At 51.9% G+C, this 57671-nt stretch carries 56 protein-coding genes (2 of these 56 cut by a window edge); 29 read left to right on the top strand and 27 right to left on the bottom strand.

Annotated features, from left to right (window positions below):
• The 6 genes from ACLJQD_RS20225 to cpxP all read right to left on the bottom strand — a co-directional run.
• Positions 1-1334 carry the 5' portion of an MFS transporter gene (locus tag ACLJQD_RS20225; protein WP_000777314.1) on the bottom strand. Its footprint begins 1 nt before the window's first position, so the window shows 1334 of its 1335 coding nt (coding positions 1-1334); it begins with the start codon at positions 1332-1334; the stop codon is cut by the window's left edge — 2 of its three bases fall inside, at positions 1-2.
• Between the two features lie 264 nt (positions 1335-1598).
• Positions 1599-2354, bottom strand: coding sequence for a CDP-diacylglycerol diphosphatase (locus tag ACLJQD_RS20230; RefSeq protein WP_017441868.1), 756 nt, complete (start codon positions 2352-2354; stop codon positions 1599-1601).
• Between the two features lie 100 nt (positions 2355-2454).
• Positions 2455-3444, bottom strand: a complete 990-nt coding sequence (locus ACLJQD_RS20235; protein WP_000758713.1) for a sulfate ABC transporter substrate-binding protein — start codon at positions 3442-3444, stop codon at positions 2455-2457.
• A 203-nt stretch (positions 3445-3647) separates the two neighbouring features.
• Positions 3648-4610 carry a 6-phosphofructokinase gene (gene pfkA / locus ACLJQD_RS20240; RefSeq protein ID WP_000591793.1) on the bottom strand — a complete coding sequence of 321 codons (963 nt, stop codon included), beginning with the start codon at positions 4608-4610 and terminating at the stop codon, positions 3648-3650.
• Between the two features lie 184 nt (positions 4611-4794).
• Positions 4795-5697: a CDF family cation-efflux transporter FieF gene (fieF, locus tag ACLJQD_RS20245; protein ID WP_001077321.1), complete on the bottom strand. Its 903-nt coding sequence runs from the start codon at positions 5695-5697 to the stop codon at positions 4795-4797.
• A 147-nt stretch (positions 5698-5844) separates the two neighbouring features.
• A complete protein-coding gene (gene cpxP, locus ACLJQD_RS20250; protein WP_001233463.1) occupies positions 5845-6345 on the bottom strand; it encodes a cell-envelope stress modulator CpxP in 501 nt (166 codons plus the stop codon).
• A 150-nt stretch (positions 6346-6495) separates the two neighbouring features.
• Here cpxP and cpxR point away from each other — a divergent pair, with 150 nt between their 5' ends.
• Together cpxR and cpxA are read left to right on the top strand one after the other, a co-directional pair.
• Positions 6496-7194 carry an envelope stress response regulator transcription factor CpxR gene (cpxR, locus tag ACLJQD_RS20255; protein WP_001033731.1) on the top strand — a complete coding sequence of 233 codons (699 nt, stop codon included), beginning with the start codon at positions 6496-6498 and terminating at the stop codon, positions 7192-7194.
• Positions 7191-8564, top strand: a complete 1374-nt coding sequence (gene cpxA, locus ACLJQD_RS20260; protein ID WP_000580402.1) for an envelope stress sensor histidine kinase CpxA — start codon at positions 7191-7193, stop codon at positions 8562-8564. The genes cpxR and cpxA overlap by 4 nt, the downstream gene beginning before the upstream one ends.
• Positions 8565-8611: 47 nt before the next feature.
• Here cpxA and ACLJQD_RS20265 read toward each other — a convergent pair whose 3' ends face one another.
• The 4 genes from ACLJQD_RS20265 to sodA form a co-directional block, all read right to left on the bottom strand.
• A complete protein-coding gene (locus tag ACLJQD_RS20265; RefSeq protein WP_000338671.1) occupies positions 8612-8815 on the bottom strand; it encodes a hypothetical protein in 204 nt (67 codons plus the stop codon).
• 120 nt (positions 8816-8935) lie between these two features.
• Complete coding sequence (locus ACLJQD_RS20270; protein WP_017441886.1) at positions 8936-9331, bottom strand: nuclear transport factor 2 family protein; 396 nt, start codon at positions 9329-9331, stop codon at positions 8936-8938.
• Between the two features lie 11 nt (positions 9332-9342).
• Entirely contained in the window at positions 9343-10032 is a 690-nt protein-coding gene (gene yiiM, locus ACLJQD_RS20275) for a 6-hydroxyaminopurine reductase (RefSeq protein WP_000559225.1), read from the bottom strand.
• Between the two features lie 69 nt (positions 10033-10101).
• Complete coding sequence (sodA, locus tag ACLJQD_RS20280; RefSeq protein WP_000122632.1) at positions 10102-10722, bottom strand: superoxide dismutase [Mn]; 621 nt, start codon at positions 10720-10722, stop codon at positions 10102-10104.
• Positions 10723-11050: 328 nt separating this feature from the next.
• Between sodA and ACLJQD_RS20285 the strand changes: the two genes are divergently transcribed.
• From ACLJQD_RS20285 to ACLJQD_RS20295, 3 genes are read left to right on the top strand one after another with little or no spacing between them, the layout of a single operon-like run.
• Positions 11051-12034, top strand: coding sequence for a TRAP transporter substrate-binding protein (locus ACLJQD_RS20285; RefSeq protein ID WP_000812816.1), 984 nt, complete (start codon positions 11051-11053; stop codon positions 12032-12034).
• 18 nt (positions 12035-12052) lie between these two features.
• Positions 12053-12568, top strand: coding sequence for a TRAP transporter small permease (locus ACLJQD_RS20290; protein WP_001091413.1), 516 nt, complete (start codon positions 12053-12055; stop codon positions 12566-12568).
• Positions 12561-13868: a TRAP transporter large permease gene (locus tag ACLJQD_RS20295; RefSeq protein WP_017441887.1), complete on the top strand. Its 1308-nt coding sequence runs from the start codon at positions 12561-12563 to the stop codon at positions 13866-13868. Before ACLJQD_RS20290 ends, ACLJQD_RS20295 begins: the two co-directional genes overlap by 8 nt.
• 157 nt (positions 13869-14025) lie before the next feature.
• Here ACLJQD_RS20295 and ACLJQD_RS20300 read toward each other — a convergent pair whose 3' ends face one another.
• Positions 14026-14709 carry an oligogalacturonate-specific porin KdgM family protein gene (locus ACLJQD_RS20300; RefSeq protein WP_072103494.1) on the bottom strand — a complete coding sequence of 228 codons (684 nt, stop codon included), beginning with the start codon at positions 14707-14709 and terminating at the stop codon, positions 14026-14028.
• Between the two features lie 618 nt (positions 14710-15327).
• Here ACLJQD_RS20300 and rhaT point away from each other — a divergent pair.
• Entirely contained in the window at positions 15328-16362 is a 1035-nt protein-coding gene (gene rhaT, locus ACLJQD_RS20305) for an L-rhamnose/proton symporter RhaT (RefSeq protein ID WP_000063541.1), read from the top strand.
• On the opposite strand, the gene rhaR is transcribed toward rhaT, so the two are convergent.
• Positions 16359-17207: an HTH-type transcriptional activator RhaR gene (gene rhaR, locus ACLJQD_RS20310; protein ID WP_000013296.1), complete on the bottom strand. Its 849-nt coding sequence runs from the start codon at positions 17205-17207 to the stop codon at positions 16359-16361. The genes rhaT and rhaR overlap by 4 nt on opposite strands.
• Before the next feature lie 152 nt (positions 17208-17359).
• Positions 17360-18196 (bottom strand): HTH-type transcriptional activator RhaS, encoded by an 837-nt coding sequence (gene rhaS, locus ACLJQD_RS20315; protein WP_000217112.1) that lies wholly within the window; start codon positions 18194-18196, stop codon positions 17360-17362.
• Positions 18197-18483: 287 nt separating this feature from the next.
• Between rhaS and rhaB the strand changes: the two genes are divergently transcribed.
• The 5 genes from rhaB (at position 18484) to rhaM (ending at position 23765) form a co-directional block, all read left to right on the top strand.
• The gene (rhaB, locus tag ACLJQD_RS20320; protein WP_017441890.1) at positions 18484-19953 is read left to right on the top strand and encodes a rhamnulokinase; all 1470 of its coding nucleotides are present in this window, start codon (positions 18484-18486) and stop codon (positions 19951-19953) included.
• Positions 19950-21209: an L-rhamnose isomerase gene (gene rhaA, locus ACLJQD_RS20325; protein ID WP_000211468.1), complete on the top strand. Its 1260-nt coding sequence runs from the start codon at positions 19950-19952 to the stop codon at positions 21207-21209. Before rhaB ends, rhaA begins: the two co-directional genes overlap by 4 nt.
• Positions 21210-21351: 142 nt before the next feature.
• Positions 21352-22179 (top strand): rhamnulose-1-phosphate aldolase, encoded by an 828-nt coding sequence (gene rhaD / locus ACLJQD_RS20330; protein ID WP_001179685.1) that lies wholly within the window; start codon positions 21352-21354, stop codon positions 22177-22179.
• Between the two features lie 126 nt (positions 22180-22305).
• The gene (gene fucO / locus ACLJQD_RS20335) at positions 22306-23454 is read left to right on the top strand and encodes a lactaldehyde reductase (protein WP_017441891.1); all 1149 of its coding nucleotides are present in this window, start codon (positions 22306-22308) and stop codon (positions 23452-23454) included.
• Positions 23451-23765: an L-rhamnose mutarotase gene (rhaM, locus tag ACLJQD_RS20340; RefSeq protein ID WP_000619478.1), complete on the top strand. Its 315-nt coding sequence runs from the start codon at positions 23451-23453 to the stop codon at positions 23763-23765. Before fucO ends, rhaM begins: the two co-directional genes overlap by 4 nt.
• 88 nt (positions 23766-23853) lie before the next feature.
• Here the strand turns inward: rhaM and ACLJQD_RS20345 are convergent, their stop codons facing one another.
• Complete coding sequence (locus ACLJQD_RS20345) at positions 23854-24402, bottom strand: helix-turn-helix domain-containing protein (RefSeq protein WP_001517951.1); 549 nt, start codon at positions 24400-24402, stop codon at positions 23854-23856.
• A 100-nt stretch (positions 24403-24502) separates the two neighbouring features.
• Here ACLJQD_RS20345 and ACLJQD_RS20350 point away from each other — a divergent pair, with 100 nt between their 5' ends.
• Both ACLJQD_RS20350 and ACLJQD_RS20355 read left to right on the top strand, forming a co-directional pair.
• Positions 24503-25162 carry an AzlC family ABC transporter permease gene (locus ACLJQD_RS20350; RefSeq protein ID WP_000683586.1) on the top strand — a complete coding sequence of 220 codons (660 nt, stop codon included), beginning with the start codon at positions 24503-24505 and terminating at the stop codon, positions 25160-25162.
• A complete protein-coding gene (locus ACLJQD_RS20355) occupies positions 25162-25485 on the top strand; it encodes an AzlD domain-containing protein (RefSeq protein WP_000527677.1) in 324 nt (107 codons plus the stop codon). The genes ACLJQD_RS20350 and ACLJQD_RS20355 overlap by 1 nt, the downstream gene beginning before the upstream one ends.
• Positions 25486-25840: 355 nt before the next feature.
• Here the strand turns inward: ACLJQD_RS20355 and ACLJQD_RS20360 are convergent, their stop codons facing one another.
• From ACLJQD_RS20360 to ACLJQD_RS20375, 4 genes are all read right to left on the bottom strand, one after another.
• Complete coding sequence (locus ACLJQD_RS20360) at positions 25841-26941, bottom strand: YiiG family protein (RefSeq protein WP_001651170.1); 1101 nt, start codon at positions 26939-26941, stop codon at positions 25841-25843.
• Positions 26942-27525: 584 nt separating this feature from the next.
• The gene (locus ACLJQD_RS20365; RefSeq protein WP_017441893.1) at positions 27526-29835 is read right to left on the bottom strand and encodes a hypothetical protein; all 2310 of its coding nucleotides are present in this window, start codon (positions 29833-29835) and stop codon (positions 27526-27528) included.
• A 2-nt stretch (positions 29836-29837) separates the two neighbouring features.
• Positions 29838-31673, bottom strand: coding sequence for an ATP-binding protein (locus ACLJQD_RS20370; protein WP_043856157.1), 1836 nt, complete (start codon positions 31671-31673; stop codon positions 29838-29840).
• 658 nt (positions 31674-32331) lie between these two features.
• Positions 32332-32598 carry a DUF3829 domain-containing protein gene (locus tag ACLJQD_RS20375; protein WP_017441896.1) on the bottom strand — a complete coding sequence of 89 codons (267 nt, stop codon included), beginning with the start codon at positions 32596-32598 and terminating at the stop codon, positions 32332-32334.
• Positions 32599-32794: 196 nt separating this feature from the next.
• Between ACLJQD_RS20375 and ACLJQD_RS20380 the strand changes: the two genes are divergently transcribed.
• Positions 32795-33826 carry a YiiG family protein gene (locus ACLJQD_RS20380; protein ID WP_000710967.1) on the top strand — a complete coding sequence of 344 codons (1032 nt, stop codon included), beginning with the start codon at positions 32795-32797 and terminating at the stop codon, positions 33824-33826.
• A 267-nt stretch (positions 33827-34093) separates the two neighbouring features.
• Here the strand turns inward: ACLJQD_RS20380 and fdhD are convergent, their stop codons facing one another.
• Positions 34094-34930 carry a formate dehydrogenase accessory sulfurtransferase FdhD gene (fdhD, locus tag ACLJQD_RS20385; protein ID WP_001059739.1) on the bottom strand — a complete coding sequence of 279 codons (837 nt, stop codon included), beginning with the start codon at positions 34928-34930 and terminating at the stop codon, positions 34094-34096.
• A gap of 194 nt (positions 34931-35124) precedes the next feature.
• Here fdhD and fdnG point away from each other — a divergent pair, with 194 nt between their 5' ends.
• The 4 genes from fdnG to fdhE are packed head-to-tail and all read left to right on the top strand — an operon-like array spanning position 35125 to position 40648.
• On the top strand, positions 35125-38175 hold the full coding sequence (gene fdnG / locus ACLJQD_RS20390; RefSeq protein ID WP_077248424.1) for a formate dehydrogenase-N subunit alpha: 3051 nt from the start codon (positions 35125-35127) through the stop codon (positions 38173-38175).
• A 12-nt stretch (positions 38176-38187) separates the two neighbouring features.
• Complete coding sequence (fdxH, locus tag ACLJQD_RS20395) at positions 38188-39090, top strand: formate dehydrogenase subunit beta (RefSeq protein WP_000331364.1); 903 nt, start codon at positions 38188-38190, stop codon at positions 39088-39090.
• The gene (fdoI, locus tag ACLJQD_RS20400; RefSeq protein WP_000829025.1) at positions 39087-39722 is read left to right on the top strand and encodes a formate dehydrogenase cytochrome b556 subunit; all 636 of its coding nucleotides are present in this window, start codon (positions 39087-39089) and stop codon (positions 39720-39722) included. The genes fdxH and fdoI overlap by 4 nt, the downstream gene beginning before the upstream one ends.
• Positions 39719-40648 carry a formate dehydrogenase accessory protein FdhE gene (gene fdhE, locus ACLJQD_RS20405; protein WP_000027730.1) on the top strand — a complete coding sequence of 310 codons (930 nt, stop codon included), beginning with the start codon at positions 39719-39721 and terminating at the stop codon, positions 40646-40648. The genes fdoI and fdhE overlap by 4 nt, the downstream gene beginning before the upstream one ends.
• Positions 40649-40694: 46 nt before the next feature.
• On the opposite strand, the gene ACLJQD_RS20410 is transcribed toward fdhE, so the two are convergent.
• Together ACLJQD_RS20410 and ACLJQD_RS20415 are read right to left on the bottom strand one after the other, a co-directional pair.
• Complete coding sequence (locus ACLJQD_RS20410) at positions 40695-40985, bottom strand: helix-turn-helix domain-containing protein (RefSeq protein WP_000362050.1); 291 nt, start codon at positions 40983-40985, stop codon at positions 40695-40697.
• Complete coding sequence (locus ACLJQD_RS20415; RefSeq protein WP_001159628.1) at positions 40986-41297, bottom strand: hypothetical protein; 312 nt, start codon at positions 41295-41297, stop codon at positions 40986-40988.
• A gap of 217 nt (positions 41298-41514) precedes the next feature.
• Between ACLJQD_RS20415 and ACLJQD_RS20420 the strand changes: the two genes are divergently transcribed.
• The 3 genes from ACLJQD_RS20420 (at position 41515) to ACLJQD_RS20430 (ending at position 43284) form a co-directional block, all read left to right on the top strand.
• Entirely contained in the window at positions 41515-42444 is a 930-nt protein-coding gene (locus ACLJQD_RS20420) for an alpha/beta hydrolase (protein WP_017441897.1), read from the top strand.
• Positions 42445-42529: 85 nt separating this feature from the next.
• The gene (locus tag ACLJQD_RS20425) at positions 42530-42841 is read left to right on the top strand and encodes a type II toxin-antitoxin system HigB family toxin (protein WP_000558166.1); all 312 of its coding nucleotides are present in this window, start codon (positions 42530-42532) and stop codon (positions 42839-42841) included.
• Positions 42838-43284 carry a type II toxin-antitoxin system HigA family antitoxin gene (locus ACLJQD_RS20430; protein WP_001259011.1) on the top strand — a complete coding sequence of 149 codons (447 nt, stop codon included), beginning with the start codon at positions 42838-42840 and terminating at the stop codon, positions 43282-43284. The genes ACLJQD_RS20425 and ACLJQD_RS20430 overlap by 4 nt, the downstream gene beginning before the upstream one ends.
• Positions 43285-43298: 14 nt before the next feature.
• On the opposite strand, the gene fabY is transcribed toward ACLJQD_RS20430, so the two are convergent.
• The 6 genes from fabY to ACLJQD_RS20460 all read right to left on the bottom strand — a co-directional run bounded on the left by fabY (position 43299) and on the right by ACLJQD_RS20460 (position 48108).
• Positions 43299-44240 (bottom strand): fatty acid biosynthesis protein FabY, encoded by a 942-nt coding sequence (gene fabY, locus ACLJQD_RS20435; protein WP_001518251.1) that lies wholly within the window; start codon positions 44238-44240, stop codon positions 43299-43301.
• 44 nt (positions 44241-44284) lie between these two features.
• On the bottom strand, positions 44285-44722 hold the full coding sequence (dtd, locus tag ACLJQD_RS20440) for a D-aminoacyl-tRNA deacylase (protein WP_000560969.1): 438 nt from the start codon (positions 44720-44722) through the stop codon (positions 44285-44287).
• Positions 44719-45591, bottom strand: coding sequence for a virulence factor BrkB family protein (locus tag ACLJQD_RS20445; RefSeq protein WP_000921423.1), 873 nt, complete (start codon positions 45589-45591; stop codon positions 44719-44721). Before ACLJQD_RS20445 ends, dtd begins: the two co-directional genes overlap by 4 nt.
• Positions 45585-46184 carry a glucose-1-phosphatase gene (gene yihX, locus ACLJQD_RS20450; protein ID WP_000965702.1) on the bottom strand — a complete coding sequence of 200 codons (600 nt, stop codon included), beginning with the start codon at positions 46182-46184 and terminating at the stop codon, positions 45585-45587. Before yihX ends, ACLJQD_RS20445 begins: the two co-directional genes overlap by 7 nt.
• Positions 46185-46374: 190 nt before the next feature.
• Positions 46375-47178 carry a DeoR/GlpR family DNA-binding transcription regulator gene (locus ACLJQD_RS20455; RefSeq protein ID WP_000059693.1) on the bottom strand — a complete coding sequence of 268 codons (804 nt, stop codon included), beginning with the start codon at positions 47176-47178 and terminating at the stop codon, positions 46375-46377.
• Between the two features lie 33 nt (positions 47179-47211).
• Positions 47212-48108, bottom strand: a complete 897-nt coding sequence (locus ACLJQD_RS20460; RefSeq protein WP_017441898.1) for a sugar kinase — start codon at positions 48106-48108, stop codon at positions 47212-47214.
• A gap of 164 nt (positions 48109-48272) precedes the next feature.
• Here ACLJQD_RS20460 and yihU point away from each other — a divergent pair, with 164 nt between their 5' ends.
• The 8 genes from yihU to ompL all read left to right on the top strand — a co-directional run.
• Positions 48273-49169, top strand: coding sequence for a sulfolactaldehyde 3-reductase (yihU, locus tag ACLJQD_RS20465; RefSeq protein ID WP_017441899.1), 897 nt, complete (start codon positions 48273-48275; stop codon positions 49167-49169).
• Between the two features lie 22 nt (positions 49170-49191).
• Positions 49192-50070 carry a sulfofructosephosphate aldolase gene (gene yihT, locus ACLJQD_RS20470; RefSeq protein WP_001067413.1) on the top strand — a complete coding sequence of 293 codons (879 nt, stop codon included), beginning with the start codon at positions 49192-49194 and terminating at the stop codon, positions 50068-50070.
• Positions 50071-50085: 15 nt separating this feature from the next.
• A complete protein-coding gene (yihS, locus tag ACLJQD_RS20475) occupies positions 50086-51327 on the top strand; it encodes a sulfoquinovose isomerase (protein WP_017441900.1) in 1242 nt (413 codons plus the stop codon).
• 3 nt (positions 51328-51330) lie between these two features.
• On the top strand, positions 51331-52188 hold the full coding sequence (locus tag ACLJQD_RS20480) for an aldose-1-epimerase (protein WP_023206316.1): 858 nt from the start codon (positions 51331-51333) through the stop codon (positions 52186-52188).
• Between the two features lie 43 nt (positions 52189-52231).
• A complete protein-coding gene (locus tag ACLJQD_RS20485; RefSeq protein ID WP_017441902.1) occupies positions 52232-54268 on the top strand; it encodes an alpha-glucosidase in 2037 nt (678 codons plus the stop codon).
• Positions 54269-54313: 45 nt separating this feature from the next.
• Positions 54314-55696 (top strand): MFS transporter, encoded by a 1383-nt coding sequence (locus ACLJQD_RS20490; RefSeq protein WP_000084251.1) that lies wholly within the window; start codon positions 54314-54316, stop codon positions 55694-55696.
• 45 nt (positions 55697-55741) lie between these two features.
• Positions 55742-57163 carry an MFS transporter gene (locus ACLJQD_RS20495; protein WP_000064888.1) on the top strand — a complete coding sequence of 474 codons (1422 nt, stop codon included), beginning with the start codon at positions 55742-55744 and terminating at the stop codon, positions 57161-57163.
• Between the two features lie 67 nt (positions 57164-57230).
• Positions 57231-57671, top strand: partial view of a porin OmpL gene (ompL, locus tag ACLJQD_RS20500; protein WP_000838829.1) — the 5' portion only. Its footprint extends 252 nt past the window's final position; the window shows 441 of its 693 coding nt (coding positions 1-441); it begins with the start codon at positions 57231-57233; its stop codon lies off the right edge, out of view.

A 57671-nucleotide genomic window follows, 5' to 3' on the forward strand; every position in this document is an offset into this window, starting at 1 on the left:
TATGCCTGTTTCTGCGCCAGGGCGAGCTGAATATCACGATAATATTCGTTGTTAATCAGATACTTTTTCATAAGCAGCCCAACCGCAAGGTGGAACAGTGCCGGAATGAGCGTCATCATCAGCGCAATACCGGTGAGCGAACGCGCGCTCTGTTCAACATCGGCCTGATAGCCAAAGTGGCTCAGCAGGAATCCGAGTATCCCGCCCGCGATCCCCATCCCAAACTTCTGGAAGAAGAGGATGCCGCCAAACGCCAACCCGGAAACGCGCAGACCGGTTTTCTTTTCGCCGTAATCCACCGCTTCGGCGATAGAGGACCAGAACACCGGCATTTGCATATCGCAGAAGAAATTAATAAGAAAATAGAACGCAAACGCCAGGATAAGATTTTCACGCCCGACGGAGAAATACATCAGCGCGCTCAGGATAAAGGTAATAATCTGGGTGTAGCGGAACATCTTAATTTTGTCCCAGAACTTGGTTATCCAGGTGGTAGCGATCATCGCTAAAATAGAGGCAACGACGCCGGTAGTCAGGAAGGGTGAAATCAGGCTATCTCCGCCGTTCAGATAATACTTGGCGTAATAAGCGGCAACGGAACCGCGAATAACATAACCGCACATCAGCAGTAGAATAACAACGCCGAGAATAATCCACTGATCGTTACGTAACAGATATTTAAACTGTTTCCCCACCGATAACGAGGTAATTTCCGGCTCGCTGCGTTCACGCGTGGTAAGAAAACAGAAGATAAACAGCAAGGCGCCCATCGCCCCCATCAGCCCCATCGAAAACTGATAACCCAGCGCCTTGTTGCCCTGCCCCAGCCAGACGGCAAGCATCGGTACGACGATAGTCACCAGGAAAGCGGCAATCTTGGTCATCACAAAACGATAACCGTTGGCGCTTAACCGTTCGACGGGGTCGCTGGTAATGACGCCAATCATCGAAATATAAGGAATGGTGATCGCGGTATAGACCAGGGTCATAAGAATATAGGTGCCATAGGCCCACGCTAGCTTGGCCATATAAGCCATGTCAGGCGTAATAAACATCAAATACACGGCGAAACCAAAAGGAATGGCAAACCACAGCAGCCACGGGCGGTAACGTCCCCAGCGCGTATTCAGTTTATCGGTCAGAACCCCCATGGCCGGATCGATAATGGCATCAATCATCCGCACAACCACAAACAGTACGCCAACATCAGCGGCGCTCAGGCCGTAGATATCGGTATAGAAATAGGCGAGGAGCAGCTGCATGGCGATAATCACAACGTTTATCGCCATATCTCCCGCGCCGAAGCCGATTTTTTCCACAATAGAAAGTTTCATGTTGATATTCCTTTACGCTTAACAGCGCAAATCTGGTGAACAATTAATGATGTCACTACATGAAATAAAAACGTTTTTATATATAAGCCATCCACCAGACAATCTATGGAGGCTATGAAGAGAGTGTAACTAACCATAAAAAGATATAAAGGTATACCTTTATATCTTTTGATCGGTTTCACATATTTTTATAGACACGATCTTACCCCAGTTTTAAACCGGGATAAGAATCAATAAGATAATGAGCAGGGGGTGTAACGAAAATCAGCGGGAAGACAAAATGGCGCAACTATGATCCTGAATCTCTTCCGCCGATGCGCGATTGAAGGTCAGTAAATTACGCTCGGTCGCCAGCAGGACAAAAGAGCCATCGCTTTGGCGTACCACCGCCAGCCCATAGCGTCCCATATGATCGCGCGCTTCCGGCACCTCTTCCGCCAACATCATAAACGGACTACGCTGCGCCAGTTCGCTCTCGGTTACCCGGCGCGCCAGGTATTCATGCCCCATCAGGTCGCCCGGTAGCGGAAGCCAGCGAGTGCTGATGCGCGTGAGATCGTTATCCAGTTGTTCCCGAACGTCAGGACGGATGCAAGAAATATGGATATGCAAATGGTCCTGTGAACGACCAAGCCGCGAATTAATCGCCAGCGAGACTGCGCTATCCGGAATATCATGCCCGTATTTTTTACTCATATAGCCGCGAGCCTGCCAGGCCAGCCAGAAAAAGTTGGGCGTAGCGGGTTCCAGCAATAGCGGGCTTTCTGTACCGTTGATACGGTAGGTGGGCATCAATAAATATTGCAACGGACCGTGACGATCTTTAAAGATGACATAGCCGGCGCGAGGTTTGACTTCCGCGCAAGGCGCTGGATTTTGATGCTGTAACTGATCGGGCAGGCATTGTTCAAGCACGATTTCCCGTAATGCATCAGGGTTGCCGGAAAATTTCCAGTAACCGACGCCCGCCGCGGCAACAATCACTATCACCGCCAGTAAAAAGTAACCTGTTTTTTTCATGTTATGCGTTCCCTGTGACCCATAGACGGGGAAGAGTAACGCAAAATTGTGGCAAAGAAAAAACCCGGTAACATAATACGTTACCGGGTTTATAAACGGTTTAGCGTTTGCTGATTTGGTCGAACGTACCACCATTAGCGAAGTGATCTTTTTGCGCCTTCGCCCAGCCGCCAAACACCTCGTCAATGGTGAACAGCTTCAGCTTCGGAAACGCATCGTCGTATTTTTTCACCACGTCAGCATCGCGCGGACGGTAGAAGTTTTTCGCTGCTATCTCCTGCCCTTCCGGCGAGTAGAGATACTTGAGATACGCTTCCGCTACCGCTTTGGTGTCTTTCTTTTCCACCACTTTGTCGACCACGGAAACGGTCGGCTCTGCGAGAATAGATTCACTCGGGGTCACTATCTCGAATTTATCTTTACCCAGTTCGTTCGTCGCCAGCAGCGCTTCGTTTTCCCAGGCGATCAGCACATCACCGATACCGCGTTCAACGAAAGTATTGGTTGAGCCGCGCGCGCCGGAGTCCAGCACTTCAACGTTTTTAAACAGGGCTTTGACAAAGTCCTGCGCTTTGGCCTGATCGTTATTGTTGTGGTGCAGGGCGTAGCCCCATGCCGCCAGATAGTTCCAGCGTGCGCCGCCAGAGCTTTTCGGGTTTGGCGTAATCACCGACACACCGGGTTTAATCAGATCGTTCCAGTCATGAATTTGTTTTGGATTGCCTTTGCGGACCAGGAAAACGATGGTGGAGGTGTAAGGTGCTGAGTTATCCGGCAGACGCTTGATCCAGTTTTTATCGATACGACCACGTTCCGCAATAGCGTCCACATCGTAAGCCAGCGCCAGCGTCACGACATCGGCTTCAATGCCGTTAATAACGGAAGTCGCCTGTTTACCCGAACCGCCGTGCGATTGACGGATCACGACGTTGTCGCCGGTTTCCTGCTTCCAGTGCGCGCTAAACGCTTTGTTGTACTGCTCGTACAGCTCACGCGTTGGATCGTATGATACGTTAAGTAACTGAATATCCTTTGCCAGAATGCTGGTTGACGCCAGCAATAATGTGAACCCCACGCCCCACTTTTTCATCGCCCGACTCGCTTATGTTGTGTTGTGATGAGCAAAGCGTGCCAGAAAGCGATCCAAACATTAAAGAATAAAAAAAGATTGGCTATAACTTCGAGGAATAAATCTGAGGGATTGCCGGATGGCGGCTAGCGCCTAATCCGGCCTACACGTTTCTGCAACCTGTAGGCCTGATAAGCGTAGCGCCATCAGGCGCGCAAAAACAATCAGTACAGTTTTTTCGCGCACTCCATCCAGTCGCTTTTGAACGGACGCTTCATGTTTTCAATCGCATCGATGATGTCATGATGAACAAGCTGCTCGTTCTGGATACCGACACAACGACCGCCATGGCCTTCCAGCAGCAGGTCAATAGCATACGCGCCCATACGGGAAGCCAGAATGCGATCGTAAGGTACCGGGGAACCACCGCGCTGAATGTGGCCGAGCACCGTCGCACGCGTTTCACGGCCCGTTTCTTTTTCAATAAAGTGCGCCAGTTCGTCAACATCGCACATATGCTCAGTAATAGCGACGATAGCGTGTTTTTTCCCTTTCGCGATCCCGGCTTTGATTTCGGCCACCAGATCTTCGCGATTAAATTCAACTTCCGGCACCACGATAAACTCACAGCCGCCAGCAATAGCCGCCGCCAACGTCAGGTCGCCGCAATAACGGCCCATCACCTCAACGATAGAGATACGCTGGTGAGAAGAGGAGGTGTCACGCAGACGGTCAATCGCTTCCACTACAGTGCCGAGAGCAGTGAAATAGCCGATAGTGTAGTCGGTGCCTTTGATGTCGTTATCGATAGTGCCTGGCAGACCGATGCACGGGAAGCCCATTTCAGTCAGACGTTTTGCACCCATATAAGAACCGTCGCCGCCAATAACTACCAGCGCATCGATACCGCGTTTTTTCAGGTTTTCGATCGCGACAGCGCGAATATTTTCGTCACGGAATTCCGGGAAACGGGCGGAACCGAGGAAAGTACCGCCACGGTTGATCATGTCAGATACGCTGTAACGGTCAAGCTGAACCATACGATCTTCATACAGGCCCAGATAGCCGTCATAAATGCCCATGACTTCCAGCCCTTCCGTCAACGCTGCGCGCACAACACCGCGGATTGCCGCGTTCATGCCCGGCGCATCACCGCCGCTTGTCAACACACCGATTTTCTTAATCATGACTACCTCTGAACTTTGGAATGCAAAATGAAATCTATTGCCGGAAGCCGATTTCGCACTTCGAAACGATCCAACGAATATACAGATAGTATAACAATCCCTTCCTGCTGAATTGATTCAGGTCAGGCCAAATGGCGGTAATTTATACACAAAATGCTGGCCTGGCTCACTTTTTAACAATCAATTATACAAGCTCGAACTTCCTGCCTTCCCTGGGGACGACTGAACAGGGATCCTGATGAATAATGACATCTGAACCCGGAAAACGCCGCAAAATCGCCTGCTCTACCTGGTCAGCCACAAAATGCGCCTGAACGAGCGGCAGATTATCTTCCATTTCCAAATGAATCTGAATAAAGCGAGTCGGCCCTGACTGCCGCGTGCGGAGATCGTGCGCGCCGCTGACTCCCGGCCATGACGTCACGATATCAATAATTTCCTGTCGTTCCGCATCGGGCAGCGCGCGATCCAATAATGACTGCACCGCCTCATACCCCATACGTAACGCGCTATACAAAATATAGATGCCGATACCTAACGCAAACAGGGCATCCGCACGATGCCAACCGTACCAGGATAACCCCAGCGCGATAAGAATCGCTCCGTTCATCATAACATCAGACTGATAATGAAGCATATCCGCCCGTACCGCCTGACTTTGGGTCTTGCGTACCACCCAGCGCTGAAACGTGACCAGTATAATAGTGCATATCAGAGCGATGACGGTAACGCCAATCCCCACGCCGGGGTCGTTCATTGGCGTCGGCTTAATCAGATTCTGGATACTGGTCAAAAACAGAAACAACGCCGAACCGGAAATAAACATACTTTGCGCCAGCGCCGCCAGCGACTCCGCTTTACCGTGCCCAAACGTGTGTTCATCATCTGCGGGTTGCAGCGAATAACGCACGACCAACAAATTCGTCAATGACGCGGCAATATCCACCAGCGAGTCCACCAACGCCGCCAGAATACTCACCGATCCCGTATACCACCACGCAAAAATTTTAATCAAAAGTAACGCTGATGCCATCGCCGTTGCCGCGATAGCCGCCCGGCTAACCAGCCGTCCATAGGTTTGATTCATAAATACTCCCGCTATCTTCTGCCGGTAGTATAACGGATGGTTTAAAACAGTAAGCTAATAACAGAATGACAAACTGGAGATAAAAAAAACCCCCACATCATGTGGGGGAAGACAGGGATGGTGTCTATGGCAAGGAAAACAGGGTTGTTACTGGGAACGTGAGTTGCTACTACTCAATAATTTCAACGATGAACTTTTTTGCCATTGCGCCACGTCGCGCAGTTGCTCCATTCGTTGCTGATGCTTTTCATTCAAAACCGCTTGCTGCTCCGGCGTTAACAGGCGATACATCTGGTTACGCACGCGGGCCATTTCGACCTGGCGGGCGACCTGCTCTTGCGCCATTTTTTCTGCCTGAGCGCGCACAGCGCTTTCATCAAATTTTTCTGCGGTGACAAGCCGATGCATTGTCTCCATTTCGCTAACATTAACAGGAGGCTGTTCGTGCCTTGCCTGTTGCATAAGATCTCGCATCTGCTGACGCTGATGTTCGGTTAAACTTATGCCGTCAAACATATGATTTTGCGCGCTACGCTGCGTGGCCCCGTCACCGGGGTGCCAGTTATCGCTTGTAACAACTTCAGCTGCGTGGCTTAAAAAACTGAATGCCAGCGTTGAGGCCATAACAGCAGCGGTAACTTTGCGCATCGCTTGCTCCCAAAATCTTTTCTGTCGCGATTCAACGAGAGACAGTTTACGATTCGGGCTGCAAACATGCGTCAGGGGGTGTAAAACAACGTAAAGTCATGGATTAGCGACGCCTGATGACGTAATTTCTGCCTCGGAGGTACGTAAACAATGAATAAAATCCTGTTAGTTGATGATGACCGAGAGCTGACTTCCCTGTTAAAAGAGCTCCTCGAAATGGAAGGTTTTAATGTCCTGGTGGCCCACGACGGCGAGCAGGCGCTTGAGCTTTTGGATGACAGCATCGATTTACTTTTGCTTGACGTCATGATGCCGAAGAAAAACGGTATCGATACGTTGAAAGCGCTTCGCCAGACACACCAGACGCCTGTCATTATGCTGACCGCGCGCGGCAGCGAGCTGGATCGCGTTCTCGGCCTTGAGCTGGGCGCGGACGACTATTTGCCCAAACCGTTTAACGACCGCGAGCTGGTAGCGCGCATCAGGGCTATTTTGCGCCGTTCCCACTGGAGCGAACAGCAGCAGAGCAGCGACAACGGCTCGCCGACGCTGGAAGTCGATGCGCTAAGCCTTAATCCGGGTCGCCAGGAAGCCAGTTTCGATGGCCAAACGCTGGAGCTGACCGGTACGGAATTCACCCTGCTCTATTTGCTGGCGCAACACCTCGGCCAGGTGGTTTCCCGTGAACATTTAAGCCAGGAGGTGCTGGGTAAGCGCCTGACGCCGTTCGATCGCGCCATTGATATGCATATTTCTAACCTGCGCCGCAAACTGCCGGAACGCAAAGACGGTCACCCGTGGTTTAAAACATTGCGTGGTCGCGGCTATCTGATGGTTTCCGCTTCATGATAGGAAGTTTAACCGCGCGCATCTTCGCCATCTTCTGGTTGACGCTGGCGCTGGTGCTAATGCTGGTACTGATGTTGCCCAAGCTCGATTCACGCCAGATGACCGAGCTGCTGGACAGCGAACAGCGCCAGGGATTGATGATAGAGCAACATGTAGAAGCTGAACTTGCGAACGATCCGCCCAACGACCTGATGTGGTGGCGTCGCCTGTTCCGCGCGATCGATAAGTGGGCGCCGCCTGGACAGCGGTTATTACTGGTGACCTCTGAAGGACGCGTGATCGGCGCTGAACGCAGCGAAATGCAGATCATTCGTAACTTCATTGGTCAGGCGGATAACGCCGATCATCCGCAGAAGAAAAAATATGGCCGCGTAGAGATGGTGGGGCCGTTCTCCGTTCGTGACGGAGAGGATAATTACCAGCTTTACCTGATTCGACCGGCCAGCAGTTCGCAATCCGATTTTATTAATCTGCTGTTTGACCGCCCGCTTCTGTTGCTCATTGTCACGATGCTGGTCAGTTCGCCGCTCTTGCTATGGCTGGCATGGAGTCTGGCGAAACCGGCGCGTAAGTTGAAAAACGCGGCTGATGAAGTGGCGCAAGGCAACCTGCGTCAGCATCCGGAGCTGGAGGCGGGTCCGCAGGAGTTCCTCGCCGCTGGCGCCAGTTTTAACCAGATGGTGACGGCGCTGGAACGGATGATGACCTCGCAGCAGCGTTTGCTGTCAGACATCTCCCATGAGCTGCGAACGCCCCTTACGCGCCTGCAACTGGGTACCGCGCTGCTGCGTCGTCGTGGCGGCGAAAGCAAAGAGCTGGAGCGTATTGAAACCGAAGCGCAGCGTCTGGACAGCATGATCAATGACCTGCTGGTGATGTCGCGTAACCAACAGAAAAATGCGCTGGTCAGCGAAACGATGAAAGCCAATCAGCTATGGGGCGAAGTGCTGGATAACGCCGCCTTTGAAGCCGAACAGATGGGCAAGTCGCTAACGGTAAATTATCCGCCGGGGCCGTGGCCGCTCTATGGCAACCCAAACGCGCTGGAAAGCGCGCTGGAAAATATTGTTCGTAATGCGCTGCGCTATTCACATACGAAGATTGAAGTCGGCTTCTCGGTGGATAAAGACGGTATTACGATCACGGTCGATGACGACGGACCGGGCGTCAGCCCTGAAGACCGCGAGCAGATCTTCCGTCCGTTCTATCGCACTGATGAGGCGCGCGACCGCGAGTCTGGCGGCACCGGGCTGGGGCTGGCGATTGTCGAAAGCGCCATGCAGCAGCACCGCGGCTGGGTGAAGGCTGACGATAGCCCGCTGGGTGGGTTGCGGCTCACGCTGTGGCTACCGCTGTACAAGCGAACCTAATGTTATTCATGGCTCGGTAATACTTTCTCTTACCGAGCCTTAACCATTTAAAGCGTATCGAGGATGCTGTCCAATTCATCACCATTCACGCCATACTTTTCCGTTATGAACTTAAACTGTTGATACAACTCAGCTAAAAAATCCTCATCCAGAGACCGCTCCCAAAGCTCCTCAATAGATTTGAGGTGATACTCTTCGAATAAGATGTGCTTAACTTCTTCCGTACAAGCCTCGAGAATATGTGCGTCCATAATTTACATATCTTTTGTGAATAATTAATAGGTTACCAGCGGAATAAAGCAAATGCCGTCATCCGGCAATGTACACCTGACTGCCTGACGGCGCTACGCTTATCCGGCCTACGTACCGCGCTATCGGGAGATTTCCGGCGCTAAAATCCACTCGGCGCTGTCATTCCACACGTCCATCCGGGTAATTTTGCCATCGCGCACTTCGAAGCGGTCGATAAAGCGATTACCGACAAACGGGCGACCGTCGGGCCATTCGCCATACAACGTACCGTTGGAATAAATCACAACGTAATCATCATGCTGCACCGCATCAAACTCGCCCAGCGCCTTCTTCACCCACTTGTAGCGAGCGCCGTTAAACTGCGCGATATCTGCCGCGCCCGCCATCGCCCGGCCTCCGGTGAAGGTAATTTTCACCTCCGGGTGCATATACGTTGCGGCGCGTTCAGCATCGGGAATCATCGAGGCCACCAAAAATTCTTTTACGATCGCCACCGCATTTTCAGCTTCAGTCATAACCCTTCCTTTCATTTTGGCGGAGTTTTATCACCCCACAGTCGTCTGGCGCTATCTTCAATTTTGCCGCTCAAACGACGCTTCTGCATGGTGCGGCTCCAGCTCGCCGACAGCCCGGCGGCGCTCAACAGCCGGTGATATTGTTCGTCATCAAACGGCATAGACCAGGCGATAACACCCGCTTCATGAACCGAGACATCGCTCAGACGCGACGCCAGTTCCAGCGGCGCATCGCTGGAGACCTTACCTGGCGCAATGACCCGATACAGCCAGCCGGTTTTTCCGCTGTTCTGCATAAGGAGGGCCATGTCGCTGATGGCAAAGTGGAAATTAAGTTTAAAGCATGGAGAGCGCGGCTGAGTGACCTGGATCAACGCCTCGCCCCAGCGGTAGATGTCGCCAATAAACACGTTGTGTTCGGTCATTCCGTCCGTCGACAGATTCTCGCCAAACGCCGGGGCGCAAAACAGCGTCGCCTGCTCGGGGAACTGGCGAATCCAATCAGCATAGTGTTCGCGGGGGTAATGGCATAGCGCGCGGTCGGGGCCGCCGTGGATTTTCTTTTCGGCCTGCTGATCGCCTGCCAGACCCAGCTCGGTCAGCATAAGTTCGCCGTCGATTTGCACCTTGGCGATAGCGCTCGGGCGGCTGCCGTCATAGTCACGAATTTTGCCAATAAACACGTCAACCGGATAATGCATCTGCTGCTCCTTACGCGGATACAAAAAAAGCGAGTCATCAGACTCGCTTCTACAGACGTGCAATGCAAATTATTTTTTAGCGGCGAAACGCGCTGCTGCTTCGTCCCAGTTCACCACGTTCCAGAACTCTTTGATGTAGTCCGGGCGGCGGTTCTGGAATTTCAGGTAGTAAGCGTGTTCCCACACGTCCAGACCCAGGATCGGGAAGCCGGAAGCGCCGGAAATGGCTTCACCCATCAGCGGGGAATCCTGGTTTGCGGTAGAAACCACAGCCAGTTTGTCGCCTTTCAGCACCAGCCACGCCCAGCCGGAGCCGAAACGGGTTGCTGCTGCTTTTTCGAATTCAGCTTTGAAGTTGTCAACGGAACCGAAGTCACGCTCGATAGCCGCTTTCAGATCGCCCTGCAGAGTGGTGCCTTTTTTCAGCCCTTTCCAGAACAGGCTGTGGTTAGCGTGGCCGCCCGCGTTGTTACGCAGCACGGTTTTTTTGTCCGCTGGCACCTGATCCAGTTTAGTAATCAGTTCTTCAACCGGCAGGTCAGCAAACTCAGGCAGGTTTTCCAGCGCCGCGTTAGCGTTGTTGACATAGGTTTGATGGTGTTTGGTGTGGTGAATCTCCATCGTCTGCTTATCGAAGTGCGGTTCCAGTGCATCATAAGCGTACGGCAGGGATGGCAGTGTATAACTCATAATCATCTCCATTATTGTCGAGCGGCACAGTGTTAACGCCGCGTAAGCAGTTGGTTCATTATAGTTAATTAAATGATATTGAAAATGATTATCAATGCCGTACTTTTTCCAGGGTTATAAACGTTACGGCATCCGCTGAAAAAAATCGTTTTTTACGCCTCCAACCGAAACCGCCTGTTGATGAATTCCTGGAAATCATGAAATGTGAAACAGGGTTTCAAAATCTTTCTTTTGGTGCCAATTTTTGTCAGCGGTGGCAAAATCAAGAAGGTTATAATTTCACCATGCAATTACATTCCCGGTAAATTATTACAATTGCGAGGGAATTATGAAGCAACCTGGTTTTATACGTCTGGCTACGTTGGCCTTACTCTCCACACTCTCTTTCTTCTCCCACGGCGAAACCATTTTGCGCCTGGCCTACGCTGAAAATAGCCAGCCGGTAAAAGATGCGTTGCACTTCCTGGGGCAGCAAGTTGAAGAGAAAACGGGCGGCGATATCAAAGTACAGTACTTCCCGGACGGACAGCTTGGCGGCGAGCGCGAACTGGTGGAGTTGACGCAGGTCGGCGTCGTCGATATCACTAAAGTGTCGTCCGGGCTGATGGAGAGTTTTTCGCCTGAGTACGGCGTGTTCTCACTTCCCTACCTGTTTGCCACCGTCGATGAATACTACCGCGTAATGGATAACCCACAGGTGATGGAGCCTGTTTATCAGTCCACCGCCGCACAGGGGTTTGTCGGCGTAGGCTGGTATGATTCCGGCGCGCGTAATTTTTATATGAGCAAAGCGCCGGTTAAACGCATTGAGGATTTACGCGGGAAGAAGATCCGCGTCATGCAGAGTGAGACGGCGATCCAAACTCTCAAACTGCTGGGCGCTTCGCCCATCGCCATGAGTCAGGCGGAGGTCTATACCTCGTTACAACAAGGCATTCTCGACGGCGCGGAAAACAATGAGTTCGCTCTCACCATCGCCCGCCACGGCGAAGTCGCCCGTTATTACACCTACGATATGCACACCCGCATTCCCGATATCCTGCTAATGAGTACCCTCACGCTGGAAAAGCTGACGCCGGAACAGCAGCGCATCGTCGAAGCCGCCATCAAGGCGTCGATCGAATTTGAGAAAGCCGCATGGGACAAGGAAATAGAGAAAACCAGGCTGGCGGCGGTAAAAGATTTCAACGTTGAATTCTACGAGATCGACAAAAAACCCTTCCAGAAGGCAGTACAGCCTATTTACGACGGTCTGAAAAACAAACCGCGGCTTTACGGGCTGTATCAACGTATCCAGACAGCAAAAAATTAATCTAATCAGGAAATTAAGATGAACACATTCAGAAAAGGACTTGATTTATTGCTGGGCGCTATCTGTTGCCTGGTGCTGGCGATAATGGTGGGCATCGCCTGCTGGCAGGTGGTGAGCCGCTACATTCTGGGCGTTCCCAGCACCCTTACCGAAGAGATGCTGCGATTTCTCCTGGTGTGGGTATCAATGCTGGGCATGGCTTTTGTCGCTGGTCAGAAACAGCATATCAGCCTGACTCTCTTACTGGATAAGGTGTCGCCGACGATTCGCGGCTGGTGGGATATTATTCTGCAGGTCATTTTTATCGCGTTTTCCATTTGGGTATTGATTATCGGCGGCTTAAAGATTTCTGCGATTTCTATGCTGCAAATCTCCCCTGCGCTGGGCATTCCGATGGGAAAAATTTATTACGCGCTCCCCTGCGCGGGCGTACTGATCATCCTCTATGGGCTGCTGAATATCGTTGACGCCCTGAAAGCTATCCATTCCGCCACGGATACCACTGAGCACACTCTGGAGAAATCACATGATTGACCCTATTTTTGCGTCCTGTACGCTAATTGCCGTCTTTGTTGTTTTACTGGCCATGGGCGCGCCTATCGGGATCTGCATCGTTATCGCCTCTTTCAGCACCATGATGCTGGTACTGCCTTTCGATATTTCGATGTTCGCCACCGCGCAAAAAATGTTCTCCAGCCTGGACAGTTTTGCCTTGCTGGCCGTGCCGTTCTTCGTTTTGTCCGGGGTGATCATGAATAGCGGGGGAATTGCCGCCCGACTGGTCAATTTTGCCAAACTGTTTACTGGCAAACTGCCCGGCTCGCTCTCTTACACCAACATCGTCGGCAATATGATGTTCGGTGCAATTTCCGGATCGGCAATTGCCGCCTCAACCTCTATCGGCGGCGTGATGGTGCCGATGAGCGCGCGCGAAGGTTACGATCGCGGCTTTGCGGCCGCGGTGAATATCGCCTCCGCGCCGACGGGAATGTTAATTCCGCCCACCACGGCTTTTATCCTTTACGCGCTGGCAAGCGGGGGAACATCGATTGCCGCTCTGTTCGCCGGCGGTCTGGTCGCGGGAGTGCTGTGGGGCGTTGGCTGTATGCTGGTCACGCTGGTGGTCGCTAAGCGTCGAAATTATCGGGTTTTCTTCACCGTCCAAAAAGGCATGGCGCTAAAAGTTGCCGTTGAGGCCATTCCCAGCCTGCTGCTGATCGTGATTATTGTCGGCGGCATTGTGCAGGGGATTTTCACCGCCATTGAAGCCTCCGCGATTGCTGTGGTGTATACGTTATTGCTGACGATGGTGTTTTACCGCACGCTGAAAATTAAGGATTTGCCTTCTATTTTGCTCCAGACAGTGGTAATGACCGGGGTCATCATGTTCCTGCTGGCAACCTCTTCGGCGATGTCCTTCTCGATGTCGATCACCAATATTCCTGCGGCGCTGAGCGATATGATCCTCGGTATTTCCGCCAATAAACTGGTTATCCTGTTAGTCATTACCGTCTTTTTGTTGATTACCGGCGCATTTATGGATATCGGTCCGGCCATTCTGATTTTTACCCCGATTCTGCTGCCGATCATGGCTAAACTGGGCGTCGATCCGGTGCATTTCGGCATTATCATGATCTATAACCTGGCGATTGGCACCATTACGCCGCCAGTTGGCAGTGGTTTATATGTCGGGGCGAGCGTCGGTAAGGTCAAAGTTGAGGAAGTGATTAAACCGTTGCTGCCTTTTTACGGCGCGATTATCGGCGTTCTGTTATTAATTACCTACATTCCGGAAATCACACTGTTCTTACCCCGTCTACTGGGCATCATGTAAGCGCATAATTTCCTGCACATCTCGTTGCCGGATGGCGATTCGCGTCTTATCCGGCCAACGCACGATAATAATTATCCGCAGGTCATCACCAGGTAAAAAAAACCGGCTACCTATAAAGTAGCCGGAAAAGGGAATAAATAATAAACAGGGATAATGATTAGAATGTGTAGCCTATACCCACGCGGAAACGGGTTTGTCTTTCATCGCTGTTGCTATTGACGGAAACATTACCTACCTCAACGAATGGCGACCATTGATCAATAACATAGGCAGTTCTGAAGTTATATTCATAGTTATCTTTGCCGCCATCGTAAAGATCATATTTATCAGCTTTCTTATAAATTCCTTCGATTGTCCAGTCAAAGTTGTTCCATTTATAACCCGCCCAGACATCCATACGATTGATGGTATCATCATCACGGATATCAGAAGAACGGCGTACATATTCAAAACGATAGCGCGCACCAACCCACCAGCTTTCATTTAATGTCCACGTCGCGCGGAAGTAAGGCTTATAGGTAGAGTAACCGTTGCCTGTTTCCAGCACGAAACCCGGTTGCCAGGCGACATCACCGGTTTTAAATTGGTAGCTTATCGTATATTCGTTGCCCTGTGTTTCCAGGTCATTAAACGCTTTATTGGTGTCATCCCCGCCTGATTTTGAGATAGCTTCTATCGCAAAACCAACACCATTCGCAAACCGATGAGAAATATAAGCACGGTCATAGTTAGCTTTACTATCATCAAGATATTCATGACGAACATCGACATATACTGCATGCGCATTTGTTACAACAAGAGGTAATAGTAAGAAAAGAGATTTTCTCATAACAGAATCCATTTAATTTAAAATTAAAACGTTGTTTCATGTCAGACCATTACAACCATAATACGCAATGTGAATGGCGACAATATAGACAAAGATCTTTAATTTAAAATTGGGATAATGTTCAAAAAGCAAAATAAAATAAATGAAACTCATATTCGTCATATAAAATAAAAATCAAAACACCATCAACAACGCCAATATAGGAATTTCCTTATATTTATATTTCATTGATTCCTAACGTTAATTTCAATATATTTAAATTGTAAATACAAATAAAACAACTAAATAATTACTGTATAACTACCCTTTTATCAAACGGTAAGTCAGACTATGCCCATTATGTGATCTCACGCAGCGTTTTCTTTGCATTGTTGCCAGCTAAGTCGTTTCGTGTCGTTATGATGAAGGTATTTTAGAAAACAAATATTACCCACTGATTTAAATAACATCCAGACGGTCACGATGCGCTCCGACTTTTTTAAAACGTGAAGTTAATCACTTCATTAACGTGCTGATTGCCAGAATACACCCAACGGCGGCAATCGTTATAAGGTTACCGGGCTGCGTAATTTTTAAACTCATGCAAACGGAAGGGGTATCCCGTCCATAAAAAATAATGAGGAACATGTCATGAGTAACGCGATTACGATGGGTATTTTCTGGCATTTGATAGGGGCGGCCAGTGCAGCCTGCTTCTATGCTCCGTTCAAGCAAGTGAAACAGTGGTCATGGGAAACCATGTGGTCAGTGGGCGGCATCGTCTCCTGGCTTATTCTGCCGTGGACAATTAGCGCTCTGTTACTGCCTGATTTCTGGGCCTATTATGGACAGTTTAACCTCTCCACCCTTTTACCGGTTTTTCTGTTCGGCGCCATGTGGGGCATCGGCAATATTAACTACGGTCTGACCATGCGTTATCTCGGGATGTCGATGGGTATCGGCATCGCTATCGGCATTACGCTTATCGTCGGCACGCTGATGACGCCTATCATCAACGGTAACTTCGATGTGTTAATCCATACCGAAGGGGGACGCATGACGCTACTTGGCGTTTTTGTCGCGCTGATCGGCGTCGGGATTGTGACGCGCGCCGGACAGTTAAAAGAACGCAAAATGGGCATTAAAGCGGAGGAGTTCAATCTGAAGAAAGGGCTTCTGCTGGCAGTGATGTGCGGTATTTTCTCGGCGGGGATGTCTTTTGCCATGAACGCCGCGAAACCGATGCATGAAGCTGCTGCCGCGCTTGGCGTTGACCCGCTCTATGTCGCGCTGCCGAGTTACGTGGTGATTATGGGCGGCGGCGCGCTGGTGAACCTCGGTTTCTGTTTTATCCGCCTGGCAAAAGTGCAAAATCTGTCGATAAAAGCCGACTTCTCGCTGGCAAGACCGTTGATTATCAGCAATATTCTGCTGTCCGCGCTTGGCGGTCTGATGTGGTATTTACAGTTCTTTTTTTATGCCTGGGGTCACGCGCGCATTCCCGCGCAATATGACTACATGAGCTGGATGCTGCACATGAGCTTCTATGTGCTGTGCGGGGGGCTTGTCGGTCTGGTGCTAAAAGAGTGGAAAAATGCTGGCCGCCGTCCCGTTGCCGTATTAAGCCTCGGCTGCGTGGTAATTATTATCGCGGCGAATATTGTCGGTTTAGGCATGGCCAGTTAATCGCTTTGATTACTGAGATGACGCCATTGGCTCGGCGTCATCCCGGTTTCCCGCGTGAACACCACTGAAAAATAATTACTATCTTCAAAACCGCACTGCATCGAAATCTCGCTAATCATCAGCGGGCTATGCTGAAGCAGATACTGCGCGTGGCAAATACGGACCTGGCGTAAATATTGATTAATCGTCATCCCGGTTTGGGCGCGAAACTGCTGCCGCAGCACCCGTTCGCTGCATTGTTCCTGCTGGCAAAACGCATCCAGCGCAAAGGGACGCTCAAGGCTATTAGCCAAAGCGGTAATTAATTTATCCAACAGGGTTTCTCTGGAGGTTGCCGGAAGATCGTCGGTCGCGTAGCGATGCCGTTTTAACGTCATCACCAGTTGACCAAACAGCAATTCCGCCATCTCATTCGCCAGCGGATCGCGCCCATTACTCTCATGTTCAAGCTGGTTAATGACCTGCCGCGCCTGATTCATTCCCATACTGCCCAGCCGCCAGTGAGGATACCACTGCGCTCCCTGAAAGCCGGGAATCATCGCCTGCCAGTTTACATTGAGTTTCAAACGCTCCGGGCAGTAAATGATATTTTGCAGCACCAGATCGTTAACGGAGGTATAGGAGTGTTTGTCTTCAGCACGAATGTAAAACAGATCGCCGCGGGTAATTCTGTATGGGCGCTCATTAAGAACGTGTAGGCCATTGCCCCGCCAGACCATCACCAGTTCACAAAACTCATGCGTATGTTCCGCAAAAACATCCTGTGGATAGCGATCGGCAACCGTAACGGCCTGCTGCTCATCAGTAAAAAAATCTTTTTTCAAAAGGATTAACTGATTTGCCACCGCAGCACCTCATGTTGAATGCTTGCCGGATGGCGCTACGCTTATTCTGTCTACCGCTCGCCGCCGTAGGCCAGGTAAGGCGCAGCCGCCATCCGGTATTAAAGGGTATAATTATCAGCATATTGGCGACGAAAACGTTGATAGCGTTCGCGTTACTGGATTATCGCATCGCGTCCCTGACGGATATCCCGCGGCGACCAGTTAAATTCTCGGCGAAACAGAGTCGAAAAGTGGTTACTGTCGCCAAAACCGCAGCGGTACGCGATTTCTGTCACGCTATGATCGCTATGGCGTAATAAATGCCGGGCTTTGATCAAACGCAGGCGATTAAGGTAACGTTGCGGCGTCAGCCCGGTATGCTGTTTAAGCTGACGATGCAGCGTGCGTAGCGACAGCGAAAACTGTTCAGCTACCGCCTCCCAGCAGACCTCCTCCGCAAAATGGTCTTCCAGCCATGCCATCAGTTGGTTGAGTTTGGCGTCGTTATTGGTCGCGCCTTCCATCAGGCTACTGCGGCGTAACAACACCAGTAGTTGCATAAACAAAATTTCGCGATTCGCCACGGCAGGCGCATCCATGCCGTCTCCGGCGCGCTCCATCAGACCGACCAACTGGCGCACCTGCTGCAACACACTCTGATTCACCCGCCAGTGCGAAGGATAGTAACCATCCTGCTCCTGCGGCAGCAATTGATCCAGCCCCGCCAGGAATTGGAAAGCGTCCGGCGAACGCCACAGTACATTCGTCAGGCATAGGTTGTCGGTATGTTCATATAAATGCCGGTCGTGATCGCGAACAAAACACACGGTACCGCCGCTGATGGTATACGGCTGCCCGTTGAATACATGAATGCCCGTACCGTGTTCCACAATCACGATTTCATGAAAATCATGATGATGTTCAGGGAAAGCGGCTTGCGGCAGACGGGGTTCAATCGCCACGGGCGCTTTACCTGATGGAAAAAAATCCACGCTATGCAGTACGGTCATGGTTGCTTCCTCCTGAATTCAACATGTCCGAATAGTAATTAAGGGCTATCGGCCTCACCTTAAATTTTTGACGCTAAAGCGCGCAAACATGGTCTTTTTTTCAAGAAAAGGCGGGAAAAAGCGGGAAATGCGGACGACATCACACCGGCCTATTAGTAGAAACTGTGAACGCTATCACGTTCATCTTTGCCTTGTTGCCAGCGGCTCATTTTCCTGTCAGTAACGAGAAGGTAGGTCTTTGAGGGCTTTTTTAGACTGTGCGCAATGACTCTAAGAAGGACCTGATTATGACTTTTCGCCATTGTGTCGCGGTTGATCTCGGCGCATCCAGCGGGCGCGTGATGCTGGCGCGTTACGACAGCAAACACCGTACCCTGACGCTACGTGAAATTCACCGTTTTGTGAACTGCCTACAAAAAACAGACGGGTTTGACACCTGGGACATCGACAGTCTGGAAAAGGATATCCGTCTTGGTCTGAAGAAAGTCTGCAATGAAGGCATTCTTATCGACAGCATCGGCATCGACACCTGGGGCGTCGATTATGTCCTGCTGGATAAACAAGGTCAGCGTGTCGGCCTGCCGGTCTCCTACCGCGATAACCGTACCACGGGCATCATGCCGCAAGCGCTGGTCCAGATCGGCAAAAGCGAAATCTATCGCCGCAGCGGGATTCAGTTTCTGCCGTTTAACACCATCTATCAGCTACGCGCGCTAACGAAACAACAGCCTGAGTTAACGGCGCAGGTCGCTCATGCGCTGCTGATGCCCGATTATTTCAGCTACCGCCTGACCGGTGAAATGAACTGGGAATACACCAACGCCACGACCACCCAGTTGGTCAATATCAATACCGATGACTGGGACGAGACCCTGCTGGCGTGGACTGGCGCGAAAAAGAGCTGGTTCGGTCGCCCCTCGCACCCTGGCAATGTTATCGGCGACTGGATTTGCCCGCAGGGCAACCGTATTCCGGTGGTAGCCGTCGCCAGCCACGATACCGCCAGCGCCGTTATTGCCTCTCCGCTGGCAAATAAACATAGCGCTTACCTGTCTTCAGGCACCTGGTCATTGATGGGTTTTGAAAGCAAAATGCCCTACACCACTGACGAGGCGCTGGCTGCCAATATCACCAACGAAGGCGGCGCGGAAGGGCGTTATCGGGTACTGAAAAACATTATGGGTTTGTGGCTGCTCCAGCGTGTGCTGAAAGAACGGCGCATTACCGATCTGCCTGCGCTTATCGCCCAAACAGAAGCGCTGCCGGCCTGCCGTTTCCTGATTAACCCGAATGACGATCGCTTTATCAATCCTGACGATATGCGCGCTGAAATCCAGGCCGCCTGTCGCGAGACCGACCAGCCCGTTCCCGTCAGCGATGCCGAACTGGCGCGCTGCATTTTCGACAGTCTGGCGCTGTTGTATGCCGACATTCTGCACGAACTGGCAAATCTGCGCGGCGAAAAATTTACCCAACTGCATATTGTCGGCGGCGGATGCCAAAACGCGCTACTCAACCAGTTGTGCGCCGATGCATGTGGTATTCGCGTGATGGCCGGGCCGGTTGAAGCCTCCACCCTTGGCAATATTGGTATTCAGCTTATGACCCTCGACGAATTAAACAACGTCGATGACTTCCGTCAGGTCGTCAGCGCTAACTACGACCTGACAACCTATATCCCTAATCCTGATAGTGAAATTGCCCGCCACGTTGCGCAGTTTCAACCCAAACGACAGACAAAGGAGCTTTGCGCATGACCACTCAACTGGAACAAGCCTGGGAACTGGCAAAACAACGTTTCGCCGCAGTAGGTATTGATGTCGAGGAGGCGCTGCGCCAGCTCGATCGCCTGCCGGTTTCCATGCACTGCTGGCAGGGCGACGATGTTGCCGGATTCGAGAACCCGGAAGGTTCGTTGACGGGCGGAATTCAGTCGACCGGCAACTATCCTGGCAAAGCGCGTAACGCCACCGAACTGCGCGCCGATCTGGAACAGGCGCTGCGTCTGATCCCAGGACCAAAACGGCTGAACCTGCACGCCATTTATCTTGAGTCGGATACGCCGGTTGCTCGCGACCAGATCAAACCGGAGCATTTTAAAAACTGGGTGGAGTGGGCGAAAGCGAACCGGCTGGGGCTGGATTTCAACCCCACCTGTTTTTCTCATCCACTGAGCGCTGACGGTTTTACCCTCTCTCATCCAGACGCGAAAATTCGCCAGTTCTGGATCGATCACTGCAAAGCCAGCCGCCGCGTCTCGGCATACTTTGGTGAGCAGCTCGGTACGCCGTCGGTGATGAACATCTGGATTCCGGACGGCATGAAAGACATTACCGTCGACCGTTTGGCCCCGCGTCAGCGCCTGCTGGAAGCGCTGGATGAGGTCATTAGCGAGAAATTCGACCCGGCGCACCACATCGACGCCGTCGAAAGCAAACTGTTTGGCATCGGCGCGGAAAGCTACACCGTCGGCTCCAATGAGTTCTACATGGGCTACGCCACCAGCCGTCAGACCGCGCTGTGTCTGGATGCGGGCCACTTCCATCCCACTGAAGTGATTTCCGACAAAATTTCCGCCGCCATGCTCTACGTGCCACGGCTGCTGCTGCACGTCAGCCGCCCGGTACGCTGGGATAGCGACCACGTGGTGCTCCTGGACGATGAAACCCAGGCAATTGCCAGCGAGATCGTCCGTCATAACTTGTTCGACCGTGTGCATATCGGTCTGGATTTCTTCGATGCCTCTATCAACCGTGTCGCCGCGTGGGTTATCGGTACCCGCAACATGAAAAAAGCGCTGCTGCGCGCTCTGCTGGAACCCACAGATCAACTGCGTCAGCTTGAGGCCAGCGGCGATTACACCGCGCGTCTGGCGCTGCTGGAAGAGCAGAAATCTCTGCCGTGGCAGGCCGTCTGGGAAATGTATTGCCAGCGTCACGACACGCCGGCTGGCAGCCAGTGGCTGGACAGCGTTCGCGCCTACGAAAAAGAGATCCTGAGCAAACGTAGCTGACAGCGACACCTGATCTGTAGGCCGGATAAGACGCCCGCGTCACCATCCGGCAATAAATGAAACACGATTGCCGGATGGCGCTGCGCTTATCCGGCCTACGTAAGACCCGAATAACCTTCGGGCAATAAATGGGAACACGAACATGCAAAATATTACCGATTCCTGGTTCGTCCAGGGCATGATTAAAGCCACGTCTGATGCGTGGCTGAAAGGGTGGGACGAACGTAATGGCGGTAACCTGACGCTGCGTCTGGATGAAGCCGATATCGCGCCTTTTGCGGCTAATTTCCACGAAAAACCACGCTATATCGCGCTAAGTCAACCCATGCCGCTGCTGGCGAATACGCCGTTTATCGTTACCGGTTCCGGCAAATTCTTCCGCAACGTGCAGCTCGATCCGGCAGCCAATTTAGGCGTGGTCAAAATCGACAGCGACGGCGCAGGCTACCACATTCTGTGGGGCTTAACCCACGACGCGGTACCCACCTCTGAACTCCCGGCGCATTTCCTTTCCCACTGCGAACGCATCAAAGCCACCCACGGCAAAGACCGCGTCATTATGCATTGCCATGCGACTAACCTGATCGCCCTCACCTACGTACTGGAAAACAACACTGCGCTGATCACCCGCAAACTGTGGGAAGGCAGCACCGAATGTCTGGTGGTATTCCCGGACGGTGTCGGCATTCTGCCGTGGATGGTGCCAGGCACCGATGAAATCGGCCAGGCCACCGCGCAAGAAATGCAGAAACATTCGCTGGTGCTGTGGCCGTTCCACGGCGTGTTCGGAAGCGGACCTACGCTGGATGAAACCTTCGGTTTGATAGATACCGCAGAGAAATCCGCTGAGGTATTAGTCAAAATCTATTCGATGGGCGGTATGAAGCAGACCATCACGCGCGAAGAACTGGTCGCACTCGGCAAACGTTTTGGCGTGACACCGCTGGCCAGCGCCGTAGCGCTGTACTGATACCTCCCAACTCAACGCCGGATGCGGCTTTGCCTTATCCGGCCTACAGGACGGTGCGCATTTTACCGTAGGCCCGATAAGCGTAGCGCCATCGGGCAACAGGGAATTTTTTTAAGGAGAATAGTGATGAGCTTTATGTTGGCACTGCCAAAAATTAGCCTGCATGGCGCTGGAGCGATTGCCGATATGGTGAACCTCGTGGCGAATAAGCAATGGGGCAAAGCGCTGATCGTTACCGATGGTCAACTGGTAAAGCTGGGCCTGCTGGATAGCCTGTTTAGCGCACTGGATGAACATCAAATGTCTTACCACCTGTTTGATGAGGTGTTCCCAAATCCGACAGAAGAGCTGGTGCAGAAAGGTTTTGCGGCGTATCAGACCGCAGAATGTGACTACATTATCGCCTTCGGCGGCGGCAGCCCGATCGATACCGCAAAAGCGGTGAAAATCCTCACCGCCAACCCAGGTCCATCTACCGCCTACTCCGGCGTCGGCAAAGTGAAAAACGCCGGCGTACCGCTGGTAGCGATTAACACTACGGCAGGTACCGCGGCAGAGATGACCAGCAACGCGGTGATTATCGACTCTGTCCGTAAGGTCAAAGAGGTGATCATCGACCCGAATATCATCCCGGATATTGCCGTGGATGACGCCAGCGTCATGCTGGAAATCCCGGCGTCTGTGACCGCCGCAACCGGCATGGATGCCCTGACCCATGCGGTGGAAGCCTATGTCTCCGTTGGCGCGCATCCGCTCACCGACGCTAACGCGCTGGAAGCGATTCGCTTAATCAATGTGTGGCTACCGAAAGCGGTTGACGATGGCCATAACCTCGAAGCCCGTGAGCAAATGGCATTCGGCCAGTACCTGGCGGGTATGGCGTTCAACAGCGCTGGTTTGGGGCTGGTTCACGCGCTGGCGCACCAGCCGGGCGCAACTCACAACCTGCCGCACGGCGTCTGCAACGCTATCCTGCTGCCAATTGTCGAGAACTTTAACCGTCCGAACGCCGTCGCGCGTTTTGCCCGCATCGCACAGGCGATGGGCGTGGAGACGCGCGGTATGTCTGACGAAGCCGCAAGTCAGGAAGCGATTAACGCTATCCGTACGCTGAGCAAACGCGTCGGCATTCCAGAAGGTTTCAGCACGTTGGGCGTCACAAAAGAAGATATCGAAGGCTGGCTGGATAAAGCCCTCGCCGACCCGTGCGCACCGTGTAACCCGCGCACCGCCAGCCGCGATGAAGTTCGCGAGCTGTACCTGGAGGCGTTATGATCCGCAAAGCCTTTGTGATGCAGGTAAATGCCGACGCGCACGAGGAGTATCAGCGTCGTCATAACCCAATCTGGCCGGAGCTGGAAGCCGTATTAAAATCTCACGGCGCGCATCACTACGCGATTTATCTCGATCAGGAGCGCAATCTGCTGTTCGCCACCGTTGAGATTGAATCCGAGGAGCGCTGGAACGCCGTTGCCAGCACCGACGTTTGCCAGCGTTGGTGGAAACATATGCGTGACGTTATGCCCGCGAATCCGGATAACAGCCCGGTCAGCGCAGAGCTAAAAGAGGTGTTCTATCTGCAGTAAGTCGTGTGCCCGGTGGCGCAAGCTTACCGGGCCTACGGTTTTATTTTTTGTCGGCCGGATAAGGCGGTTACGCCGCCATCCGGCAATTTCAATTCTGCTCCGCTACCAGGATAGCCTGAGTATCCGGTTCCAGCGCTTTAAAGATATGCGCCTGGTCGCCGGGATAACAAATGTAATCGCCCTCCGCCAGCTCTTCCGGCGCCTCGGTTAAGCCGACAAGGGCTTTTCCCTGCGTCACAATAATATGTTCCACCGACCCCGGCGGATGCGGGTGAGAGATCCGGTCGGCCCCCGGCTGCGTCAACAGCAAATAGATATCACGCCGCGCGCCGGGCGGACACGCCGCCAGTAATATCGCCTGATAATGCGCCTGCTCCGCCACGACTTTGGTGCCCTCTCCGCGGCGAATCACCTGCGTTTTTTGTACCTGCGGCTCCAGCAGCCTGGCAAAGGGAATGTCGAGCGCGACGCATAGCGACCATAACGTCTCCAGGCTGGGGTTGCCGTTCCCTGCTTCCAGTTGTGAAAGCGTAGATTTAGCGATGCCTGCGCGCCGCGCAATCTCCGCCAGCGACAGTCCGGTTCGCTGGCGTTCGCGTACCAGGCTTCTGGCAATGACGCTAATAGGTTGTGTCATAAAGCATCCAACGTTCACTATAACGAACGAAATGTTCGTCTTGTAAAGCAAATCTGTTCCGTTCATTATAATGAAAATTCGTTCGATATGACTAAAGAAGATGAAACACTATTTTTCCTGTCTCAAGGGAGACACGATAAAAGCGATATTTTTAGTGTGCCTGGCCGTGGGCGTCGTCGGCATGTCCTATGGCTCACTGGCGATGGCCTACGGTTTCCCTCTGTGGGTGCCGTTTGTCCTCTCTATTTTTGTGCTGGCGGGCGCGTCCGAATTTATGTTTATCGGCATTGTTGCCAGCGGCGGCAATCCGTTAGCGGCGGCGGCGGCAGGACTACTGGTGAATGCGCGCCACGTGCCGTTTGGCGTAACGGTGCGTGATTTGGTTGGCACCCGCGCCGCCAGCTTTTTCGGCTGCCATATCATGAATGATGAGAGCGTGGTGTTCGGCCTGTCGCAAAAAACACCCGAACAACGTAAAGCCGCCTACTGGCTATGCGGTCTGGGCGTCGCCCTATTCTGGCCGATTGGCACACTGATTGGCGCAGGTGTCGGCAAACTGCTCCCTGCCCCAGAAACCATCGGTCTGGATGCCGTATTCCCGGCAATCTTACTGGCGCTGGTGATCCCGGCGTTTAAAAACCGCACCACATTGATTCGTGGTTGCAGCGGCGCCGCGCTGTCGCTTGCCGCCGTTCCCTTTGTGGCTGCCGGATTGCCGGTGTTGCTTTCGCTGCTTGGCCTACTGGCGAGGAAAAAATAATGGGCAATATGACGCTATTTATTATCGGTATTGCTCTTTTGTCTGCGGGAACCTATTTGATGCGCCTCGGCGGCGCGAAACTTGGCAGCCGTCTGGCGCTGTCTGAGCGTTCACAGGCGCTGCTCTCGGATGCGGCAACGGTGCTGCTATTCTCCGTCGCGCTGGCGACCACCTTTTACGAAGGCGAACATTTTGCTGGAATGGCGCGCGTTCTTGGGGTTGGCTTCGCCGTATTTTTAGCCTGGCGTAAAATGCCGCTTATTGTGGTGATTATCGCCGCCGCAGTGGTGACCGCGTTATTACGAATGGCGGGTATTAATTAACGTCTTACAGAACAGTTGGACGTGACACCCTATAAGTGATGAAGGCTGGGCCGCCCTATACTGAAGTGGCTCAGAATTTTCGCATCAGGCGGGATAAATGCTTTCCATATAAATGCCGATCCTCAATGACACTACCAGTACCTTCCAGCGTGACGTCAACATCTTGTGATAGCTTCAGATTACTGGTTTTTCTAATAGCTCTCTTTAGTTAATGTTTACGTCAGCTATTTTTACGGATATTGCCTGATGAAGAATACATAAACGAAAAAAGCGCCTGATCGGCGCTTTTTATTGGCGTTATAGCGTAATTTTATAGGCACTTGCGCCAGCCTGCGCTCAGTTAATGTGCCGTCACTCAACGCAGGCGGTTATAATCATCCACCATCTCGTTATAACTTCTCAACGACGCCGGATAAGAATCCGCAACCATCCATCCTGTTGCAGGGTCCTGCACCCGTTTCTTTTCAAAATCAGAATACTCAACATTGTCTCTGATGCGACGAATATATTTTTTAGCTTGTAGCTGATAATCAGCCGCAGAGCTGATGAAAGAAGAATTACGGCCATCAGTATTCACTTCTTTCAATTGCGCAATCATTGTTTCCAGTTCCGCGACTTTTTTCATCATCGCTTCGGCATCAAAGGTATCGGCAGAAATAACCTTGTTGATCTGCTTTGCCGAAATCATGACAGCCAGAGAATAATAGTTAAATGTTTTACCTTCCGCTTCTTCTATTCTCTTCAACTGTGTCAATTGCCGCCTGTCATTTATTTCCTGAATAGCCTCATGATATTTTTCCGAGACGGGTTTAAAATCCTCGATATTCTTCAGTAATGTCTGATGCAGCGCCTTACCTTTAGCAAAGGCATCATCTTTATAGTTTTCCTGGGTATAATATTTTTCCATTTCGTTAATGGTATTACCCAGCGCGGCGGCGCTATCAATATAGCTAACGGCAACACCATCAATAGGCTCAAGTAATGGCGTTAAGGCGGCCACCTGTTTCATCTCTTTCTGGCAATTCGTTATGTAAGACTCCGTAATACCATAAATGCCATAAACCAGGCTCTCTTTCCCTGTCGGACCTTTTTTAAAGTCTTTCACCCAATCCGCGTAACGCGCCAGACTGCGCTGAACGGGCAATTGAAGTTTATTAAAACAATCGATATAGACATCCATTTTTTCACTATAAACTTCTTCAGCGTCAACCTCCGGCTGAGCTGGCGTTTCTGGCTTCGCCGCCGGGGGCTGAGTTGCCGTTTCTGGCTTCGCTGCTGAGGGCTGCGCTGGACTTTCGTCAGATTGCGTTTCCGGCGTCTGAGAAGGCGCTGGCGTCGCAGGCTGGCTGCTGGCGGCCGGCGTCGCCTCGGTTTTAACATTATTGTCATCACATCCTGTTGCGCCCAGGGTCATTAGCGCAATGATTATCGCTGAGGATAATAAATTCCTTTTCATTTAATTGCCTTCTGTATATTTACGTTGGGGTTCTCTTATTTTAACGAACACATTGATATTGATAATGTTAATTATAATGAAATATGGATTAAGTATTTTTCGTGTTGAATAAATCACATACCTATTTTCTTCATTAAAATGAATCTGTAAATTTCAATAATGTTATTTATAGGTTACTCTAATGAAAGAGAATTTGTTATCACTAATCTGGCCGGATCTCAAAAAATGCATAGAACTAAAACGGGTCTATTTACAGTAAGACTTGCCGAGACCCAACTCTCGCCCAGCGCCTACGGTGGCGGATGTTGAATGTTGGGTTTCGCTTCGCGCCACCCTGTCTACAAAGTCCGCAATATCAACATGTTGTAAAACGATCTCGCAAACCTTAAAGCTGCGCTCCATCAGGTACTGAGTTTGTCATCACAACAGACAGCGGGAGCATTTCCCGCTGTCTCAGATGATTGACAAGCCTTGCCTGAGTTTTGCCGGATGGCGGCGCTTGCGCCTTATCCGGCCTACAAACAACGCTAATTTCAACAAATTCCACTATTTCTGACAGTATTCGGGGAATATAGCCCCGCAGGTTACATCCCGTACCGTTCAGCAATGGCGCGGTGTTTCTCTTCATTTACGCCTGCGGCCTGCGCCAGCCGCCACCAGCATAGCGGATGCTCCCAGTCGGCGGTCAAACGCGTCAGCGTTTTATCGATATCCGCCTTCGTTACCGACTGCGGCGCGCTGATAACAAAGTAAAATCCAGGGAGAGGAGTCGCATCGTCGCCCTGATGGCTATCGGTTAAGGTGTAATCATCCGGGCTACTGCTCCAGTAATACCACCCCAGCTCCCTGATAGCCTCGCGGAAAGCGTCGTACTGCGCTTCTTCCGGCATAACGCCGTCGCAAAACCAGGATTCGCCGTACTCCGTTGGGATCACCGTTTTCAGGCTGGCATATAAAGGCGTGAAGTTCTTCCGCTCTTCTTCGTCTTCCGGCGGCGTATTCAGCCGCTCGGCGTCAAAGACTACGATTTCACCGACATGCTGCGGGTAATCAGTACGATAAGTGGGTTCGACCACTCTTGCCGTCACCGGCCCAATGCGCTGGGCGAAATAGTATCGGTATTCGTAATCTTCGCGGAAACGCAGGTTTATTAGCCCCCAGTTTTCATCGATAAAACCTTCGCCTTCGGTGAGTTCAATCTCCAGCTCCGCCGCAAGCCTGCGCACGATATCCCATTTCTGCAAAATGCTGGCCGCCGCCATCATATCCCACTGGGTGTTGCGGGGATCTTCTTCGCGCCGTGTGAGCAGTGCCAGTAGCTGCTGTAAATATTCCAGTTGCCTGTCGTAGGCTTCCTGTTTTTGCGCCGCCCACGCGCACATCCGGTAAGCGCCAATCCACTCGCCGCCAATTTTAGTTTGCAGCAGTTTTTGCCCTGTCGCTTCCAGCTGCGCCCAGTCTTCCTGCGAGCCGAGAACCCGCGCACGGAACCACAGCGCCATATGCTCCTGCCCGGATGCGTCATACTGCCGGGCCAGTTGTTCAATCTCCTCCAGCTCGCCTTTCGCCAACAGCAGGTCCAGCAGATCAAAAGGAAGGCCGTTGTCCTCTTGCAGATGGTTTTCAACATAATGGCGCAAAAGCGCGATCGACTCGTCCCGCGCGTAACAGGCGTTCAGCGCATTGACCAGTCGGCCAAGTAACTCCGCATCCTCAGGTGACTGCATAAAGGCGCGGCGGAACTCTTCAACATCTTTTTCGGGATCGGCCTCTGCGTCTTCCGCCGTACTTTCAGTTTGTGGCATAGCGGGGCGCGCCGACAGTTCTGCTTCTTTGGCGGCAATTTTCTCGCTGAGTTCCAGATACTCCCGGTCAACGCCCAACAGGGCGCGCAGTTTTGGCATATGCCGCTGGGCAAGTTTAAACGCCTGCTTCGCGACCCAGACGGATTCACGATCCAGCGCCAGGTTAATCTGCATTTTCGCCAAATCCACCAATTTACGGTGCGCCCCCACCTTAGAATAGTGTTCCAGCATGTGCTGGAAAATTCTCGCCAGCCGCCAGTGGTTACGTTCCGGATAACGGGGAAGCAACACAATCAAAATATCCAGCCACAGATTCCAGGAGTAAGGCGTAAGGTCCGACCAGGCGGGTAACGCTTCCCAGACCTCCTCGTCCTGCCCGCCGCTCAGCGCCATGATGTACAGCTTTTTCAGCGGATAACCAATGCGATCGCGCCCCCAGTAGTCATTTTCGTCGATCAAATGTTCAACCAGCTCACGCGCCTCTTCATAGCGCTGCAGCGCGATCAGGATATCGACTCGCGTCGAGAGCAATGCCTCAACGTATTCCTCTCCCGAATCCTTCACTGCCGCAATCTGTTTATCCACATACGCTAACGCTTCTTCGTGCCGATGGGTGTCCATCAGGGCGCTGGCATATTCCGTGGACAAACACTGAAAACAGTTCCAGGTGGGGTCGATGCGCGCAATCGTCTCTTCGCAGACCGCCATTCGCTCTGCCGCCCAGCCAGGGCCATCTATGTTTTCATAGCAGGCGGATAAATCCTGGGTGACGCAGATGGATTGCGGACAATCTTTCGCTTCTTCCCGGTGCGCTTTTTCAAACAGGGCGACAACGTCAGGCAAGACTTTTTCGCCTTCGCTATAATTCGTCAGGCGGTGACGCATCTCCCAGTGCCCGATAAATATCTCCAGCCACGGATTTTTGGCGACCTGATTCAGGGCTTTCATTTCTGGCAACAGCGCATCACACTTTTCCAGTTGTAAATTTAGCGCGCCTTCAGAAAAGTCATCAATTATCTGGGGAATATATCCCTGCCCGGCATCCCGCAACTCTTTACTGTAGTTGTTGTACCACTCCCATGTATCCATTCTTACATTCCTTGCTTAATTAATGAGGGGATAATCTGCGTGAAATCTTCCAGTGCCTGATGCAAATCCCATTGCTGTTCTTTATTCCCATTACTACATAAAATAACTTTCAGGGATTTTAATAACCGCAGCGCCGCCACCGGTTGCTGATGATTTTGCAATGCCGTAACTAATTGTTTGACGCAGGCGTTATTTAAATTAAGATATAAGCTGGAGGTTTTGGTTTGTTTAATCTGCGAAGTAAACTGGCGCGCCAGCATTAATGCGGCGGTACTCATTCGCTTGTCCGCATCGTCCTGTTCAAGGATTTGTTTTAATTCGGCTTCACGATCGAGGGTCACCACCAGCGGCAAAACATCCGGGTCAAAGCGGGAGATAATTAATTGCTCGCCGTCGCATAAATGCGCTTCCAGATAATCGACCTGTTCCGCCGGTAAATCGGCGAGCGTAAAGAGTTGCTCGTTGCCGCTTTGCGTGCCGACTTCAATAATCCGACAATGGTATAACAGCGCCCAGCGTCGTAAAAACGGGACCACAGCATAGCGATCGCCTCTGGCGACGGGCCGTTGCAGAATATGGAATAGCATCTCTTCAAAGCCGCCATCAGCGCCCAACAAAATATGGATGCTGTTATTAATGCGGAGTTCCTTCGCCAGCACCGCGCCTTTCGACGTGGGCACCTGCAACCGATCCTTCAGCAGATCAAAAAGACGATCGTCACACAGCGCCGCGCCCAGCAGCGCTTCGTTATGACGCATTAAAACGCGTCGCCATATCTCCGGCTGGTTTTGCGCGAGATCCGACAAACCGGTAATCAGCGCTTCTTTCAATGCCTCCTGTACCGCAACCCAGGTTTCGTCCCGCTGCAAATCTTCCCGGCTTGCCGTCGGCGTGAGTTTCGACGATTCAATCACGCCGCCAATAAACCCCGCCCACGGCGGCAGGAGTTCACGCGCTTCGTCATCAAGCAGCATTCCGCGTAAAAAGAGGGACAGATTACGGTTGTCGCTGGTGCCGTAAGTCGCGCCGTCCTGAATCCACAGAATGCCCACGGCATCGCTGCCCCCCTGCGGAACCACCGGCAGGGTGCAGATAGGTTCGAAGGACGATTCAAACTGCGCCGCGAACGCGAGGTTTTTACGCTGGACCAACGCACGGTGCATCGTCACGCCTTCCGGCGTCGATTCGCGCCAGGGCGGCTGGAGTTTATTTACCGGTTCGGTCGCATCGCCGACAAAAACTGGCTCATGCAACAAAATGCAGTACCTTGAGAGTACGCGATTAAGCAGATTATTACTGGCAAGATGGCTGTATTCTTCTTTCAGCGTCAGGATCACCTGGGTTCCCGGCGCGACGGCGTCAGAAGGCGTAACGGTATAGCGCTGCCCATCAACAGAGTGATATTTCCAGCCCTGGTCCGGCGTTTGCCAGGACGTGGTCAGCACGGTGACATCTTTCGCCAGCACAAACGCCGACAAAAAGCCCAGCCCGAACATGCCGATTAACCCTGTGTCATCATCCTGCTGGCGCAGCATCCGGGTATAGCCCACCCCGACGGTCGCCAGAAAGCCATGAATTTCGCTTTCCGTCAGGCCCGCGCCGGTGTCAGATATCGTTATAGTCGATTTTGCCACATCCGCCACAACGCGGATGTGGTTATCCTGCGGGGCATCGGGCTGTTCGATTCGTCTGCGGACAATCGCATCGTGCCCGTTCTGCACCAGCTCCCTTATCGCAACAACGGGCGTTGAATAAAGATGCTTACTGAGAACTTCTATTAATCCATTTAAATTGACTTCAGTAGAAAAAGAACTGTCGGATAGCTGCAATGCACTCATTTTTCAACACTCATAATCCATCACCTGCTGTTGAAAAGTTTTATTTTTACAGTCGGTGCGTAGTTTTCGGTTTAACACGCAATCATCGCATCCAGCTCATATTCATTATTGATACGATGATTGTTTCTTGGCTATACATTTCATCCTTCAAGCTGCCTCTGCGTTGGCTGCGCTCATTCACCCCAGTCACGTACTTATGTACGCTCCAGGGGATTCATTCCCTTGCTGCCTTGATGCAACTTGAATGATTTCGTGTATATGTAAAAATCGGACAAATAATTAATGTTACCGTCATGATGCTAAAGCATCATGACGAGGCGCAATGAGTATATACATAATCGAGAATAGTTACGATATTAACGATTGTATTAATAATGTAAAAATTATTGTAACTTATTCAACATAATTATATTTTCAAAAAAAATAAACAATATAAATCACATGAATATCATTAACAAATTTCAATAAAAAATAAAATCGTACATTAACCAAGCCGTGCGGAAATGCTGACATTGCCAAAATAACCAAATAATATTTAATGTTTTTTAGTCGCTGGTACATTCCGTTCTATTTACGAGGTTAACGGACCATCAGACGTTTATCACGTTGCTTAAGTAATTCTACCCAATAAAAACACTTTACCTGAAAGTTTAATCATTCAGTTCATTAAATTAAACCTTGTCACTAAATCATTATAACCTCTGATTACCTTATCAAAAGAACCCTCAGCCCATGCCGGATTCTCTTTATCGCTGACGGTCAAAGGGATGTGATCTCGTTCACGACGAACTCGCGTTTTTACAGCCAGCACATATTTGTCTGCAGCCTCAAGAAATTGCTCGTGCTGAAAAGAACCACTTTTGGTGTCATTTTGTTTGGCTTTCAGTTGCGCAACATGCTCATTCAACGCCTGTACTTGCTTCATCGCGTCATCCACATTAAATCCGTCATTTTGCAAAAGCTGATTGGTTTTCTTATTTTAACGAACACATTGATATTGATAATGTTAATTATAATGAAATATGGATTAAGTATTTTTTGTGTTGAATAAATCACATACCTGTTTTTTTTCATTAAAATGAATCTGTAAATTTCAATGATATTATTTATAGGTTATTCTAATGAAAAAGGATTTGTTATCATCAATTATTATCGCTATGCTGATGACTGCCGGGCTAAGCGCTTGTGATGAAAAAAAAGCGGACGAACAACCTGTAGCTCAGAGTGCGGATTCATCAGCGAGCAATACACAATCCACATCAGCGGAAAGCGCAGATGCGAACGATGTTCTTAACCAAAAGCTGAATGTTTACATTGATTGTTATAATAATCTCCAGGCAGATATTTACCGTGCTGTAAATCGTTATGCTAACACATTCGACGATTTCCGTACCGGTCCTACCGGTAAGGAAGACGATCCCTCTCCGCTGGTTCCTGTGTATCCTGCATTTATCCAGGACTGCCGGAAAGACATCAAGGCGGCGGCTGAATTAAAGCCGGCGTTTGCCTCTCTGGATAGTGCTGCTCTGGCATTTATTAATGCGGCTGGGCCACTAGCTGAAACAATCAATAGTATGAATAAATACTATGATCAAGATAACTTCAAGGATGATGCCTTTGCTGGCGCTAAAGCGTTCCATAAAACGTTTATAAAACAGTTCGATGAGTTTGATCCCATTGCGAAGAAATATATCGCCGAGATTACCATTATGAGTGGGCAGCATGCGGCTAATGAAATTAAGGCGACCGAGAAGAAAGAAGGTAAATCCATTAAGTACTATACGCTTTTGACGATGCAGGAAGCCGAGACGCTTAATGACGCTGTAGCTGATGATTCTTTTGATGTGGCGGCAGTAAGCAAACAGCTCGCTGATTTTGAAGAGCATACTCAGAAGCTAAACGAGAAGATCAACGTTGATATAGATAAACATCGTAGCTTCCCTGGCTTTATTTCTGAGCTGGAAAAATTCCAGGGCAAGGTGAAAAAACGCATTCGGCGTGTGCGCGATAACGTGGCGTATACCTCGCATGAGCAGGACTACCTCAATAGCGGCAGCGGCGATATGGTAGATGGTTCTTATGAGGCTGTGGTTAAAGCTTATAACGAACTCATCGATACCTATAATGGCTATCATCTTGAGCGTGAGTTCTAAGCTTTTCACGCTGCAAATCGCGTGCATATGACCGCTGAACTGAGCAAATAAGTCGTTAGCGACTGTCGAAAGAGCGCCCCAAGGGCGCTTTTTTCGTTCGAAGTATTACCGGGTAGCAAGCGCCTCGTGAATGGCTGGAATAAGCTGCGGCCCAGCATAAAAACGATTAAAACCTGTATGGCCTCGCCACTATACGTGATTCCGTTATCAAGAGAGGCTGTAAAATTGAGAAAATATATATTTTACGCAAATGTAGAGGGTACTATTTTAGTCTGCGATTAACCGCTGCGGATGGGTATAAATCGTCGCCCGACCCGGCTTACAGAACCCCACCAGCGTAAGATTACACCGTTCAGCGACGTCAACCGCGAGCGTGGTGGCAGCAGAAACCGCAAACAAAATTTCCACACCGCACATCGCCGACTTCTGCACCATTTCGTAACTCGCACGACTGGAAACCAGCGCCGCGCCTTGCCGCCATTCCTCACCTTCCGTAGCGCGGCGGCCGAGCAGTTTATCCAGCGCAACGTGGCGTCCGACATCTTCATGGCCCCCCGCCAGTTCACCCGACGGCATGACCCACGCCGCAGCGTGCGTACAACCCGTCAGCTTACCCGTCGGTTGAAAATCATTCAGATGTTTTAACGCGCGATCAAGGTTACCGAGATTAAACGTTTGGCTAAACGGCAGCGGTTGCACCGGCTTACCGATGTCATTGAGCTGTTCCACGCCACATACGCCGCAACCGGTACGTCCGGCCAGCGCGCGACGACGCGCTTTCAGCCCCATAAATCGACGGCTGGAAAGATCAATCTGCACTTCAAGTCCGTTACAGGACGGCACAACGTCCATGCCATAGATTTCACGCGGGCTGTCAATGATCCCTTCCGACAGAGAAAACCCTATTGCGAAATGCGTCAGATCTTTCGGAGAGGCCATCATAACGACATGCGAAATGCCGTTATACACCAGTGCCACTGGCACTTCCTCGGCAACATCATCAAGTTGGGGGGACTGCAAATCCTCGCGTTTCCAGAGAGTCAACTGGCGTGAGGTTGTGAAATCAGTCACATTTAGGACTTCTTCAGACAGTATATTGTTCACTTTCTTTTAACCATATAAGAACACACACACCAACATTATGGTATTCTGTTACAACTCCTCCCGGATGGAGGAAAATTTATCCAATTCTGAACCTTTGCGGGCCCGTCCGCAAAGAAAAATAACAACCACTCCCTGAGCGTTTCGGATAGAGAAATGTGAAAGAGAAGTGACAATGTCGAAACAAGGAGCAAACCATGCAGGTCAGCAGAAGGCAGTTCTTTAAGATCTGCGCTGGCGGTATGGCAGGCACCACGGCGGCGGCACTGGGCTTCGCGCCCGGCGTAGCGCTAGCGGAAACACGGCAATATAAACTGCTGCGCACCCGCGAAACCCGTAACACCTGCACCTACTGTTCCGTTGGCTGCGGGCTGTTGATGTACAGCCTCGGCGACGGTGCGAAAAACGCCAAAGCATCTATTTTCCATATCGAAGGGGACCCGGATCATCCGGTAAGCCGTGGCGCGCTGTGCCCGAAAGGGGCCGGTCTGGTGGACTTTATCCACTCTGAAAGCCGCCTGAAATTCCCGCAATACCGCGCACCGGGTTCAGATAAGTGGCAACAGATCAGTTGGGAAGAAGCGTTTGACCGCATCGCTAAACTGATGAAGGAAGATCGCGACGCCAACTATCAGGCGCAGAACGCCGAAGGCGTTACCGTTAACCGCTGGCTCACCACCGGGATGCTGTGCGCTTCCGCATCCAGTAACGAGACGGGTTATTTAACGCAAAAATTCTCCCGCGCGCTGGGTATGCTCGCGGTCGACAACCAGGCGCGTGTCTGACACGGACCAACGGTAGCAAGTCTTGCTCCAACATTTGGTCGCGGTGCGATGACCAACCACTGGGTCGACATCAAGAACGCCAACCTCGTCGTGGTGATGGGCGGTAACGCCGCAGAAGCTCACCCGGTCGGGTTCCGCTGGGCGATGGAAGCCAAAATTCACAACGGCGCGAAGCTGATTGTGATCGATCCGCGCTTTACGCGTACCGCGTCGGTGGCCGATTTCTATGCGCCAATACGCTCTGGTACTGACATTGCCTTCTTGTCAGGCGTGATGCTGTATCTGCTGACCAACGAAAAATACAACCGTGAATACACCGAGGCCTATACCAATGCCAGCCTGATCGTGCGTGAAGATTTTGGCTTCGATGATGGTCTGTTCACCGGCTATGACGCCGACAAGCGGCAGTACGATAAAACCAGTTGGCACTATGAGCTGGACGAAAACGGTTTTGCCAAACGCGATACGACACTGCAACACCCGCGCTGTGTCTGGAATCTGTTGAAACAGCATGTCTCACGCTATACGCCGGACGTGGTAGAAAATATCTGCGGTACGCCGAAAGCGGACTTCCTGAAAGTGTGCGAGTACATTGCAGAAACCAGCGCAAAAGATAAAACCGCGTCGTTCCTGTACGCGCTGGGCTGGACGCAGCATTCCATCGGCGCGCAGAACATCCGTACTATGGCAATGATCCAGCTTCTGCTCGGTAACATGGGGATGGCGGGCGGCGGCGTTAACGCCCTGCGCGGTCACTCCAACATTCAGGGACTGACCGACTTAGGACTGCTGTCGCAAAGTCTGCCGGGCTACCTGACGCTGCCGAGCGAAAAACAGACCGACCTGCAAACCTATCTGGCTGCCAATACGCCGAAGCCATTGTTGAAGGATCAGGTCAACTACTGGGGCAACTATCCGAAATTCTTCGTCTCAATGATGAAGGCCTTCTTTGGTGATAAAGCGACAGCGGAAAATAGCTGGGGCTTCGACTGGCTACCGAAGTGGGACAAAGGCTACGACGTGTTGCAGTACTTCGAGATGATGAAACAGGGCAAGGTCAACGGCTATATCTGCCAGGGCTTTAACCCGGTGGCCTCATTCCCGAACAAAAACAAAGTGGTCGCGTCGCTTTCCAAACTGAAGTACCTGGTGACTATCGATCCGCTCAACACCGAAACGTCCACCTTCTGGCAAAACCACGGTGAGTCGAACGACGTTGATCCCGCGAAAATCCAGACCGAAGTGTTCCGTCTGCCTTCCACCTGTTTTGCCGAGGAAAATGGTTCCATCGTTAACTCCGGTCGCTGGCTGCAGTGGCACTGGAAAGGCGCGGACGCCCCGGGAATTGCCATGACCGACGGCGAAATCCTCGCCGGTATCTTCTTACGCCTGCGTAAGATGTACTCTGAACAGGGCGGCGCCAACCCGGAACAGGTGCTGAATATGACCTGGAACTACACCAAACCATACGAACCCGCCTCTGAAGAAGTGGCGATGGAAAGTAACGGTAAAGCGCTGGCCGATCTTATCGATCCGGCAACCGGCGCGGTGGTGGTGAAGAAAGGCCAACAACTCAGTTCGTTCGCGCAACTGCGCGATGACGGTACGACGTCCAGCGGCTGCTGGATTTTCGCCGGTAGCTGGACGCCGGAAGGCAACATGATGGCGCGTCGTGATAACGCCGACCCGTCTGGTCTCGGCAACACGCTGGGCTGGGCATGGGCATGGCCGCTTAACCGCCGCATCCTCTATAACCGCGCCTCCGCCGATCCGCAGGGTAATCCCTGGGACCCGAAACGTCAGCTACTGAAATGGGAAGGCGGAAAATGGGCCGGATGGGATATTCCGGACTACAGCGCCGCCGCGCCCGGCAGCGACGTCGGACCGTTTATCATGCAGCCGGAAGGGATGGGTCGCCTGTTTGCCATCGATAAGATGGCGGAAGGGCCGTTCCCGGAACACTACGAACCGTTTGAAACGCCGCTGGGCACTAACCCGCTGCACCCGAACGTTATCTCTAACCCTGCCGCCCGTATCTTTAAAGACGATGCCGACGCGCTGGGTAAAGCGGATAAGTTCCCGTATGTCGGAACTACTTACCGTCTGACCGAGCACTTCCACTACTGGACCAAGCACGCGTTGCTTAACGCTATCGCCCAGCCGGAACAGTTTGTGGAAATTGGCGAGAAGCTGGCGAATAAGCTCGGTATCGCGCATGGCGATACCGTGAAGGTCTCCTCGAACCGCGGCTATATCAAAGCCAAAGCAGTGGTGACCAAGCGTATTCGCACGCTGAAAGCGGACGGCAAGGATATCGATACCATCGGTATTCCTATTCACTGGGGCTACGAAGGCGTGGCGAAAAAAGGCTTTATCGCCAATACGTTAACGCCTTTCGTCGGTGATGCGAACACGCAAACGCCGGAGTTTAAATCCTTCCTTGTGAACGTGGAAAAGGTGTAACGGAGACGACCTATGGCTTATCAATCGCAAGACATCATTCGTCGTTCCGCCACTAACGGTTTCACCCCCGCGCCCCAGGCGCGGGACCACCAGGAAGAGGTGGCGAAACTCATCGACGTCACCACCTGTATCGGCTGTAAAGCGTGTCAGGTGGCGTGCTCCGAGTGGAACGACATCCGTGATGAAGTGGGCAATAACGTCGGGGTGTATGACAACCCGGCGGACTTAACCGCGAAATCCTGGACGGTGATGCGCTTCTCGGAAGTGGAACAGAACGACAAACTGGAGTGGCTGATCCGTAAGGATGGCTGTATGCACTGCGCCGATCCCGGCTGCCTGAAGGCCTGTCCGGCGGAAGGGGCGATCATTCAGTACGCTAACGGTATTGTCGACTTCCAGTCCGAGCAGTGTATCGGCTGCGGCTACTGTATCGCTGGCTGCCCGTTCAACGTCCCGCGCCTCAACCCGGAAGACAACCGCGTCTATAAATGTACGCTGTGCGTTGACCGTGTGGTGGTCGGCCAGGAACCGGCCTGCGTGAAGACCTGTCCAACCGGCGCCATTCATTTTGGCTCGAAAGAGGATATGAAAACGCTGGCGGGCGAGCGGGTGGCGGAACTCAAAACCCGTGGTTATGACAACGCGGGTCTGTACGATCCGGCGGGCGTAGGCGGTACGCATGTCATGTACGTGCTGCATCATGCCGACAAGCCGAATCTGTATCACGGTCTGCCGGAAAACCCGGAAATCAGCGAAACCGTTAAGTTCTGGAAAGGCGTCTGGAAACCGCTCGCCGCGTTCGGTTTTGCCGCGACCTTTGCCGCCAGCGTCTTCCACTATGTCGGCGTCGGCCCGAACCGCGCGGAAGAGGAAGATGACAACCTGCATGAAGAGAAAGACGAGGTGCGCAAATGAAACGACGTGACACCATCGTGCGCTATACGGCGCCGGAACGCATCAACCACTGGATCGTCGCCTTCTGCTTCGTGCTGGCGGCGGTGAGCGGGCTGGGCTTTTTATTCCCATCCTTCAACTGGTTGATGCATATCCTGGGCACCCCACAACTGGCGCGAATTCTGCACCCGTTTGTGGGCGTGGTTATGTTTGCCTCGTTTATCATCATGTTTTTCCGTTATTGGCACCACAATCTAATCAATCGGGATGATATCTTTTGGGCGAAGAATATTCGTAAGATCGTCGTCAACGAGGAAGTGGGTGACACCGGGCGTTATAACTTCGGTCAGAAATGCGTATTCTGGGCGGCGATTATCTTCCTGGTGCTGCTGCTGGTGAGCGGGGTAATTATCTGGCGTCCGTACTTTGCGCCTGCTTTCTCAATCCCGGTGATCCGATTCGCGTTAATGCTGCATTCTTTTGCCGCAGTAGCGTTAATTGTGGTTATCATGGTGCATATCTACGCCGCCCTTTGGGTGAAAGGCACCATTACCGCGATGGTGGAAGGCTGGGTAACCCGGTCGTGGGCGAAGAAACATCACCCACGCTGGTACCGAGAAGTCCGCAAGACAACGGAAAAAGAAACTGAATGAGTATTCGCATAATCCCGCAAGATGAGCTGGGGTCGAGCGAGAAACGTACGGCGGATATGATTCCGCCGTTATTGTTCCCCCGACTCAAAAACGTCTACAACCGCCGCGCCGAACGTCTGCGCGAGCTGGCTGAAAATAACCCGCTGGGCGATTACCTGCGCTTTGCCGCGCTTATCGCGCACGCGCAGGAAGTGGTGCTGTACGACCATCCGCTGGAGATGGATCTGACCGCACGCATTAAAGAAGCGAACGACCAGGGCAAGCCGCCGCTGGATATCCACGTGCTGCCGCGTGATAAGCACTGGCAAAAACTGCTGCATTCGTTAATTGCCGAGCTAAAACCCGAGATGAGCGGCCCCGCGCTGGCGGTGATTGAGAACCTGGAGAAAGCCTCAGAGCAGGAACTGGAGCAGATGGCCAGCGCGCTGTTTGCCTCGGATTTTGCCTCCGTCAGCAGCGATAAAGCCCCGTTTATCTGGGCCGCGCTCTCCCTTTACTGGGCGCAAATGGCCAGCTTGATTCCAGGCAAAGCCCGCGCGGAATACGGTGAAGCGCGCCAGTATTGCCCGGTGTGCGGTTCGATGCCGGTCTCCAGCATGGTGCAGATCGGCACCACGCAGGGGCTGCGTTATCTGCACTGTAACCTGTGCGAAACCGAATGGCATGTCGTGCGCGTAAAATGCAGTAACTGCGAACAGAGCCGCGACTTACACTACTGGTCGCTGGAAAATGAGCAGGCTGCGGTGAAAGCCGAAAGCTGCGGCGATTGCGGGACTTACCTGAAGATTCTCTATCAGGAAAAAGACCCGAAAGTGGAAGCCGTGGCCGACGACCTCGCCTCGCTGGTGCTGGACGCGCGCATGGAACAGGAGGGCTTCGCCCGCAGTTCCATCAACCCGTTCCTGTTCCCGGGAGAAGGGGAATAAGTTCTCTGGTATACCGGCTAGCAATCTACGTTAGCCGGATCATTGCTCAATAACGCAATGCTTGTATAACGTTTCTCGGGTCGTTGGCAATGGCGCGAAGTAACGCTTTGGCTGGCCCTGTCGGTGAACGTCTTCCTTGCTCCCAGTTGCGCAGCGTATCCACGTTGACCGAAATCAGTTCTGCAAACTTAGATTGCGACAACCCAGATGCCTGCCGTATTTCTTTAATCTTCATTGCATCAATATGAAAGGTACGAGAAGGCTCACGGGTCCCTTCAATGATTTCATTCATTTGAGACATACTTTGAGTTAATCGCTCAAATAACACTTTATCCATCTACCACCTCTCATTCAGCATACGAAGCACCGCTTTTTCCTGCGGCGTGAGATCATCTTTAATGCCTTTTTGATAAATCAGAAGCAGGCGAATCTCATACCGTTGACTACGGTGAAAATAGATAATTCGCACGCCACTACGCTTTCCTTTGCCTCGCGATCCCCAGCGCATTTTTCTCAGGCCGCCCGTTTCCTGAATGACATCACCACAATCTGGATGCTGAGCCATAAAAACCTGAAACTTATGGTATTCATCATCATCGAGCAGTTTTTTAACATCTTCAGTAAAGAGTTCCGTTTCTATAAATTGCATATTCCATACGCCATTGGCTTATAGTAGTGAAAATAATCTATACGTCAATGGCGTATAGCATCATCGTTTCACAGTACAAAAATTAAAAACCCAGCGCCAACCGCATTCCATTTTTTGCGAACCTCTATCCAGAATCATCATCCCCTCGTTTCACCACTTTCCATCCCCAACGAACCAGGTTACAAACTGTACATACATACAGTCAAAGGAGCGTTATATGCCACTGGAAAAAGGAATTGCCGAACTGGTCGCTGGGTTTATCGCCGCGGGCCGTCCCTCTTCACGAGAGCAGAATATTGATGACCGGAGAGCGGGCTATATTGCCAGCACAACGCTGGCGGGTGAGAAAGAAATTCGGGTGAGTTCGGAAGATATCGTGCTGGAAGGGATGACATTTCGCGTCGTTTCGCCGCCAAACGCATCCGGTTCTCTACCCTGTATCCTCTACTATCACGGCGGCTGTTTTGTTAGCGGCGGCTTTCTGACTCATGACCCCCAGCTACGGCAACTGGCCTGGAAAAGCGGCTGTAAGGTGATTGCCATTCAGTATCGCCTTGCGCCAGAGCACACCTTCCCTGCGGCTCATGACGACGCTGAACGCGGGGCCAATATCGTCCATCAATACGCGGAGCAGTTAGGCATCGATCGTGAACGTATCACGTTTGCTGGCGATAGCGCAGGCGGGCACCTGGCATTGGTCAGCGCGCTACGCCTGAAATCCACCGCCCACTGGTCTCCGGCGAAGCTGCTGTTGATCTACCCGATGCTTGACGCTACCGCCAGTTTCCCCAGCTATGCCAGCAACGGGCAAGACTACATCATCACCCGCGACACACTACTATCAGGCTTCGAAATGTATCTCCAGGGTACCGACCTCCGCCACCCGGAAGCCAGTCCGATATGGCGTGAAGATTTTGCCGGTTTACCGCCGGTGCATATCCTCACCGCAGAGTTCGACCCACTGCGTGATGAAGGCGAAGCGCTATATCACCGTCTGAACGACCAGGGCGTGGCGTGTACTTGCCTGCGCTATCTCGGCGTTATCCACGGTTTTTTCCAGCTCGGAGGCGTGAGCCAGGCAGCACGAAGCGCCATGCGAGATGTGGCCTGGCGTGTTGTAAGTCCATCAACAAGCAAAATGACCTAAAATTCAATTTTGTTTTCAACTTGAAAACTGGATAACGTTGCACTAAATTGTTTTCAGGTTGAAAACTTTGTAATGGAACTACATTGTGCATGTTATCAGCCGAAAACCGTTCAATGAAGCGATGCTCATGTATCCAAACCATGAGCTTGCTCTCACTGAGTTGCTGAATGTTCTGGAGAAAAAAACATTCACTCAGCCTGAAGAGATGAAGCGGTATATTCCTTCACTGGATAATTTTAAGTACAGAGATAAATGGTGGGTGATTGATGTTTCTGGTAACAGCCTGAGACTCATTTCCTACATAGATTTCAGGTTACATAAGATATTTGTGAAACATATCGTTTCCCATGCCGAATATGACAAACTGACCGCATATTATCGGGGTAATAAAGAATGAGAACTCATCGTCAGATGGATGCAACCAGCGCAAAAAAGATCGTTGATACCTTCAGCGATGCGGTAAAAACCGTCCCACTGATGGGGGAAGACCGAAATGACAATGAGTATCGCAGGGCACTAGCGCTAGTGGAGTTTCTGGTCGACCACGACGATCTTGAAAACCCACTATTTGAATTGCTCTGTGCCCGAATCAGTGAATACGAAAAACATGCGCCGGAATTCAAAGCACTCAACCAACACCTGGAGAAAACGCCCCCTGGCGTTTCAGTATTGCGAACGCTCATGGATCAATACGGTCTCAAAGCAGCAGATCTTGCCAACGAACTTGGTTCTAAATCGAACGTCAGCAACATCTTAAATGGCCGCAGAGCACTAACGGTTAATCATATTAAAGCGCTTACACAACGCTTTAAACTACCAGCAGATGCCTTCATCGAGTAGTTGGATATGTCCAGCTACTCCTCCTCATTCCCGCCCTCTTCATACGGGCCGAACGGTTTCGCAGGTAGTACGATATAAATGCCTTCGAAAATTGCCCCTGCGGTCTCACCGCCCAACAGTTCAACCTGCAACTGGACACGCGCTTTTTTACCCCGCGCCAGCCTGTCCAAATCACCGCTTAGCGACCCCAAATCAGCCACGGCGTTTGGCTTTCCGCTAATGGGTTTACTGTAGCGAATATGGGCGTCAGCAAGAATAATCGTCCCGCCAAGATGGCGTTCACGGAGCATCAGCCAGATAAGTCCCCATCCGGTCAGCGTCGCCAGGGAGAACAGGCTGCCGGCAAACACCGTGTGATGCGGATTTTGATTACCGGTTTCCGGCATCGTGGTGATAAATTTTTGCCCGGTGTACTGCTGAATGCGCACCCCCATCTTTTCACTCAATGGAATGTGCTCATACCAGGCCTGCTGAAGCTGCCCGCACCAGTCGCCGCGATGCAGGATATCATCCAGCGATGCTACCGGTTTAATCATCAGAAAATGGCGGATTGGCGTGGTTGTGGGCGTAGTAATCTCCCCCTGATTGACAAACCCGAGTTTGGCAAAGAACTCAACCGCATCTTCGCGCGCGCTGCAGGTGACGCGCTTAACGCCTTCCTGGCGGGCGACAGACTCCAGGGTCATCGCCATTAATGTCCCCAGCCCTTTATCCTGTACCGAGGGATGTACAGCCATAAAACGGATAGACGCCTCGTTATCTGCATTGATATACAGGCGGCCCACTGCTACTAAATTTCCTTCTTCGTCCACCACCATTTGATGGTGCGCCAACGCATCCCAGCCATCCCGTTCCGACCCTTTCGGCTGGTGCAGCGGTTTACGCAGCATCTCCCAGCGAAACTGGTAGTAACGTTCTAATTCTTCTTCTGTTTGCGGAACTCGAAGGTGATACATAGCCGTACTCTCTCTTGTTATCCGCGGCCACGCCGGAAGCTGACTCATACCTGGAGCCAGAATGTCACGGGGCCGTCATTAACCAGCTCAACCTGCATATCGGCAGCGAAGCGTCCGGTTTGCGTGTTTATCGCCTGCTGGCGGCAGCGTTCGACAAAATATTCATAAAGCGCCTGCGCGCGATCCGGCGCAGCCCCGCCGGAAAAGCTTGGTCGCATACCACGCTCGGTATCTGCCGCCAGCGTAAACTGCGACACCACCAGCACGCTGCCGCCAGCCTGTTGTACATTCAGATTCATCTTGCCGTCAGCATCGCTGAAGATACGGTATCCCAGCACGCGCTCGCACAGACGATTCGCTTTTTGTTCGTCATCTTCTTTTTCGACACCCAATAACACCAAAAGTCCTGGGCCGATTTCACCCGTCACCTCGTCCTCCACGGTGACGCTGGCACGGGTTACGCGTTGAATTAATGCAATCATGGTTGGTCAGCTTCTTCTTGTTCTGCGGCTTGTTTGAGTTTTCGGTATTCCCCGAGAGTGACAGTTATTTCTGCGCCAAGCAAGACTATACACCAGGTCCAGTATACCCAGACAAACAGGATAGGGATCACTGCCAGTACGCCATAAATGAGCTGATATGACGGGAACATGGTGATATAAAGCGCGAAACCTTTCTTTCCGGCCTCGAACAGCAACGCTGCGACAAACGCGCCGACAAGGGCGTCACGGTTCGGTACGCGAGTTGTTGGGACAATACTGTAAAGTAACCAGAATGAGATCCACGAGAGCAGCAGCGGAAGGATACGCAATACATTGTCGATGACCGTATTCAGATCGCTGGCCCAGCGTAAAGAAAGCAGGTAGGAGCTGATTGCCAGGCTGGCGCCGGCGAGAAGCGGGCCGAGCGTGAGGATCATCCAGTACACCGCAAAAGAGTACACTTTTGGCCGTGTGCGTTTGCTGCGCCAGATAGTGTTTAAGGCGCTATCAATGGCGTACATCAACAGCAATGCCGTCACAATCAGTCCACAGGCGCCCACCGCCGTCATTTTGTTGGAGTTAGCGACAAACTGCTCAATATAGCGCTGAATCACGTCTCCGGTGGCTGGCATAAAGTTAGCAAAAATAAAATGGCGTAACTGAATGCTGACATCAGAAAACATCGGAAAAGCAGCGAAAAGGGCAAAAACGACGGCAATAAGCGGTACTAAGGAGAGTAATGAGACATAGGCGAGATTTCCCGCCAGAGTCGTCATATTATCCTCATCGATACGCTGCCATAATAGCTTGAGCCAGGCCCGAACAGGGCGCGTATGGCGTCCAGCTTTTTGGTGAACGGTTTTTAGCATAACAGCTTCGCGAAATAGTCAGGGATGGTGGCTTTATCCTTCACCAGAATGCTGGTGATCCCCAACTGGTTGGCCCCTTCTATATTATCGGCATTGTCGTCGAAAAAGACCGCATCGGCAGCGGAAAAACCTTCTTTCTGCAGGACGTGCTGATAAATACGCGCTTCCGGCTTACGCATTCCCAAATCCTGCGATAAATAGATATGGTCGGCGGCAGCGCGCACCTCCGGGTATTCCTCCGGCCAGAAGTGGGTATGCAGTCGGTTAGTATTGGATAGCACCACCACGCGATGCCCCTGCTCGCGCAGTTTATGCATGATAGCAATCACTTCGGGCCGTAATCCGACAAATACCGCCTGCCAGCCGTGCGCAAATTGTTCATAACTGAGCGATAACGCCATTTCATGACAGAAAGCTTCAGCAAACGCTTCGTCCGTTATCTCACCGCGTTCATGTTGGTGAAAAGTCTCGCCCATCGTAAATTTTTGCTTCAGCGTAGCCAGCGGTACTCGACTCAGATCGCTCCACACACCTAATACGCGGTTAAAGTCGATGTCGACAATCACATTACCTAAATCAAAGATGTAGAGCATGTCATTCTCCTTGCTAACCGGGGATGAATAACTGTAGCGGGAAAGGAGAAGTTTGACTATGTATCCCTTTATAAATCAATTAACAAAAAGACAATAGAAACGTAGACGATGTTCAATATCGCCTGCATCACAGCGCCGTTTTATTGGCCGGATAAAGCGCTGACGCGACCCTCCGGCGCAAGGGTGCTTGTCACGCTGAAACGGCGTCGTCCAGCGAAGGACTCACCTGAACCACTTCGATTTGCTGGGATTGAAGTAAATTCTGTAATGCCGGACCGGGATACTCGTCCGTAAACAGAGCGGTAATCTGTGACACATTGCCGATCTCAACCGCCGCAGAAGCATGGTATTTCGTATGATCGGCGGCCAGCAAAATATGTCGCGAGTGGGCCATCATGGTTTTCACTACGCTGGCTTCGTTGACATCAAACTCCAGTAACGCGCCATCGCTCTCTATCGCGCCTACGCTGGTGACGAGATAGTCAGCCCGGAACCCCGCCACAAACGCCGCCGCGGATGGCCCGATAATGCCGCTATTATGCGGGCGCAGCGTGCCGCCAGGCACCATCACTTCAAAACGAGGGTTATTATAAAGAATGTGCGCAACGCGCAGGCTATTGGTGATAATGCGCAGATGATTATGGTTGAGCAGCGCGCGCGCCACCTGCTCAACCGTCGTTCCAATCGTGATAAATATCGTGGAGCCATCCGGAATATAGTCAGCCACGGCTTCCGCAATGGCTTTTTTCTCTTGCGTCCAGGAGACCTCTCGCTGCTCAAAGGCGGTATTGACCACACTGGACGCTCTGCCAGCGCCGCCGTGATGACGCGTAATCAGCCCCTGCTCGCTTAATTTACGAATATCGCGGCGAACCGTCTGGGTAGAGACCTCCAACAAACTGGCTAACTCATCGATATTCATATAGCCGCGCTCATCAATTAGCATTAACAGCCGATCGTGTCGCGGATTACCGGTCAGTTCGGTAAGACTCATGAGCATTCCTCTAAAAGCTTCCTACTGCTCATATTATACAAAAAGTGACAAGAAAGATCGGGTTTGCTCACAATCAGGTATACCCGCCCGGCCACCCGGGCGCGTACACTTCAGCGCGGCAACGCCGCTGGCGAATCTGACAGCCTCTTCGATGGCGTATCCGCTTGCCAGGCCAAATGCCAGTGCGCCATGAAAAACATCGCCCGCGCCGGTAGTATCCACCACCTCCACGGTAAAACCCGGTTGGTGGCGTACCGCCGCTTTTTCCAACCAGTTGCAGCCTTCACTGCCTCGCGTGACATAGACATGTCCATTTGTGAGCATTTGTGCTTTTTTTAGCGCATCAATGGCTTCGCTCATCCCCGTCAGGCGTGCCAGCCCTGGCTCGGAGAAGGCGGCGTGGTCGCTTAACGCCACCAGCTCGCTAATATCCTGCGGCGTAATATCGCCATCAAGAACAGTCATGACGCCAGCCTGACGCGCCAGCGTAAACGCCTGTTTTGCGCCGTCATGCCAGCGCACATCCGCCAACACCACATCCCACTGCGAAAAATCGATGTCGTTAAGCCAGTCGGCGTCAGGTAATAAATCCGGGCTGGGATAATTAACGATAATCCGCTCTCCTTTGGCATCCACCATAATCGCTGACTGCGACGACATGGCCTGCGTGTAGCGGCGGGTATAACGGGTATTTACCCCCAGGGATTCCAGTTCCGCCAGCAGGCTGTTTCCGGTGTCGTCATCGCCCACACGGCCAATAAAGTCCACCTGCGAGCCCAATTTCGCCGCAGCCACGGCAGCGGTCGCCGCAGGCCCGCCGCCCACTTCCGTATAGCGCTTCGCCACATATTTACCCCCTTCTGTCGGTAATCCTTCCACGTAATAGATGCGATCCATCACGGTAATACCTACACAAGCAATACGAACCATGGTCATTCCTCAAGCATTTCCGATGTGCTCATTTTAATTTCACGAAATGTTTAAAAAGTGACGGCTGTCAATTTTTTGACTATAAATTACAAATACGATCACAAACAGACAGAAAAAGGCTCATTAATGACAAAAAATGACACCACCGTGTTCAGGAGAACGATATGGCAGTTATAGCATTTATCGGGTTGGGACAGATGGGCTCCCCTATGGCGAGCAATCTGCTAAAGCAGGGCCATCAACTCAGCGTCTTCGATGTTAATCCCGACGCCGTACAGCGTCTGGTAGACAAAGGCGCGCAACCTGCAAGCAGCCCGGCTCAGGCAACCATCGGCGCTGAATTTGTTATCACCATGCTCCCGAACGGCGATCTGGTTCGTTCCGTTTTGTTTGGCGGGCAAGGCGTTTGTGAAACCCTTTCCCGTGAAGCGCTGGTCATTGATATGTCCACTATTCATCCGTTGCAAACCGATAAGCTGATTGCCGACATGCAGAGCAAAGGGTTCAGCATGATGGATGTGCCGGTAGGCCGGACATCCGACAACGCGATTACCGGCACATTGTTGCTGCTGGCAGGCGGTACGGCGGAGCAAGTAGAGCGCGCTACCCCTGTTCTGATGGCGATGGGTAATGAGCTGGTCAACACCGGCGGCCCGGGAATGGGTATTCGCGTAAAACTGATCAACAACTACATGAGTATTGCGCTAAATGCGCTCTCCGCCGAAGCCGCCGTGCTGTGTGAAGCGCTGGGGCTTTCCTTCGACGTGGCTTTAAAAGTGATGAGCGGCACTGCCGCAGGCAAAGGGCATTTCACCACCACCTGGCCGAATAAAGTGATGAAAGGAGATCTGTCTCCCGCCTTCATGATCGATCTGGCGCACAAAGATCTTGGCATCGCGTTGGATGTCGCCAATCAACTGCACGTACCGATGCCGCTCGGCGCCGCCTCCCGTGAAGTTTATAACCAAGCCCGGGCCGCAGGCCGCGGTCGGGAAGACTGGAGCGCCATCCTGGAACAGGTGCGCATCAGCGCCGGGCTGACCGCCAACGTAAAAAAGTAACGACTGTATAAAGGAAAATTGAATGAACAACTACACCATCAAAGACATTACGCGAGCGTCCGGCGGGTTTGCCATGCTGGCTGTCGATCAGCGCGAGGCGATGCGTTTAATGTTTGCTGCTGCTGGTGCGAAAACACCCGTTGCCGATAGCGTGCTGACGGATTTCAAAGTGAATGCGGCGAAAATTCTTTCCCCGTATGCCTCTGCCGTTCTGCTGGATCAGCAGTTCTGTTATCGCCAGGCCGTAGAACAAAACGCGGTCGCTAAAAGCTGCGCCATGATCGTCGCGGCGGATGATTTCATCCCGGGCAACGGTATTCCCGTTGATAACGTGGTCATTGATAAAAAAATTAATGCGCAGGCGGTAAAACGGGATGGCGCGAAAGCCTTAAAACTGTTGGTGCTGTGGCGCAGCGACGAAGACGCGCAGCAGCGTCTGGATATGGTCAAAGAATTCAATGAATTATGCCACTCCAATGGTTTGCTGAGCATTATCGAACCGGTTGTACGTCCGCCGCGCTGCGGCGACAAGTTCGATCGCGAGCAGGCGATTATCGATGCGGCCAAAGAGCTGGGCGACAGCGGCGCCGATCTTTACAAAGTTGAAATGCCGCTCTACGGCAAAGGCGCGCGTTCCGATCTTCTTACCGCCTCACAACGCCTGAATGGGCATATCAATATGCCGTGGGTCATCCTCTCTTCCGGTGTGGACGAAAAACTGTTCCCTCGCGCGGTCAGGGTCGCCATGGAAGCTGGCGCATCCGGGTTCCTGGCGGGACGCGCGGTCTGGTCATCAGTGATTGGTCTACCGGATACCGAGCTGATGCTACGTGATGTTTCCGCGCCTAAATTGCAACGTCTGGGCGAGATCGTCGATGAAATGATGGCAAAACGTCGTTAATACGAGGATGAAAGAATGAAATGGTTTAACACGTTGAGCCACAACCGCTGGCTGGAGCAGGAAACCGACCGCATCTTTAATTTCGGTAAAAACGCCGCGGTGCCGACAGGCTTCGGCTGGCTGGGAAATAAAGGGCAAATCAAAGAAGAGATGGGTACCCATCTTTGGATCACGGCGCGTATGCTGCACGTTTATTCCGTGGCGGCGTCGATGGGCCGACCGGGCGCTTATGATCTGGTCGATCACGGCATCAAAGCCCTGAACGGCGCGCTGCGCGATAAAAAATACGGCGGCTGGTATGCCTGCGTTAACGATCAGGGCGTGGTGGATGCCTCTAAACAGGGTTATCAACACTTCTTCGCCCTGCTGGGCGCGGCCAGCGCCGTCACGACCGGGCATCCTGAAGCCAGGAAATTGCTGGATTACACCATAGAAGTGATTGAGAAATACTTCTGGAGTGAAGAAGAGCAGATGTGCCTGGAGTCCTGGGATGAAGCCTTCAGCAAAACCGAAGACTACCGTGGCGGCAACGCCAATATGCACGCCGTCGAAGCGTTCCTGATTGTTTATGACGTTACCCATGACAAAAAATGGCTGGATCGCGCGCTGCGTATCGCGTCGGTAATTATTCATGATGTGGCGCGCAACGGTGATTACCGCGTCAATGAACACTTCGATTCACAGTGGAACCCTATCCGCGACTACAACAAAGATAATCCTGCCCACCGTTTTCGCGCCTACGGCGGTACGCCAGGTCACTGGATTGAGTGGGGCCGTCTGATGCTCCATCTCCATGCTGCGCTGGAGGCCCGCTTCGAAACGCCGCCCGCCTGGCTGCTGGAAGACGCGAAAGGTCTGTTCCATGCCACTATCCGCGACGCCTGGGCGCCAGATGGCGCAGACGGCTTTGTCTACTCAGTCGACTGGGACGGTAAACCTATCGTACGTGAACGCGTGCGCTGGCCGATTGTGGAAGCGATGGGTACGGCCTACGCCCTCTACACCCTGACGGGCGATAGCCAGTATGAAGAGTGGTATCAGAAATGGTGGGACTACTGCATTAAGTATCTGATGGACTATGAAAATGGTTCCTGGTGGCAAGAGCTGGACGCCGATAACAAAGTGACCACCAAAGTGTGGGACGGCAAGCAAGATATTTACCATCTGCTGCACTGCCTGGTCATTCCTCGTCTGCCACTGGCGCCGGGCCTGGCTCCAGCGGTCGCGGCGGGTCTCCTGGATATCAACGCGAAATAGGTCATGAGGATGGCAGCCATGCACAGCGGTGGAAAAACTATTCAGCTTAATGCGGGCCATTACCAGGCGAAAATCGTCACGGTTGGCGCAGGTCTGGCGGAACTGACCCATCATGGACGCCATGTGGTCATCCCGCATAAACCGGAAGAAATACCCATGGCGCATCTGGGGAAAGTATTGATTCCCTGGCCCAATCGCGTGACAAATGGCTGCTACTCCTATAACGGCAAGGTTTTCCAGCTTGCCGTTAACGACCCGGTTTCGCAGACCGCCATTCACGGTCTGTTAGCCTGGCGAGACTGGCAGATTAATTATCAGTCGGCGACGGAAGCGTCGCTAACGATTTTTCTGCCGCCCTCTTACGGCTATCCCTTTGCGTTGATATCGGAAGTGATTTATCGGTTAGATGCCGCCAGTGGGCTGCACGTATTGATTCGTACGCAAAACATTGGCGATAAATCAGCCCCTTATGGCGCGGGCGCACATCCTTATTTGACTTGTAATCTGCAAAGCATCGATAGCTGTGTATTAACACTGCCTGCAAGCGAGGAATTGCCCGCAGGCAGGGATTTTTCCGCATCATGCCTGCTCGGCGAAACGCGCCTTGATCATGCGGTTAAGACCGCGACTACCCCGGCTGAGTGGGAGGTCAGACTTACCAGCCCAACGCAGAACATGTCTACATTTTTACGCAGCAATCAACCCTGGCTACAGATCTATACCGGCGAAAAACTCAGCCGAAAAGGTCTCGCGGTAGAGCCTATGAGCTGCCCACCCGATGCATTTAATTCCGGGATCGCACTGATTCATCTTGCCCCAAAAGCGATCCATCAACTGCATTTTTCCATCGGCTGCGACTAGCCCAAATGGATTACCGAATTACCCTACATTCACGGAGATTACAATGAATTCTCTACCACAACGGTCAACCGATTTTGAACTGACAACATCACAGGATGGTTTTGCGCTTAGCTGGCAACAGCGCCTGATTTTACGCCACAGCGCCGAAAACCCCTGTCTGTGGATTGGCGCGGGCGTTGCCGACATTGATATGTTCCGCGGCAACTTCAGCATCAAAGACAAACTTAACGAGAAGATTGCATTAACAGAGGCCACGGTCAGCGAGCTACCCGACGGCTGGCTGGTACAATTCAGCCGTGGCGCAACAATTAGCGCCACCCTTCGCATCTCCGCCGATGAGGCGGGACGCCTGAAGCTGGATCTGCAAAACGACGACCTGCACCATAACCGTATCTGGTTACGCCTCGCGGCTAATCCAGACGACCATATCTACGGCTGCGGCGAACAGTTCTCTTATTTCGATTTGCGCGGCAAGCCGTTCCCGCTGTGGACCAGCGAACAGGGCGTTGGCCGTAATAAAACCAGCTATGTCACCTGGCAGGCAGACTGTAAAGAGAACGCCGGCGGCGACTATTACTGGACCTTCTTCCCGCAACCGACCTTTGTCAGCACGCAGAAGTATTACTGCCACGTCGATAATAGCTGCTATATGAATTTCGACTTCAGCGCGCCGGAGTATCACGAACTGGCGCTGTGGGAAGATAAAACTACGCTGCGTTTTGAGTGTGCCGACACCTACATCGCCCTGCTGGAAAAACTGACTGCGCTGTTAGGCCGCCAGCCGGAGCTGCCGGACTGGGTTTACAACGGCGTCACGCTAGGTATTCAGGGCGGTACGGAAGTTTGCCAGCAAAAACTGGATACCATGCGCAACGCAGGCGTAAAAGTGAACGGTATTTGGGCGCAGGACTGGTCCGGTATCCGCATGACCTCTTTCGGCAAGCGCGTGATGTGGAACTGGAAGTGGAATAGCGACAACTATCCGCAACTGGATAGCCGTATCAAACAGTGGAAAGAAGAAGGCGTACAGTTCCTCTCTTATATCAACCCATACGTCGCCAGTGATAAAGACCTCTGCGCTGAGGCGGCGAAACACGGCTATCTGGCAAAAGACGCCACGGGCGGCGACTATCTGGTCGAGTTTGGCGAATTCTATGGCGGCGTGGTCGATCTGACCAATCCTGAAGCTTACGACTGGTTCAAAGACGTCATCAAAAAGAACATGATCGCGCTCGGCTGCAGCGGCTGGATGGCGGATTTCGGCGAATATCTGCCGACCGACACGTATCTGCACAACGGCGTCAGCGCCGAGATCATGCATAACGCCTGGCCTGCGCTGTGGGCGAAGTGTAACTACGAAGCGCTACAGGAGACCGGCAAGCTCGGCGAGATCCTGTTCTTTATGCGTGCGGGTTACACCGGCAGTCAGAAATATTCCACCATGATGTGGGCAGGCGACCAGAACGTTGACTGGAGCCTTGATGATGGTCTGGCCTCTGTAGTGCCTGCGGCATTGTCGCTGGCGATGACCAGCCATGGTCTGCATCACAGCGATATCGGCGGCTACACCACCCTGTTTGACATGAAACGCAGCAAAGAGTTGCTGCTGCGCTGGTGCGATTTCAGCGCCTTTACGCCGATGATGCGCACCCATGAAGGCAACCGCCCCGGCGATAACTGGCAGTTCGACGGCGACGCGGAAACTATTGCCCACTTTGCCCGCATGACCACCGTCTTTACCACGCTGAAACCGTATCTCAAGCAGGCGGTGGCGCAAAACGCGGCTACCGGTCTGCCGGTCATGCGTCCGCTATTCCTGCATTACGAGAACGATGCCGCAACCTACACCCTGAAATATCAATATCTGCTCGGTCAGGATCTGCTGGTCGCGCCGGTTCACGAGCAGGGGCGTTGCGACTGGACGCTGTACCTGCCGGAAGATCACTGGGTGAATATCTGGACCGGCGAAGTTCACCACGGCGGTGAAATTACCGTGGATGCGCCCATTGGCAAACCGCCGGTCTTCTATCGCGCGAAGAGCGAGTGGGCTTCACTTTTTGCTTCTTTACGGAATATCTAATACGGCTCGCCCGCAGGGAAACCTGCGGGCAGATGGAGAAGAATAATGAGTCAAACATCATCGAATCCGGCAACCCTACGCTTGCCGTTTAAAGAAAAACTTGCCTATGGACTGGGGGATTTAGGTTCCAATATCCTGTTAGATATCGGGACCCTCTATTTACTCAAATTTTATACCGATGTGCTGGGTTTACCAGGGACTTACGGCGGGATCATTTTCCTGATCGCCAAATTTTTTACCGCATTTACCGATATGGGTACCGGCATTATGCTCGACTCGCGGCGTAAAATTGGTCCGAAGGGCAAATTCCGCCCGTTCGTGCTTTACGCGGCATTTCCGGTAACGCTACTGGCGATTGCTAACTTTGTCGGCACACCGTTTGAGGTGACGGGAAAAACCGTCGTCGCAACGATGCTGTTTATGCTGTACGGGCTGGTTTTCAGCATGATGAACTGCTCGTATGGCGCGATGGTGCCCGCGATTACCAAGAACCCGGATGAACGCGCCTCGCTTGCCGCCTGGCGTCAGGGCGGCGCCACTCTCGGCCTGCTGCTGTGTACCGTTGGCTTTGTGCCGGTCATGAACCTGATCGAAGGCAATGCCCAACTCAGCTATATTTTCGCCGCCACGCTATTTTCATTGTTTGGCCTGCTATTTATGTGGCTGTGCTACGCCGGCGTTAAAGAGCGCTACGTTGAAGTGAAACCTGTCGATAGCGCGCAAAAGCCTGGATTATTGCAGTCGTTCCGCGCCATCGCCGGTAACCGTCCGCTGTTTATTCTGTGTATCGCCAACCTTTGTACTCTCGGCGCCTTCAACGTCAAACTGGCGATTCAGGTTTATTACACCCAGTACGTTCTTAACGACCCGATCCTCCTCTCCTGGATGGGCTTCTTTAGCATGGGCTGTATTTTTATCGGCGTCTTTTTGATGCCCGGCGCAGTCAGGCGTTTTGGCAAGAAGAAAGTCTATATCGGCGGGCTGTTAATATGGGTGGCAGGCGATCTGCTCAACTACTTCTTTGGCGGCGGCTCGGTCAGTTTTGTCGCCTTCTCCTGCCTGGCGTTCTTCGGTTCCGCCTTCGTCAACAGCCTGAACTGGGCGCTGGTTTCCGACACGGTGGAGTACGGTGAATGGCGCACCGGCGTCCGCTCGGAAGGGACGGTTTACACCGGCTTCACGTTCTTCCGTAAGGTCTCCCAGGCGCTGGCAGGGTTCTTCCCCGGCTGGATGCTGACACAAATCGGTTATATCCCGAATGTGGTGCAATCGGCAGGCACCGTCGAAGGCCTACGCCAGTTGATCTTTATTTATCCTTGCGTGCTGGCGGTCATCACCATTATTGCGATGGGCTGTTTCTACAACCTCAACGAGAAGATGTACGTGCGAATTGTGGAAGAGATTGAGGCCCGGAAACATACGGTTTAACAACAATAAAATATAACGCCCTGCGGGGCGTTTTGAGAGGCGATTATGTCTAATCATGATCCGCTAACGCTAAAGTTGAGCCTGCGGGAAAAATGCGCCTATGGCGTGGGCGATTTCGGCTCAAATCTGATGCTGTGTATCGGTACGCTGTATCTACTGAAGTTTTATACCGATGAACTCGGGATGCCTGCATATTACGGTGGAATTATCTTTCTGGTGGCGAAATTCTTCACCGCTTTTACCGATATGCTCACCGGCGTATTGCTGGATTCACGCCGTAATATTGGCGCAAAAGGAAAGTTTCGGCCTTTTATTCTGTATGCGTCATTTCCAGTCGCTCTGGTTGCTACTGCGCAATTCTTTGCCACTCACTTTACTTTACCCGTTAAAACAGCCTTCGCGACGGTGCTGTTTATGTTGTTCGGTCTGTTCTACAGCCTGATGAACTGCTCATACGGCGCGATGGTACCCGCTATTACCAAAAATCCGCATGAGCGGGCCCAGCTCGCCGCATGGCGACAAGGCGGCGCTACCATTGGCCTTCTTCTTTGTACCGTAGGTTTTATGCCCATTCAGGCGCTGTTTACCCGTTCCCCTTCGCTGGGTTATCTGATTGCAGCAGTCATTTTTTCGGTCTGCGGGCTGTTCAGCATGTGGTGGTGCTTTAGCGGGGTGAAAGAACGGTATATCGAAACCGTACCTGACACGCATAAACCCAGCATATTGAAGTCCTTCTGCGCGATTTTTCGTAATCCGCCGCTGCTGGTGCTCTGCGTTGCCAATTTGTGCACGCTGGCCGCCTTTAATATCAAGCTGGCCATTCAGGTTTATTACACTCAGTACGTGCTGAACGATATTCATTTGTTGTCATGGATGGGTTTTTTCAGCATGGGCTGTATCCTGATTGGCGTCTTATTAGTACCTGCTGCGGTAAAACGCTTCGGGAAAAAACAGGTTTATCTTGGTGGTCTGATATTGTGGGCCGTTGGCGATATCCTGAATTTTATCTGGGGTGGAACGTCATTCCTGTTTGTTATTTTCTCTTGTATCGCCTTCTTCGGTACCGCTTTCGTCAACAGCCTGAACTGGGCACTGGTTCCGGATACGGTTGACTACGGTGAATGGAAAACGGGTATTCGCGCTGAAGGCTCGGTGTATACGGGTTATACCTTTTCCCGCAAAATTTCCGCTGCGCTTGCTGGCTTTTTGCCAGGTATTATGCTGACGCAAATCGGTTATATCCCCAACATAGCTCAAAGTGACACCACGTTGCTTGGTTTGCGTCAGCTCATTTTTTTATGGCCTTGCGGTCTTGCCATTATCGCAGCACTAACGATGGGCTTTTTTTATAAGCTCAATGAACAACGTTTCGCTTTTATTATCGAGGAAATTGCCCAACGAAAGAAAACAGGTAATCAAATTGTCGCGACTAATAATAAACAAAGTATTTCTACTGTAAATAATTAAACGACGCTTGCCGCTTTATCCATCCCTATGGATGGCGGCTTCCCTATATTTGAAAAATGGATTTATTATGAAATCTCTGAATACTCTAGTGATATTAACTTCAGTAATATCCACCTCTGTTTTTGCTGGCGCTTATGTAGAAAACCGTGAGGCCTATAACCTGGCGTCTGACCAAATGGAGTTTATGCTGCGCGTCGGCTATAACTCCGATATGGGGGCCGGAATTATGTTGACCAATACCTATACGCTACAGCGTGATGATGAATTAAAGCACGGTTATAATGAGATTGAGGGCTGGTATCCATTATTTAAACCTACAGATAAATTAACCATCCAGCCTGGGGGGTTAATAAACGACAAAAGCATTGGTTCCGGCGGCGCCGTCTATCTGGATGTTAACTATAAATTTACCCCGTGGTTTAATCTTACGGTACGTAACCGATATAATCACAATAATTATAGTTCAACCGATTTGAATGGCGAACTGGATAATAATGACAGCTATGAA

This window comes from Salmonella sp. SAL04214 (assembly GCF_046550615.1).
In the GTDB taxonomy this organism is placed as follows: domain Bacteria; phylum Pseudomonadota; class Gammaproteobacteria; order Enterobacterales; family Enterobacteriaceae; genus Salmonella; species Salmonella enterica.

Excerpts from the sequence above, each read along its gene's own strand:
- ACLJQD_RS20375 (WP_017441896.1), bottom strand. The coding sequence starts at position 32,598 with ATGAAGCAAGTACAGGCGTTGAATGAGCATGTTGCGCAACTGAAAGCC.
- rhaM (WP_000619478.1), top strand. The coding sequence starts at position 23,451 with ATGATCCGCAAAGCCTTTGTGATGCAGGTAAATGCCGACGCGCACGAG.
- ACLJQD_RS20295 (WP_017441887.1), top strand. The coding sequence starts at position 12,561 with ATGATTGACCCTATTTTTGCGTCCTGTACGCTAATTGCCGTCTTTGTT.
- cpxP (WP_001233463.1), bottom strand. The coding sequence starts at position 6,345 with ATGCGCAAAGTTACCGCTGCTGTTATGGCCTCAACGCTGGCATTCAGT.
- yiiM (WP_000559225.1), bottom strand. The coding sequence starts at position 10,032 with ATGCATTATCCGGTTGACGTGTTTATTGGCAAAATTCGTGACTATGAC.
- ACLJQD_RS20290 (WP_001091413.1), top strand. The coding sequence starts at position 12,053 with ATGAACACATTCAGAAAAGGACTTGATTTATTGCTGGGCGCTATCTGT.
- ACLJQD_RS20360 (WP_001651170.1), bottom strand. The coding sequence starts at position 26,941 with ATGAAAAGGAATTTATTATCCTCAGCGATAATCATTGCGCTAATGACC.
- fdoI (WP_000829025.1), top strand. The coding sequence starts at position 39,087 with ATGAAACGACGTGACACCATCGTGCGCTATACGGCGCCGGAACGCATC.
- ACLJQD_RS20415 (WP_001159628.1), bottom strand. The coding sequence starts at position 41,297 with ATGCAATTTATAGAAACGGAACTCTTTACTGAAGATGTTAAAAAACTG.
- ACLJQD_RS20480 (WP_023206316.1), top strand. The coding sequence starts at position 51,331 with ATGAGGATGGCAGCCATGCACAGCGGTGGAAAAACTATTCAGCTTAAT.
- ACLJQD_RS20495 (WP_000064888.1), top strand. The coding sequence starts at position 55,742 with ATGTCTAATCATGATCCGCTAACGCTAAAGTTGAGCCTGCGGGAAAAA.
- ACLJQD_RS20285 (WP_000812816.1), top strand. The coding sequence starts at position 11,051 with ATGAAGCAACCTGGTTTTATACGTCTGGCTACGTTGGCCTTACTCTCC.
- ACLJQD_RS20235 (WP_000758713.1), bottom strand. The coding sequence starts at position 3,444 with ATGAAAAAGTGGGGCGTGGGGTTCACATTATTGCTGGCGTCAACCAGC.
- rhaB (WP_017441890.1), top strand. The coding sequence starts at position 18,484 with ATGACTTTTCGCCATTGTGTCGCGGTTGATCTCGGCGCATCCAGCGGG.
- sodA (WP_000122632.1), bottom strand. The coding sequence starts at position 10,722 with ATGAGTTATACACTGCCATCCCTGCCGTACGCTTATGATGCACTGGAA.
- fieF (WP_001077321.1), bottom strand. The coding sequence starts at position 5,697 with ATGAATCAAACCTATGGACGGCTGGTTAGCCGGGCGGCTATCGCGGCA.
- ACLJQD_RS20430 (WP_001259011.1), top strand. The coding sequence starts at position 42,838 with ATGAGAACTCATCGTCAGATGGATGCAACCAGCGCAAAAAAGATCGTT.
- ACLJQD_RS20350 (WP_000683586.1), top strand. The coding sequence starts at position 24,503 with ATGAAACACTATTTTTCCTGTCTCAAGGGAGACACGATAAAAGCGATA.
- rhaS (WP_000217112.1), bottom strand. The coding sequence starts at position 18,196 with ATGACCGTACTGCATAGCGTGGATTTTTTTCCATCAGGTAAAGCGCCC.
- ACLJQD_RS20230 (WP_017441868.1), bottom strand. The coding sequence starts at position 2,354 with ATGAAAAAAACAGGTTACTTTTTACTGGCGGTGATAGTGATTGTTGCC.
- dtd (WP_000560969.1), bottom strand. The coding sequence starts at position 44,722 with ATGATTGCATTAATTCAACGCGTAACCCGTGCCAGCGTCACCGTGGAG.
- fabY (WP_001518251.1), bottom strand. The coding sequence starts at position 44,240 with ATGTATCACCTTCGAGTTCCGCAAACAGAAGAAGAATTAGAACGTTAC.
- ACLJQD_RS20345 (WP_001517951.1), bottom strand. The coding sequence starts at position 24,402 with ATGACACAACCTATTAGCGTCATTGCCAGAAGCCTGGTACGCGAACGC.
- ACLJQD_RS20270 (WP_017441886.1), bottom strand. The coding sequence starts at position 9,331 with ATGACTGAAGCTGAAAATGCGGTGGCGATCGTAAAAGAATTTTTGGTG.
- ACLJQD_RS20485 (WP_017441902.1), top strand. The coding sequence starts at position 52,232 with ATGAATTCTCTACCACAACGGTCAACCGATTTTGAACTGACAACATCA.
- ACLJQD_RS20420 (WP_017441897.1), top strand. The coding sequence starts at position 41,515 with ATGCCACTGGAAAAAGGAATTGCCGAACTGGTCGCTGGGTTTATCGCC.
- ACLJQD_RS20445 (WP_000921423.1), bottom strand. The coding sequence starts at position 45,591 with ATGCTAAAAACCGTTCACCAAAAAGCTGGACGCCATACGCGCCCTGTT.
- pfkA (WP_000591793.1), bottom strand. The coding sequence starts at position 4,610 with ATGATTAAGAAAATCGGTGTGTTGACAAGCGGCGGTGATGCGCCGGGC.
- yihS (WP_017441900.1), top strand. The coding sequence starts at position 50,086 with ATGAAATGGTTTAACACGTTGAGCCACAACCGCTGGCTGGAGCAGGAA.
- yihX (WP_000965702.1), bottom strand. The coding sequence starts at position 46,184 with ATGCTCTACATCTTTGATTTAGGTAATGTGATTGTCGACATCGACTTT.
- fdxH (WP_000331364.1), top strand. The coding sequence starts at position 38,188 with ATGGCTTATCAATCGCAAGACATCATTCGTCGTTCCGCCACTAACGGT.
- rhaA (WP_000211468.1), top strand. The coding sequence starts at position 19,950 with ATGACCACTCAACTGGAACAAGCCTGGGAACTGGCAAAACAACGTTTC.
- cpxR (WP_001033731.1), top strand. The coding sequence starts at position 6,496 with ATGAATAAAATCCTGTTAGTTGATGATGACCGAGAGCTGACTTCCCTG.
- ACLJQD_RS20370 (WP_043856157.1), bottom strand. The coding sequence starts at position 31,673 with ATGAGTGCATTGCAGCTATCCGACAGTTCTTTTTCTACTGAAGTCAAT.
- yihU (WP_017441899.1), top strand. The coding sequence starts at position 48,273 with ATGGCAGTTATAGCATTTATCGGGTTGGGACAGATGGGCTCCCCTATG.
- ACLJQD_RS20410 (WP_000362050.1), bottom strand. The coding sequence starts at position 40,985 with ATGGATAAAGTGTTATTTGAGCGATTAACTCAAAGTATGTCTCAAATG.
- ACLJQD_RS20300 (WP_072103494.1), bottom strand. The coding sequence starts at position 14,709 with ATGGATTCTGTTATGAGAAAATCTCTTTTCTTACTATTACCTCTTGTT.
- fucO (WP_017441891.1), top strand. The coding sequence starts at position 22,306 with ATGAGCTTTATGTTGGCACTGCCAAAAATTAGCCTGCATGGCGCTGGA.
- ACLJQD_RS20265 (WP_000338671.1), bottom strand. The coding sequence starts at position 8,815 with ATGGACGCACATATTCTCGAGGCTTGTACGGAAGAAGTTAAGCACATC.
- ACLJQD_RS20490 (WP_000084251.1), top strand. The coding sequence starts at position 54,314 with ATGAGTCAAACATCATCGAATCCGGCAACCCTACGCTTGCCGTTTAAA.
- ACLJQD_RS20455 (WP_000059693.1), bottom strand. The coding sequence starts at position 47,178 with ATGAGTCTTACCGAACTGACCGGTAATCCGCGACACGATCGGCTGTTA.
- cpxA (WP_000580402.1), top strand. The coding sequence starts at position 7,191 with ATGATAGGAAGTTTAACCGCGCGCATCTTCGCCATCTTCTGGTTGACG.
- ACLJQD_RS20460 (WP_017441898.1), bottom strand. The coding sequence starts at position 48,108 with ATGGTTCGTATTGCTTGTGTAGGTATTACCGTGATGGATCGCATCTAT.
- rhaT (WP_000063541.1), top strand. The coding sequence starts at position 15,328 with ATGAGTAACGCGATTACGATGGGTATTTTCTGGCATTTGATAGGGGCG.
- rhaD (WP_001179685.1), top strand. The coding sequence starts at position 21,352 with ATGCAAAATATTACCGATTCCTGGTTCGTCCAGGGCATGATTAAAGCC.
- fdhE (WP_000027730.1), top strand. The coding sequence starts at position 39,719 with ATGAGTATTCGCATAATCCCGCAAGATGAGCTGGGGTCGAGCGAGAAA.
- ACLJQD_RS20380 (WP_000710967.1), top strand. The coding sequence starts at position 32,795 with ATGAAAAAGGATTTGTTATCATCAATTATTATCGCTATGCTGATGACT.
- ACLJQD_RS20365 (WP_017441893.1), bottom strand. The coding sequence starts at position 29,835 with ATGGATACATGGGAGTGGTACAACAACTACAGTAAAGAGTTGCGGGAT.
- ACLJQD_RS20355 (WP_000527677.1), top strand. The coding sequence starts at position 25,162 with ATGGGCAATATGACGCTATTTATTATCGGTATTGCTCTTTTGTCTGCG.
- yihT (WP_001067413.1), top strand. The coding sequence starts at position 49,192 with ATGAACAACTACACCATCAAAGACATTACGCGAGCGTCCGGCGGGTTT.